This window comes from Streptomyces sp. NPDC048417, from assembly GCF_040651615.1.
Classification (GTDB): Bacteria; Actinomycetota; Actinomycetes; order Streptomycetales; family Streptomycetaceae; genus Streptomyces.
In genome coordinates, this window is record NZ_JBEZKI010000021.1 from 136,321 (window position 1) to 193,991 (window position 57,671).

Annotated in this window: 44 protein-coding genes and 1 pseudogene (2 of these 45 only partly in view); 33 read left to right on the forward strand and 12 right to left on the reverse strand. The window is 70.9% G+C overall.

Annotation, left to right across the window (positions count from 1 at the left end):
- Window positions 1–1,080, reverse strand: partial view of a serine hydrolase domain-containing protein gene (locus tag AB0D59_RS30955; RefSeq protein WP_362572319.1) — the 5' portion only. 90 nt of this gene lie to the left of the window's left edge; 1,080 of the gene's 1,170 nt are visible here — the first part of the coding sequence; its start codon is at window positions 1,078–1,080; its stop codon lies off the left edge, out of view.
- Window positions 1,081–1,354: 274 nt separating this feature from the next.
- Between AB0D59_RS30955 and AB0D59_RS30960 the strand changes: the two genes are divergently transcribed.
- Window positions 1,355–3,034 (forward strand): sigma-70 family RNA polymerase sigma factor, encoded by a 1,680-nt coding sequence (locus tag AB0D59_RS30960; RefSeq protein WP_362572322.1) that lies wholly within the window; start codon window positions 1,355–1,357, stop codon window positions 3,032–3,034.
- Window positions 3,035–3,100: 66 nt separating this feature from the next.
- On the opposite strand, the gene AB0D59_RS30965 is transcribed toward AB0D59_RS30960, so the two are convergent.
- Window positions 3,101–3,790: a glycerophosphodiester phosphodiesterase gene (locus tag AB0D59_RS30965; RefSeq protein WP_362572325.1), complete on the reverse strand. Its 690-nt coding sequence runs from the start codon at window positions 3,788–3,790 to the stop codon at window positions 3,101–3,103.
- A 33-nt stretch (window positions 3,791–3,823) separates the two neighbouring features.
- Entirely contained in the window at window positions 3,824–4,882 is a 1,059-nt protein-coding gene (locus AB0D59_RS30970; protein ID WP_362572327.1) for an adenosine deaminase, read from the reverse strand.
- Window positions 4,883–5,060: 178 nt separating this feature from the next.
- On the opposite strand from AB0D59_RS30970, the gene AB0D59_RS30975 reads away from it, so the two are divergent.
- Window positions 5,061–5,777, forward strand: coding sequence for a DUF4190 domain-containing protein (locus AB0D59_RS30975; RefSeq protein ID WP_362572330.1), 717 nt, complete (start codon window positions 5,061–5,063; stop codon window positions 5,775–5,777).
- Between the two features lie 176 nt (window positions 5,778–5,953).
- Here AB0D59_RS30975 and AB0D59_RS30980 read toward each other — a convergent pair whose 3' ends face one another.
- A complete protein-coding gene (locus tag AB0D59_RS30980; protein ID WP_362572333.1) occupies window positions 5,954–6,517 on the reverse strand; it encodes an NADAR family protein in 564 nt (187 codons plus the stop codon).
- Window positions 6,518–6,726: 209 nt separating this feature from the next.
- Between AB0D59_RS30980 and AB0D59_RS30985 the strand changes: the two genes are divergently transcribed.
- From AB0D59_RS30985 to AB0D59_RS31020, 8 genes are all read left to right on the forward strand, one after another.
- Entirely contained in the window at window positions 6,727–8,262 is a 1,536-nt protein-coding gene (locus tag AB0D59_RS30985) for a gamma-aminobutyraldehyde dehydrogenase (RefSeq protein WP_362572335.1), read from the forward strand.
- Window positions 8,263–8,314: 52 nt separating this feature from the next.
- A complete protein-coding gene (locus AB0D59_RS30990; RefSeq protein ID WP_362572338.1) occupies window positions 8,315–9,550 on the forward strand; it encodes a spermidine/putrescine ABC transporter substrate-binding protein in 1,236 nt (411 codons plus the stop codon).
- Window positions 9,551–9,557: 7 nt separating this feature from the next.
- Window positions 9,558–10,721: an ABC transporter ATP-binding protein gene (locus AB0D59_RS30995; protein ID WP_362572341.1), complete on the forward strand. Its 1,164-nt coding sequence runs from the start codon at window positions 9,558–9,560 to the stop codon at window positions 10,719–10,721.
- Entirely contained in the window at window positions 10,721–11,650 is a 930-nt protein-coding gene (locus tag AB0D59_RS31000; RefSeq protein ID WP_362572344.1) for an ABC transporter permease, read from the forward strand. Before AB0D59_RS30995 ends, AB0D59_RS31000 begins: the two co-directional genes overlap by 1 nt.
- Complete coding sequence (locus AB0D59_RS31005; RefSeq protein WP_362572347.1) at window positions 11,651–12,451, forward strand: ABC transporter permease; 801 nt, start codon at window positions 11,651–11,653, stop codon at window positions 12,449–12,451.
- Window positions 12,452–12,485: 34 nt separating this feature from the next.
- On the forward strand, window positions 12,486–13,913 hold the full coding sequence (locus AB0D59_RS31010; protein ID WP_362572349.1) for an FAD-dependent oxidoreductase: 1,428 nt from the start codon (window positions 12,486–12,488) through the stop codon (window positions 13,911–13,913).
- Between the two features lie 126 nt (window positions 13,914–14,039).
- Window positions 14,040–14,483, forward strand: coding sequence for a hypothetical protein (locus AB0D59_RS31015; protein WP_362572352.1), 444 nt, complete (start codon window positions 14,040–14,042; stop codon window positions 14,481–14,483).
- Between the two features lie 194 nt (window positions 14,484–14,677).
- Window positions 14,678–16,447, forward strand: coding sequence for a glycoside hydrolase family 18 protein (locus AB0D59_RS31020; protein ID WP_362572355.1), 1,770 nt, complete (start codon window positions 14,678–14,680; stop codon window positions 16,445–16,447).
- Here the strand turns inward: AB0D59_RS31020 and AB0D59_RS31025 are convergent.
- The 3 genes from AB0D59_RS31025 to AB0D59_RS31035 form a co-directional block, all read right to left on the reverse strand.
- Window positions 16,386–17,273 carry a phosphatase PAP2 family protein gene (locus AB0D59_RS31025; RefSeq protein WP_362572358.1) on the reverse strand — a complete coding sequence of 296 codons (888 nt, stop codon included), beginning with the start codon at window positions 17,271–17,273 and terminating at the stop codon, window positions 16,386–16,388. The two genes, AB0D59_RS31020 and AB0D59_RS31025, sit on opposite strands and share 62 nt — an antisense overlap.
- Window positions 17,274–17,465: 192 nt before the next feature.
- Window positions 17,466–18,800, reverse strand: coding sequence for a 4-aminobutyrate--2-oxoglutarate transaminase (gene gabT, locus AB0D59_RS31030; RefSeq protein WP_362572361.1), 1,335 nt, complete (start codon window positions 18,798–18,800; stop codon window positions 17,466–17,468).
- Window positions 18,801–19,091: 291 nt separating this feature from the next.
- Window positions 19,092–19,355: a hypothetical protein gene (locus AB0D59_RS31035; protein ID WP_362572364.1), complete on the reverse strand. Its 264-nt coding sequence runs from the start codon at window positions 19,353–19,355 to the stop codon at window positions 19,092–19,094.
- Here AB0D59_RS31035 and AB0D59_RS31040 point away from each other — a divergent pair.
- The 3 genes from AB0D59_RS31040 (at window position 19,354) to AB0D59_RS31050 (ending at window position 24,619) form a co-directional block, all read left to right on the forward strand.
- A complete protein-coding gene (locus AB0D59_RS31040) occupies window positions 19,354–21,297 on the forward strand; it encodes an ATP-binding protein (protein ID WP_362572367.1) in 1,944 nt (647 codons plus the stop codon). The genes AB0D59_RS31035 and AB0D59_RS31040 overlap by 2 nt on opposite strands.
- A 131-nt stretch (window positions 21,298–21,428) precedes the next feature.
- Complete coding sequence (locus tag AB0D59_RS31045; RefSeq protein WP_362572369.1) at window positions 21,429–22,994, forward strand: PucR family transcriptional regulator ligand-binding domain-containing protein; 1,566 nt, start codon at window positions 21,429–21,431, stop codon at window positions 22,992–22,994.
- A gap of 176 nt (window positions 22,995–23,170) precedes the next feature.
- A complete protein-coding gene (locus tag AB0D59_RS31050) occupies window positions 23,171–24,619 on the forward strand; it encodes an aldehyde dehydrogenase family protein (protein ID WP_362572372.1) in 1,449 nt (482 codons plus the stop codon).
- 214 nt (window positions 24,620–24,833) lie between these two features.
- Here AB0D59_RS31050 and AB0D59_RS31055 read toward each other — a convergent pair whose 3' ends face one another.
- Entirely contained in the window at window positions 24,834–27,773 is a 2,940-nt protein-coding gene (locus tag AB0D59_RS31055) for a glycoside hydrolase family 3 C-terminal domain-containing protein (protein WP_362572375.1), read from the reverse strand.
- Window positions 27,774–28,129: 356 nt separating this feature from the next.
- Between AB0D59_RS31055 and AB0D59_RS31060 the strand changes: the two genes are divergently transcribed.
- The 7 genes from AB0D59_RS31060 to AB0D59_RS31090 all read left to right on the forward strand — a co-directional run bounded on the left by AB0D59_RS31060 (window position 28,130) and on the right by AB0D59_RS31090 (window position 39,209).
- Entirely contained in the window at window positions 28,130–29,821 is a 1,692-nt protein-coding gene (locus AB0D59_RS31060) for an extracellular solute-binding protein (RefSeq protein ID WP_362572377.1), read from the forward strand.
- 27 nt (window positions 29,822–29,848) lie between these two features.
- Entirely contained in the window at window positions 29,849–30,889 is a 1,041-nt protein-coding gene (locus AB0D59_RS31065) for an ABC transporter permease subunit (RefSeq protein ID WP_362572379.1), read from the forward strand.
- On the forward strand, window positions 30,886–31,824 hold the full coding sequence (locus tag AB0D59_RS31070) for a carbohydrate ABC transporter permease (RefSeq protein WP_362572382.1): 939 nt from the start codon (window positions 30,886–30,888) through the stop codon (window positions 31,822–31,824). The genes AB0D59_RS31065 and AB0D59_RS31070 overlap by 4 nt, the downstream gene beginning before the upstream one ends.
- A gap of 283 nt (window positions 31,825–32,107) precedes the next feature.
- Window positions 32,108–34,300: a 1,4-beta-glucanase gene (locus AB0D59_RS31075; protein WP_362572385.1), complete on the forward strand. Its 2,193-nt coding sequence runs from the start codon at window positions 32,108–32,110 to the stop codon at window positions 34,298–34,300.
- Window positions 34,300–36,267 (forward strand): beta-galactosidase, encoded by a 1,968-nt coding sequence (locus tag AB0D59_RS31080; protein WP_362572388.1) that lies wholly within the window; start codon window positions 34,300–34,302, stop codon window positions 36,265–36,267. Before AB0D59_RS31075 ends, AB0D59_RS31080 begins: the two co-directional genes overlap by 1 nt.
- Complete coding sequence (locus tag AB0D59_RS31085) at window positions 36,264–38,459, forward strand: glycoside hydrolase N-terminal domain-containing protein (RefSeq protein ID WP_362572391.1); 2,196 nt, start codon at window positions 36,264–36,266, stop codon at window positions 38,457–38,459. Before AB0D59_RS31080 ends, AB0D59_RS31085 begins: the two co-directional genes overlap by 4 nt.
- 36 nt (window positions 38,460–38,495) lie before the next feature.
- Window positions 38,496–39,209, forward strand: coding sequence for a hypothetical protein (locus AB0D59_RS31090; RefSeq protein ID WP_362572393.1), 714 nt, complete (start codon window positions 38,496–38,498; stop codon window positions 39,207–39,209).
- A gap of 48 nt (window positions 39,210–39,257) precedes the next feature.
- Here AB0D59_RS31090 and AB0D59_RS31095 read toward each other — a convergent pair whose 3' ends face one another.
- The 3 genes from AB0D59_RS31095 to AB0D59_RS31105 form a co-directional block, all read right to left on the reverse strand.
- Window positions 39,258–40,445, reverse strand: coding sequence for a sulfotransferase (locus AB0D59_RS31095; RefSeq protein WP_362572396.1), 1,188 nt, complete (start codon window positions 40,443–40,445; stop codon window positions 39,258–39,260).
- 115 nt (window positions 40,446–40,560) lie between these two features.
- Window positions 40,561–42,600: a glycoside hydrolase family 31 protein gene (locus AB0D59_RS31100; RefSeq protein WP_362572399.1), complete on the reverse strand. Its 2,040-nt coding sequence runs from the start codon at window positions 42,598–42,600 to the stop codon at window positions 40,561–40,563.
- A 281-nt stretch (window positions 42,601–42,881) separates the two neighbouring features.
- Window positions 42,882–43,889, reverse strand: coding sequence for a LacI family DNA-binding transcriptional regulator (locus AB0D59_RS31105; RefSeq protein ID WP_362572402.1), 1,008 nt, complete (start codon window positions 43,887–43,889; stop codon window positions 42,882–42,884).
- A 325-nt stretch (window positions 43,890–44,214) separates the two neighbouring features.
- Between AB0D59_RS31105 and AB0D59_RS31110 the strand changes: the two genes are divergently transcribed.
- The gene (locus AB0D59_RS31110; protein ID WP_362572405.1) at window positions 44,215–46,149 is read left to right on the forward strand and encodes an acyl-CoA dehydrogenase family protein; all 1,935 of its coding nucleotides are present in this window, start codon (window positions 44,215–44,217) and stop codon (window positions 46,147–46,149) included.
- A gap of 4 nt (window positions 46,150–46,153) precedes the next feature.
- Here the strand turns inward: AB0D59_RS31110 and AB0D59_RS31115 are convergent, their stop codons facing one another.
- On the reverse strand, window positions 46,154–46,612 hold the full coding sequence (locus AB0D59_RS31115) for a lamin tail domain-containing protein (RefSeq protein ID WP_362572408.1): 459 nt from the start codon (window positions 46,610–46,612) through the stop codon (window positions 46,154–46,156).
- A 188-nt stretch (window positions 46,613–46,800) separates the two neighbouring features.
- Here AB0D59_RS31115 and dxr point away from each other — a divergent pair, with 188 nt between their 5' ends.
- From dxr to AB0D59_RS31175, 12 genes and pseudogenes are all read left to right on the forward strand, one after another.
- Entirely contained in the window at window positions 46,801–48,072 is a 1,272-nt protein-coding gene (gene dxr / locus AB0D59_RS31120; RefSeq protein WP_362572411.1) for a 1-deoxy-D-xylulose-5-phosphate reductoisomerase, read from the forward strand.
- 8 nt (window positions 48,073–48,080) lie between these two features.
- Window positions 48,081–49,373, forward strand: a complete 1,293-nt coding sequence (locus tag AB0D59_RS31125; RefSeq protein ID WP_362572488.1) for a site-2 protease family protein — start codon at window positions 48,081–48,083, stop codon at window positions 49,371–49,373.
- A gap of 153 nt (window positions 49,374–49,526) precedes the next feature.
- Window positions 49,527–49,715, forward strand: a pseudogene (locus AB0D59_RS31130) (recombinase family protein); the annotation flags it as partial.
- Between the two features lie 161 nt (window positions 49,716–49,876).
- The gene (locus tag AB0D59_RS31135; RefSeq protein ID WP_362572414.1) at window positions 49,877–50,236 is read left to right on the forward strand and encodes a transposase; all 360 of its coding nucleotides are present in this window, start codon (window positions 49,877–49,879) and stop codon (window positions 50,234–50,236) included.
- 231 nt (window positions 50,237–50,467) lie between these two features.
- Entirely contained in the window at window positions 50,468–51,625 is a 1,158-nt protein-coding gene (gene ispG / locus AB0D59_RS31140; protein ID WP_362572417.1) for a flavodoxin-dependent (E)-4-hydroxy-3-methylbut-2-enyl-diphosphate synthase, read from the forward strand.
- 330 nt (window positions 51,626–51,955) lie between these two features.
- The gene (locus AB0D59_RS31145; RefSeq protein ID WP_362572420.1) at window positions 51,956–52,804 is read left to right on the forward strand and encodes a GNAT family N-acetyltransferase; all 849 of its coding nucleotides are present in this window, start codon (window positions 51,956–51,958) and stop codon (window positions 52,802–52,804) included.
- A 59-nt stretch (window positions 52,805–52,863) separates the two neighbouring features.
- Complete coding sequence (locus AB0D59_RS31150; protein WP_362572423.1) at window positions 52,864–53,394, forward strand: GNAT family N-acetyltransferase; 531 nt, start codon at window positions 52,864–52,866, stop codon at window positions 53,392–53,394.
- Window positions 53,395–53,474: 80 nt separating this feature from the next.
- Window positions 53,475–55,181, forward strand: a complete 1,707-nt coding sequence (locus tag AB0D59_RS31155) for a proline--tRNA ligase (RefSeq protein WP_362572426.1) — start codon at window positions 53,475–53,477, stop codon at window positions 55,179–55,181.
- Window positions 55,182–55,347: 166 nt separating this feature from the next.
- Entirely contained in the window at window positions 55,348–55,854 is a 507-nt protein-coding gene (locus AB0D59_RS31160) for a hypothetical protein (protein ID WP_362572429.1), read from the forward strand.
- A complete protein-coding gene (locus AB0D59_RS31165) occupies window positions 55,851–56,819 on the forward strand; it encodes an FAD:protein FMN transferase (protein WP_362572432.1) in 969 nt (322 codons plus the stop codon). Before AB0D59_RS31160 ends, AB0D59_RS31165 begins: the two co-directional genes overlap by 4 nt.
- A complete protein-coding gene (locus AB0D59_RS31170) occupies window positions 56,816–57,394 on the forward strand; it encodes a ferric reductase-like transmembrane domain-containing protein (protein WP_362572434.1) in 579 nt (192 codons plus the stop codon). The genes AB0D59_RS31165 and AB0D59_RS31170 overlap by 4 nt, the downstream gene beginning before the upstream one ends.
- Window positions 57,391–57,671 carry the start of an NADH-ubiquinone oxidoreductase-F iron-sulfur binding region domain-containing protein gene (locus AB0D59_RS31175; RefSeq protein ID WP_362572436.1) on the forward strand. It continues 937 nt past the right edge of the window, so 281 of the gene's 1,218 nt are visible here — the first part of the coding sequence; the start codon lies at window positions 57,391–57,393; its stop codon lies off the right edge, out of view. Before AB0D59_RS31170 ends, AB0D59_RS31175 begins: the two co-directional genes overlap by 4 nt.

Sequence of the window (57,671 nt, forward strand, 5' to 3'; positions counted from 1 at the left end):
GAGCGTCCGGCTCAGGTCCCGGGTCCCGGCGAGCACCGCGCTGTAGCCGTACCGGGAGCCCGACTTGAGCCAGTACACCCGGCCGTCGTACTCGAAGCGCTGCAACCCGGCGCTGTAGGTGGCTCCTTCGATGTGCGCCGGGACCGTGAACATCTCCTCGAGCCACGGTCCCGGCGGCACGATCCGCCCGCGGAAGAGGGAGGTCAGCAGCCGTTCCAGGTCGGCGGTCGTGGAGATCATGTCGCCGGCCGCGAACCGGTCCGCCTGGTTCCAGTCGGTGACGTCCACCAGCGACGTCGTCCCGTCGGCCCCCGTCACCTTCTGGTAGCCGTGGTTGTGCGGGCCGAGGACGCGCGGGTCGGTACCGGGGAAGTAGGTGTCCCGCATCCCGGCGGGGCGGAGCACGAGCCGGGAGGCCACGGAGGCGTACGACCGCCCGGTCACCTTCTCGATCAGCAGCCCGAGCACGGTGTAGTTGATGTTGAGATAGTCCTGCTTCCTGCCCGGGCGGAACTCCGGCCCCTTCGCCACCGCCGACCGCACCACCTGCTCCGGGGTGAGGGTGTCGAAGCGGTGCGCGTACTGCGCCGCGAAGGAGTCGCCCCAGCCGTCGCCCGCCTGGATGCCGCTGGTGTGGTTCAGCAACTGCCGGACGGTGATGGGCCGGAAGGCGTGGGTGAAGAGGCCGGGGAGGTAGTGCTGGACGGGGCGGTCGAGGTCGATCCTCCCTTGTGCGGCCAGTTTCAGTACGGCGGCCGCCGTCACCACCTTCGTCGTCGAACCGGCCCGGAAGCGGCCGTCCGGGTCCGCCGCGCTGCCGCTCGTCAGGTCGTGCACGCCCGCGCTGCCGCGCCAGGCGCCGTCGGTGCCGCCCACCCGGACGAGCGCGGCGGTGGCGTCCGCGTCGGGCAGCCCGGCGATCGCGGCGCGCAGGGCCTCGGCGTCCGGGCCGGCGGTGGTGGGCGCGGTGACGGCGGGTGCGGAGGCGGATGCGGCGAAGGCGGGCGCCACCAGCGGTCCGGCCGTGAGGGCCAGGACGAGGGAGGCGGCGAGGGCGGTGCTCCGGGTGCGGACACGCATGCGTGAACTCCAGGGGAGGCGATGGGCGAAGGGACCCGGTCATCCTCCGGGGGTACGGCGGTCGCCGGATCGTCGCCGAGGAGGGCGTGGGTCCCTGAATCGCCCCTCATCAACTTCCCTGAGAAATAGGGGAGTTGTGGGGGATCGCCCGTAGGGGTGCCGGGGCGGTGGGGAGGGTGGGGTGAAAAAGTGTTATCCCGGAATCCCCACTCCGTCTCCACACTGTGATCCCCGACATTGCCAAGCTCACCGCCCCGGCTGAGAAGGTGCGGTCATGAGGACGGACGTGCACGTGTCCCGGCAGTGGCGTGCCACCATCGCGGCCGCCCAGGCGGGCGACCGGCGAGCGCTGGACGAACTGGTCGAGGGCTGGCTGCCCTTGGTCTACAACGTGGTCGGCCGTGCCCTCAACGGCCACGCCGACGTCGACGACGTCGTCCAGGAGACCATGCTGCGCGCCGTCGACCACCTCGGCAGCCTTCGCGACCCGGACAGCTTCCGGTCCTGGCTGGTGGCCATCGCCATGCGGCAGATACGCGACCGGGCGCGCCGCAGGCAGGAGCGGAAACTGGACGAGGGCGTCCCGGACGGCACCGCCGACTTCGCCGAACTCACCGTGCTGCGGCTCCAGTTGGAGGGACAGCGACGGGAGGTCGCGGAGGCCGTGCGCTGGCTGGACGCCGAGGACCGGCAGCTGGTGTCCCTGTGGTGGCTGGAGGTCTCCGGCGAACTCACCCGGCGCGAGCTGGCGGCGGCCGTCGGCATCAGCCGGCAGCACGCCGCCGTCCGCGTGCAGCGGATGAAGGAACGGCTGGAGATCTCGCGGGGCATCGTGCGCGCGCTGGACGGCGCCTGCCCCGAGCTGCGCGAGCTGACCGCCCGCTGGGACGGGCGCCCCGACTCCGTCTGGCGCAAGCGGCTGGCCCGGCACATCCGGGGCTGCGGCTACTGCGGCGACCCCCGCGACTCCGTCGTACCGGCGGAACGGCTGCTGGTCGGGATCGCGCTGGTACCGGTGCCGGCGGGGTTCACGCTGTCGCTGGCGCTCGGCGGCAAGACCGCGGCCGCGGCGACCTCCGCCGGCTGGTCGGCGAAGGTGCTGGGCGCGCTGACCAAGCCCGCGGTGGCGGTCACGGCGGGGGCGACCATCGTGGCGGGCGGTGCGTACGTCGTCGCACAGACCCCGGACCGTCCCGCACCGCACACGGCCACCGCGCCCACGGCGACGGTCACCGGGGCGCCGGCGCCGACCTCGGCGAACACGCCCTCGCCGTCCCCGTCGGCCTCGTCCTCCTCGCCGTCACCGTCCCCGTCGGCGAGCGCCGCCCGGTACGGCTCGGTCGTCGACGCGGTCGACAGGGCGCCGGACCCGGACACCAGGCCCGGCACGCTGCCGCACCGGCCGGAGACGGGGGTCACCAGCACGGGCGGGGCGCATGCCGTCCTGAACCACCGCGGGGACCACGTGACGCTCACCGGCCGGGGCTATGTCCTCGTCCGCTGGCAGATCGCCCCGCTGTCCCGGGCCGGCAGCCTCGTCATGCCGAGTTGGACCGGCCTGAAGGGCAGGCTCTTCCACGTGGCGTCGGGCGGCGGACGCCGGATGGACGACCGCATCAGCAGCACCGACACCTCCTCCACCGGCATGGGCAGCTCGGCCACCGGCTACGCCGTCCTGCCGGCCGGCACCCAGCAGATGTGGCAGAACGAGTACTTCTACGTCGACGGCAGCGTGACGTTCACGGTGAACGAGCGGGGGGCGGACTACGGGGTGAGCGTCTTCCCGTCGACCTGGGACGCGGTGGAGAAGGACGTGCTGTACGGGCCGCCGGACGGGGCCATCCGGTACGGGCTGGTCCGGGACGACGGGAAGGACTCGGCGCCGGTTCCGCAGTACGCGACACGGGGGACGCCGAGCGATCCGGCGACGGTTGCTCAGAGGTCGCGGCTCTAGGGCGGGACGGCGGGGCCTGTCGCGCCCACGCGGCGGAGCCGCGGGCCGGACAATGCCCCGCGCCCCTTACGAGGCGCTCATGCGCAGGGAGTTCAGAAGATCCACCCGGTTCGTGGTGATCGAGTCGACACCCATGTCCAGCAGACGGCGCATCGAGCGGCGGGTGTCCGGGGTCCAGCAGGAGACCAGGCAGCCGCTGCGGTGGACGTGCTCGGTCAGGGCGTGGTCGAGCAGGGTGAAGCGGTAGTTGAGGTAGCGGGGGCGGATCACGTCCAGGAGCGCCGGGCGCGCGGGCGCCAGCGTCTTGCGGGTCACGGCGATCTCCGCCGCCGCGTCCGCCGCCCGTACCGCCAGCATCGCCGCCGCGTCCCCCGTGTAGTAGACGCGGTCCGCCGCACCGCACTCCCGGGCCACGGCCACGATCCTGGCCACCGCCCGCTCGCTCGGCCCGCCGGGCAGGTCGATCATCACCCGGCTGTCCGCCACCGCCGCCAGCGCCTCGGCGAGCGTCGGTACCCCGCCCTCCGTGAGGCCGCGCACCTCCTGCGCCGACAGCGCGCTCAGCGGACGGTCGACCTCCCAGAGCCGGTTCAGGGTCTCGTCGTGCAGGAGCACGGGGACGCCGTCACGCGTCAGCCGTACGTCGATCTCCACCGCGTCCGCGCCCTGTTGGAGCGCGGAACGCAGGGAGGCCGGCGTGTTCTCGCGGAAACGGTAGGGGTCGCCGCGGTGGGCCACGGCGGTCACGGTCTGCATGAGCCCATGTTCTCAGGGCCCCGCAGGGGTTTTTCAGGGGGCGAGCCATGCCTTCGTGTACGCGTCGATCTCGGCCGAGATCCTCGCCTTGCCCGTCCGGTCCAGGAAGGACGCCTCCACCGCGTTCTTCGCGAGGTCGGCCACGCCGCGCTCGTCGAGGCCGAGGAGCCGGGCGGCGACCGCGTACTCGTTGTTCAGGTCGGTGCCGAACATCGGCGGGTCGTCGGAGTTGACCGTGACCAGCACGCCCGCGTCCACGAACTCCTTGATCGGATGCTCGTCCAGGGTGCGGACCGCGCGGGTGGCGATGTTGGAGGTCGGGCACACCTCCAGGGCGATGCGCTGCTCGGCGAGGTGGGCGAGGAGCTTCGGGTCCTGCGCGGAGCTGGTGCCGTGGCCGATGCGCTCGGCATGCAGGTCGACCAGGGCGTCCCAGACCGTCTGGGGTCCCGTCGTCTCACCGGCGTGCGGGACCGAGTGCAGGCCGGCCGCGACGGCCCGGTCGAAGTACGGCTTGAACTGCGGCCGGGGTACGCCGATCTCGGGGCCGCCGAGACCGAAGGAGACCAGGCCCTCCGGGCGGAGCCGGTCGTCGGTCGCGAGCCGCACCGTCTCCTCGGCGGCCTCCAGGCCCGCCTCGCCGGGGATGTCGAAGCACCAGCGCAGCACCGTCCCGAACTCGGCCTCGGCCGCCTTCCTGGCGTCCTCGATCGCGTCCATGAAGGCCCGTTCGTCGATCCCGCGCCGGGTGGAGGAGAAGGGGGTGATGGTCAGCTCGGCGTAGCGCACCTGCTGGCGGGCCAGCTCGCGGGCCACCTCGTAGGTGAGCAGCCGGACGTCCTCGGGCGTGCGGATGAGGTCGACGACCGAGAGATAGACCTCGATGAAGTGGGCGAAGTCCGTGAACGTGAAGTAGTCGGCCAGGGCCTCGGGGTCGGTGGGCACCTTGGAGTCGGGGTGCCGGGCGGCCAGTTCCGACACGATCCGGGGGGAGGCGGAGCCGACGTGGTGGACGTGGAGTTCGGCCTTGGGCAGCCCGGCGATGAAGGCGTGCACATCGCGGAGGGCGGGTTCGGTGTGACGGTCGGTCAAGGGTTCCTCCCCGGAACGGCGCGGGGCCGCCTCGGGCGGTGGTACGGCCCTGAGCTGGCCCCTTGCGCGGTGATCGGCTGATCGGTGATTCGGGGCCCATCGTAGGCCGGACCGGCGTTCGAGGCGGAGGGGCCTTAGCATGACGGCGGCACGCGTGCGGGAGAGGGGACATCGCGAGATGGCTGACGAGGCGCCGGAGGCTCCGAAGATACGGCTGGACAAGACGGCCGACGCGGGGGAAGGGGTGGTGGCCGGGGCGGAGCCGTCGGTGCCGCCCTCGATCCATGACCAGCGAACGGTCGCGGCGATGCCGGGGGCGGAGGACGGGGTGACGCCTCAGGGCTGGGCGAACCCCTTCGCGGCGCCGTCGGACGCGGCTCCGGCCGCGCCGGTGAACCCCTTCGCGGCGCCGGGCACGCCGGGCGCGTACCCGCCGCCGAGCCCCTATGCCCCGCCTGCGCCGCCGTATCCGCAGAGCGCGGCCGTGCCACCGCCGCCGATGGCTCCGGAGGGGCCCGGTCAGGTTCCTTACGGCTACCCGGGCGCACCGGCTCCCGGTCCGGGGTACGGCTACCCCGGACAGCCGCTTCCGCCGTACCCCGGCGGGCCCGGCGGATACGGCGGCTGGCCCGGTATGCAGCCGATGCCCAACAACGGGCTGGGCACGGCGAGTCTCGTCACCGGGATCATCAGTGCGGTCGGGTTCTGTGCGTGGCCGGTCGCGCTGGTGATGGGGGTGCTGGCCATCGTCTTCGGTTCGATCGGGCGGGCCCGGGTCGGGCGGGGGGAGGCCACGAACGGGGGGCAGGCGCTGGCGGGGATCATCTGCGGGTCGGCGGGGCTTCTCCTCGCCGTGGGGTTCATCGTGCTGATCGTGGTGGCGAGCACGCGCTAGGGAGGGTGGCCGGTGGGTGGGGGCGGCCGGTGGTCGGGTGCGGGTAGACGGGGGCCGGTCGCGCAGTTCCCCGCGCCCCTTTGGCCGGACCAGTCCCTGTCGGCTGGAAGCGCTCGGCCTCCCGCCCTTTGGCTGGGACCGGTTCCCGTCGGCCGGGAGCGCCGTCACCTGCAGACCTACACCCCCGCTGTCCGCAGCCTTTCCCGCGCCTCCATCAGCGCGAACCCCAGCAGGTTCAGCCCCCTCCACCGGGAGGGGTCCGCCGCCGCCTCGTCCGTCGCCGCCAAGCCGATCCCCCATACCCGGTCCACCGGGCTCGCCTCCACCAGTACCCGGTCGCCGGTGCCGAGCAGGTACTCCCGCAGGGCCGGGTCGGCCCCGAACTTGTGCACGCTGCCGCGTGTCACGATGCCGAAGCGCTCCCGCTGCCATATCGCCTCGTCGAAGTCCCGGACCAGCCGGCCGGCCTTCTTCGCCTCGGCGGGATGTCCGGCCGCCAGCACCCGGCGCTCCGCCTCCGCGTCCTCGAAAAGCCTTGCCTTGCCTGCCATCATCCAGTGCTCGGCGGTCGCGTACTCGACACCGTCGACCACGAAGGGTGACGGCCACCACTGACTCAGACAGCTCGCCGAGACCTGATCGTCCGGCCTCGGGCGGTGCCCCCAGAAGTGCAGATACTTGATCCTGGCCCCCGCCCGGACCGCCCTGATCAGGGCTTCCGCAGAATCGATCTTCGCCATGCACGCCAGTGTGGCAGCCACCACTGACACTCCGTCCCGCCTTTCCTGTCCTGACTCGACATCTGGTCGACAGATTCCGTCGCGTAACCAAAAGGCAACAACGGAATCACTTGTTGGAGTCCCTCTGCTCTGTCAGGATCGGCAGTCAAATCGAGCTGGAGCTACGCCACCCGCCTCTCGGGACGGGGCGACGGCGGAGGAGAAGCGACATGGACAACCCGGGCACCGCCACCCCGGAGACCTTCCCCGCGCAGGAGCGGCTCGCGGGCGGCGCACAGTACATCGCGGGCCGGTTCAGCAAGGGCACGTCGGGCCGTACGCACGCCGTCGTCGACCCGGCCACCGGCGCGGAGGTGTACACGTACGAGCTGGCCGGGACGGAGGACGTCGACCGGGCCGTGGCCGCCGCGCGGGACGCCTTCGACGGGTGGGCCGGGGCGACCCCCGGCGAGCGGTCGGACGCGCTGCACCGGTTCGCCGCCGTGCTCGCCGACCGCGCGGAGGAGTTCGCCCGCGCCGAGTCCCTCCAGTGCGGAAAGCCGCTCAAGCTGACGCGGGAGTTCGACGTACCGGGGACCATCGACAACACCGCGTTCTTCGCGGGCGCCGCCCGGCATCTGCAGGGGCAGGCGGCCGGTGAGTACTCCGGCGACCACACGTCGTACGTCCGCCGCGAGCCCATCGGTGTCGTCGGGTCGATCGCGCCCTGGAACTACCCGCTCCAGATGGCCGCCTGGAAGATCCTCCCGGCGATCGCGGCCGGCAACACCATCGTGCTCAAGCCGGCCGAGTTGACCCCGCTGACCTCGCTGCTCTTCGCCGAGGCGGCCACCCACGCCGGCATCCCCGACGGTGTCGTCAACATCGTCACCGGGACCGGGAAGGTGGCCGGTGAACATCTCGTCGGGCACCCCGACGTCGCCATGACCTCCTTCACCGGCTCCACCGGTGTCGGAAAGCGGGTGGCGGAGGTCGCGACGGCGACCGTGAAGCGGCTCCACCTGGAGCTGGGCGGCAAGGCGCCGTTCGTCGTGTTCGACGACGCCGATCTGGAGGCGGCCGTCAACGGGGCCGTCGCCGGGGCGCTCATCAACACCGGGCAGGACTGCACCGCCGCCACGCGCGCGTACGTGCAGCGGCCGCTCTACGAGGCCTTCGTGGAGCAGACGGCCGCGCTGATGGAGACCGTGCGGCTGGGCGACCCGTTCGCTCCCGGTACCGACCTCGGGCCGCTGATCTCGCACGCCCAGCGGGACCGGGTCGCCGGGTTCGTCGAGCGGGCGCGCGGCTACGCGCGCGTGGTGACCGGCGGCGAGCCGCCGCAGGACGAGCTGAAGAGCGGTGCGTACTACCGGCCCACGCTGATCGCCGACGCCCCGCAGGACAGTGAGATCGTCCAGTCCGAGATCTTCGGGCCGGTGCTGGTCGTTCTGCCGTTCGACAGTGATGATGAGGGCATCCGGCTGGCCAACGACACCCCGTACGGTCTGGCCGCCTCCGCGTGGAGCAGCAGCGTCTACCGGGCGAACCGCGCCACCCGCGAGATCAAGGCGGGGTGTGTGTGGGTCAACGACCACATTCCGATCATCAGCGAGATGCCGCACGGCGGCTACAAGGCGTCCGGCTTCGGCAAGGACATGTCGGCGTACTCGTTCGAGGAGTACACCCAGGTCAAGCACGTAATGTTCGATAATACGGCGGTGGCGCGAAAGGACTGGCACCGCACGATTTTCGGGGACCGATAGTCACAGCTCCGGCCGCCGACCACGGCCATCTTCCCGAAAGGGCATCAAGCGTATGAGGCAGTACGAGCCCGACCGTCTGACACCGGTCGAAGCGGCCGCCATGCGGCGCAGCCTGCGTAATGGCCGGGCCGCCATGACCCGCCGGTCGCTGCTGGGCGGCGCGCTCGCGGTGGGCGGCGTCGGAGCGCTGAGCGCCTGCGGTATCCCCGCGGCCGGCAAGTCCCAGGGCGGGGTCTCCGCCGACGACCACTCGGCGAAGGAGAAGGTCGTCAACTTCTCCAACTGGCCCGAGTACATCGATGTGGATGACAGCGGGAAGAACCATCCGACGCTGGACGCGTTCCGCAAGCGGACCGGCATCACGGTGAAGTACACCGAGGACATCAACGACAACGACGAGTTCTTCGGCAAGATCCAGCCGCAGCTCGCCGCCGGCCAGGACACCGGCCGTGACCTGATCGTCCTCACCGACTGGTTGGCCGCCCGCATGATCCGGCTCGGCTACGTCCAGAAGCTGGACGCGTCGAACCTGCCGCACGCCTTCGCCAACCTGTCGGACCAGTTCCGCAGCCCCGACTGGGACCCGGGCCGCGCCTACTCGTACCCCTGGCAGGGCATCTCGACCGTCATCGCGTACAACAAGAAGGCGCTCGACGGCGTCGAGGTGAAGACGGTCTCCGACCTGCTCGACAACCCCAAGCTCAAGGGCCGCGTCGGCTTCCTGACGGAGATGCGCGACAGCATCGGCATGACCATGCTCGACATGGGCAAGGACCCGGCGAAGTTCACCGACGACGACTACGACGCCGTCATCGCCCGCCTCCAGAAGGCCGTCGACAAGGGCCAGATCCGCCGCTTCACCGGCAACGACTACACGTCCGACCTCAGCAAGGGCGACTTCGCCGCCTGTATCGCCTGGGCCGGCGACATCGTGCAGCTCCAGGCCGACAGCCCGGACGTCGGCTATGTCATCCCCGCCAGCGGCTACATGACGTCGACCGACAACATGCTGATCCCGAACAAGGCGCGCCACAAGACGAACGCCGAGCGGCTCATGGACTTCTACTACGAGCTCGAGCCGGCCGCCGAACTCGCCGCCTACATCAACTACGTGAGTCCGGCCGCGGGCGTGCAGCCCTACCTCGCCAAGATCGACAAGTCGGCGGCCAGCAATCCGCTGATCGTTCCCGACAAGGCCATGCAGGCCAGGTCCCATGCCTTCCGCTCGCTGAGCTCGAAGGAAGAGACGGCATACCAGCAGAAGTTCGCGAAGCTCACAGGGGCGTGACGACACCATGACGACCGACAGCAGCGGCGACGTCCGCCTCACCGGCATCGGCAAGACCTACGACAACGGCTTCACCGCCGTGAAACCGATGGACCTGACCGTCCCCCAGGGTTCCTTCTTCGCCCTGCTCGGCGCCTCCGGCTGCGGCAAGACCACCACCCTGCGCATGATCGCAGGGCTCGAGGAGCCGACCAGCGGCACCGTGCACCTCGGCGACCAGGACGTGACCCGTCTGCCGCCGTACAAGCGGCCGGTGAACACCGTCTTCCAGTCCTACGCCCTCTTCCCGCACCTCGACATCTTCGAGAACGTCGCCTTCGGCCTGCGCCGGCGCGGCATCAAGAGCGTGAAGAAGCAGGTCGAGGACATGCTCGACCTGGTCCAGCTCGGCGAGCAGGCGCGCAAGAAGCCGCACCAGCTCTCCGGCGGCCAGCAGCAGCGGGTCGCGGTGGCCCGCGCGCTCATCAACCACCCCAAGGTGCTCCTCCTCGACGAGCCGCTCGGCGCCCTCGACCTCAAGCTGCGCCGCCAGATGCAGCTGGAGCTCAAGCGGATCCAGACCGAGGTCGGCATCACCTTCGTCCACGTCACCCACGACCAGGAGGAGGCCATGACCATGGCCGACACGGTCGCCGTGATGAACGCGGGACGGGTGGAGCAGCTCGGCTCGCCGACCGATCTGTACGAGAACCCCAACACGACCTTCGTCGCCAACTTCCTCGGGACGTCCAACCTGATCGAGGCCGAGGTCGACACGAAGAGCGGGGACGACATCGTCCTCAAGGCCGGCGGCGGCAAGCTGGTACTGCCCGAGGCGCGATGTTCGGCGCCGACCCGGGCGGGTGGCAAGGTGCTCGTCGGCATCCGGCCCGAGAAGATCTCCCTCACGCACGCCGACGACGCCGGCTCGATCCCCGAGGGGCGCAACCGGATCACCGGCAAGATCGCCGACGCCAGCTTCATCGGCGTCTCCACGCAGTACGTCATCGACAGCGCGGTCTGCCCCGAGTTCGCGGTCTACGTGCAGAACGTCGAGCGCGACGGGCGGCTGGTCCCCGGCGCCGACGTCGTCCTGCACTGGAGCCCGGCCCACACCTTCGGTCTCGACGCCGCCCAGTCCCTGCTTGCTGGGACGGCGGGCTCCGCCGGCACCGAGGAGGAAGCCGCCTGATGGCCACGCTCTCCGAGGCGCCGCCGCCCCTGGCGCCCGCCGAACCCACGAAGAAGCCCCCGCGCAAGCGGGGCCGGTTCACGCCGTACTGGCTGTTGCTGCCCGGCCTGCTCTGGCTGGTCGTCTTCTTCGCGCTGCCGATGGTCTACCAGGCGTCCACGTCCATCCAGACGGGTTCCCTGGAAGAGGGTTACAAGGTCACCTGGCACTTCGCCACCTACTGGAACGCGCTGAGCGAGTACTGGCCGCAGTTCCTGCGGTCCGTCTTCTACGCGGCCGCGGCGACCGTGCTGTGTCTGCTGCTCGGCTACCCGCTGGCGTACCTGATCGCCTTCCGGGCGGGCCGCTGGCGGAACCTGATCATGATCCTGGTGATCGCGCCGTTCTTCACCAGCTTCCTGATCCGCACCCTGGCCTGGAAGACGATCCTCGCCGACAACGGCCCGGTCGTGCACGTACTGAACTCGCTGCACATCCTGGACCTCACCGACTTCCTCGGCTGGACGGCCGGCGACCGCGTCCTCGCCACCCCGCTCGCGGTGGTGTGCGGACTGACCTACAACTTCCTGCCGTTCATGATCCTGCCGCTCTACACCTCGCTGGAGCGGATCGACGGACGGCTGCACGAGGCGGCCGGCGACCTGTACGCCAAGCCGTGGACGACCTTCCGGAAGGTCACCTTCCCGCTGTCGATGCCGGGCGTGGTCTCCGGCACCCTGCTGACCTTCATTCCGGCGGCCGGTGACTACGTCAACGCCGAACTCCTCGGCTCGACCGACACCCGCATGATCGGAAACGTGATCCAGACGCAGTTCCTGCGGATTCTCGACTATCCGACGGCGGCCGCGCTCTCCTTCATCCTCATGGCCGCGATCCTGTTCATGGTCACGATCTACATTCGCCGGTCCGGGACGGAGGATCTGGTCTAAATGCCCTTCGTCAACTGGCTCAAGAAGCGTCTCGTCGTCATCGCGGGACTGCTCACCCTCGGATATCTGCTGCTTCCGAACGTCATCGTCACGGTGTTCTCCTTCAACAAACCGAAGGGGCGCTTCAACTACGAGTGGCAGCAGTTCTCGCTCGACGCGTGGAAGCAGCCGTGCGGAGTCGCCGACATGTGCGGCTCGCTCTCCATCAGCCTCCAGATCGCCGTCTGGGCGACCATCGGCGCCACGCTCCTCGGCACGATGATCGCCTTCGCCCTGGTCCGCTACCGGTTCCGCGCCCGCTCCGCCGTGAACTCGCTGATCTTCCTGCCGATGGCGATGCCCGAGGTCGTCATGGCTGCCTCGCTGCTCACCCTGTTCCTGAACATGGGCGCCCAGCTCGGCTTCTACACGATCCTGATCGCCCACATCATGTTCTGCCTCAGCTTCGTCGTCACCGCGGTCAAGGCGCGTGTGATGTCGATGGACCCGCGCCTGGAGGAGGCGGCCCGGGACCTCTACGCCGGACCGGTGCAGACGTTCGTCAGGGTCACCCTTCCCATCGCGGCCCCCGGAATCGCGGCGGGCGCGCTGCTCTCCTTCGCGCTCTCCTTCGACGATTTCATCATCACCAATTTCAACGCGGGCTCCACCGTCACCTTCCCCATGTTCGTCTGGGGTTCGGCACAGCGCGGCACGCCCGTCCAGATCAATGTCATCGGTACGGCCATGTTCCTGGTCGCGGTACTGCTCGTGCTGGTATCGATGCTCATCACCAACCGCCGCACCAGGCAAAAGGCATGAAGCACCATAAAAACTCTGTAGGGAGTTGAAAATCATGGCCCCAAGCGCCATGAGCCGTCAGGCAGATTGGACCAGGTCTCTCTCCGAAGCACAGCCGGTCCCGTACTGGCTCGAAGACCCCGGCAAGCCCCACTCCGAGCCCGCGCTCACCGGCGCCGACACCTGCGACCTGCTGGTCGTCGGCGGCGGATACAGCGGACTGTGGACCGCGCTCAATGCCAAGGAGCGCGACCCCGGCCGCGAGGTGGTCCTGCTGGAAGGCCGCGAGGTGGGCTGGGCCGCCTCCGGCCGCAACGGCGGCTTCTGCGCCGCCTCCCTCACGCACGGGCTGCCCAACGGGCTCGCCCGCTGGCCCGATGAGATCCACCGCCTGGAGGAGCTGGGCCGGCGCAACCTCGACGAGATCGAGGCCGCCGTCGCCCGGCACGGCATCGACTGCGAGTTCGAGCGCACCGGCGAGATCGACGTGGCCACCGAGCCCTACCAGGCCCGGGAACTGCGCGACTGGCACCGGGAGCTGGAGGGGAAGGGCCTCGCGGACGGCATCGAGTTCCTCGACGCCGACGCGGTGCGCGAGCAGGTGAACTCGCCCACCTTCGAGGCCGGCCTGTGGGACCGCCGGGGCGTGGCCATGGTCAACCCGGCCAAGCTCGCCTGGGGCCTCAAGCAGGCCTGCCTCGCCCTCGGCGTCCGGGTGTACGAGCACACACCCGCCCTCGAACTGAAGCCGTACGGCGCCGGCATGGCCGTACGCACCCCGTACGGCTCGGTGCGCGCGCGGCGGGTCGCCCTCGGCACCAACATCTTCCCGAGCCTGCTCAAGAGGGTCCGCGCCTACACCGTCCCGGTCTACGACTTCGCCCTGATGACCGAGCCGCTCACCGCCGAGCAGCTCGGCGCGATCGGCTGGAAGAACCGGCAGGGCCTCGGCGACTCGGCCAACCAGTTCCACTACTTCCGGCTGTCGGCGGACAACCGGATCCTCTGGGGCGGCTACGACGCCATCCACCACTACGGCGGCCGGGTCCGCGCCGAGTACGACGACCGCCCGGAGACCTACGCCAAGCTCGCCGGGCACTTCTTCACCTGCTTCCCGCAGCTGGAAGGCGTCCGCTTCACGCACGCGTGGGGCGGCGCGATCGACACCTGCTCCCGCTTCTCGGCGTTCTTCGGCACCGCCCGCCAGGGGCGGGTGGCGTACGCGGCCGGGTACACCGGCCTCGGCGTCGGCGCGACCCGGTTCGGCGCCGATGTGATGCTGGACCTGCTGGCCGGCGAGGAGACCGAGCGCACCCGCCTGGAGATGGTCCGCAAGAAGCCGCTGCCGTTCCCGCCCGAGCCGTTCGCCTGGACGGGCATCGCCCTCACCAAGTGGTCGCTGGCCCGAGCCGACGCCCACGGAGGCCGCCGCAACCTGTGGCTCAGGGCGATGGACCGGATGGGGCTGGGCTTCGACAGCTGACCCCCTCGGCATGTGATCCAGGTCACTCCAACGGGGTGGTGAAACCCGCGTAATGCCCCCGGAAGACCTCCCTCTCTCCCCGTGACGCGACGCCCGCGTCGCCGGGCGAGACTGGGAGGTCTTCTGATGACTGGGGCGAAGACGGCGGTCGAATGGCTGGCATCCGTCGCACCTGACCCCGAGGCGTGCCGCTGGGAGTGGGAGCGCAATCCCCTGGGGATCGCACTGCTGCCCGCAGGCCGGGCCTGGGACGTACTGATCCTGCCGAGCGAGCTCGGCTACCCCACCCTCGACGTGCTCACCCGCGTCCTCGACCAACCAGGGCCAGTCCTGGTCGACTTCGGGGACGACCGGGTGGGCTTCTTCGTGCCGCCCGGCACGGCCGCCCGATGGCTCGGTACCGGGATCCGCACGGCGGGCGCCGGCACCTGGATCGTCGTGCCGTATCCCGGCCGGTCGACCCAGGGGGTGCGGTGGCTGGTGGCGCCGGACGGGTCGGGGACGCTGACGGATCCGGCGTTGCTGGAGCTGGCGATGCACGAGGCGGCGGCGGGGTTGGCCGACGACTAAGCGCCGTTCGCGTGTCGGTTGTCGGTCGTCCGCGGCTGCGTCGTGGCTGGTCGCGCAGTTCCCCGCGCCCCTTCGGGGCGCTGCCGTAGGTCTTGACAAGTGGATTGGTCTGGACCAAATTGAGCGCCGCTGCACCTCCTCCAATTCCCCCATCCCCGGAGGCACTTGTGGTTCGCGCGAGACCTGTTCTCACCATGCTCACGGCCGGGCTGCTGGCCGTGTCCGGTATCACCGCGCTCTCGTCGGCCGCCCGTGCGGCCGACGCGGACCTTGCCAGGAACGGCGGCTTCGAGTCCGGTCTCGACAACTGGAGTTGTACGGCCGGTACGACGGTCGGCTCACCCGTGCACAGCGGCGGCTCCGCGCTGCAGGCGACCCCGGCCGGCAGCGACAACGCGCAGTGCGCGCAGACGGTGACCGTGCAGCCGGGCGCGCAGTACACGCTGTCCGGTTACGTCCGTGGCTCCTACGTCTACCTCGGTGCGAGCGGCACCGGGACCACCGACGTCTCCACCTGGACCCAGTCCGCCCCCGACTGGCAGAAACTCACGACCACGTTCACCACCGGCGCCTCGACCACCAAGGTCACGATCTACACCCACGGCTGGTACGGCACCGGCGCCTACTACGCGGACGACATCTCCCTCGTCGGCCCCGGCGGCGCCACGGGCCAGCCGCCCGCCGCACCGACCGGACTGAAGACCGGCACGGTCACCTCCTCCAGCGTGGGCCTGTCCTGGACGGCGGTCACCGGTGCCACGAGCTACGCGATCTACCGGAACGGGGTGAAGGTCCAGACGGCGACCGGGACTTCGGCCACGGCCACCGGCCTCACGCCCTCCACCGCGTACAGCTTCCAGGTCACGGCGGTGAACGACGCCGGCGAGTCCGCGAAGTCGGCCGCGGTGACCGCCACCACCACCGCCGGCTCCTCCGGCGGCTCCACCGACCTGCCCACCCACGCCCTGGTCGGCTACCTGCACGCCTCCTTCGCCAACGGCTCCGGCTACACCCGGCTCGCCGACGTCCCCGACAGCTGGGACGTCATCGACCTGGCCTTCGGCGAACCGACCTCGGCCACCTCCGGGGACATCCGCTTCAACCGCTGCCCCGTGACGGAGTGCCCGAACGTCGAGAGCGACGCCGACTTCAAGGCGGCGATCAAGGCCAAGCAGGCGGCCGGCAAGAAGGTGCTGATATCGATCGGCGGCGCCAACGGCCAGGTCCAGCTGACCACGACCGCCGCCCGGGACGCCTTCGTCTCCTCCGTCTCGAACATCATCGACACCTACGGCCTGGACGGCCTCGACATCGACTTCGAGGGCCACTCGCTGTCGCTGAACACGAGCGACACCGACTTCAAGAACCCGACGACCCCGGTGGTCGTGAACCTGATCTCCGCACTGAAGACCCTGAAGGCGAAATACGGTTCGAAGTTCGTGCTGTCCATGGCGCCCGAGACGTTCTTCGTGCAGATGGGCTACCAGTTCTACGGCACCGGCAAGTTCGGCGGCCAGGACCCGCGCTGCGGGGCGTACCTCCCGGTCATCTACGCCCTGCGCGACGACCTGACCCTGCTGCACGTCCAGGACTACAACTCGGGCCCGATCATGGGCCTCGACAACCAGTACCACTCCATGGGCGGCGCCGACTTCCACATCGCCATGACCGACATGCTGCTCACCGGCTTCCCGGTCGCGGGCGACGCGGGCAACGTCTTCCCGCCGCTGCGCCCGGACCAGATCGCGATCGGCATGCCGGCCTCGACCAACGCGGGCAACGGCTATGTCGCCCCGGCCGAGGTCACCAAGACCCTGGACTGCCTGACGAAGAAGACGAACTGCGGCTCGTACGCGACCCACGGCACCTGGCCGGCGATGCGCGGCCTGATGACCTGGTCGGTCAACTGGGACCGGTTCTCGAACTGGGAGTTCCAGAAGAACTTCGACGCCTACTTCGGCTGAGCAGCAGCCACAGTGCCGTCAGCAGGACCGTGCACAGGCACCAGCTGGCCGCCACGTCCAGCGGCCAGTGGTAGCCGCGGCGGACCAGACCGTAGGAGACGGCGAGGACCAGGGCCGCACAACCGGTGACGACGGCGCGGCGGGCGGCGCGGGAGCGGAGCCAGGGCAGGAGGAGCAGGGTCGCGGAGCCGTACGCGATCGCCGCCGTCGCCGTATGACCGGAGGGGAAGTAGCCGACCGCCGGGGGCACCACCGGGGTCCCCGGACGGGCGGTCCACTCCTTGACCGGCACGATGATCGCCGGGACCAGGGCCATCAGGACGGCGGCCGCGGCGGGCGGCAGCCACCAGCGGTCTGTACCGGTGGAACGGCCGCGCCGGACGACGTATCCGATGACGATCACCAGGACCGGAACCGCGACCTGCGCGTTCCCGAGGTCGGAGAGGAGCTCGGAGAACCGGTCCGGGTGGACGAGTGCGCTGCTCAGGCGGCTGTCCAGGCGGAGCAGGGGGCCGTGGGCCACGACCTGCCAGGTGATCAGCGCGAAGAGAAGGGCCGGAAGGACCACAAGCCCCAGGAGTCCCGCGAGGGGAAAGCGAAGGAAGGAGGTCGGCCGCCCCGGAACAGGGGGGGTGGTTCCGGGGCGGCCGTCCGGATCGGAATGTCGCGCGCCCCGGGGGGTTTGGGGCGAGCGACCGTCCGATCGGTGAGGAGATCCGGGGCCGGAGGCCCCGGTTGTGTGCGCGAGGGCACGACCAGGTCGAAGCTGGGGAGGCCCCGGCCTGAAGTCGCCCACAGTCCCCTGTGGGCGGGGTGTATCTCTCATCTGGTGAGAACCTACGGCAGAGTCCGGTGCGGCGACAGGCGGAATCGCGTCCCGTCATCCACCTCGCACACCTTCTTCACACAGCCTGACGGGGGCCGCCCCAGCCCCCCACATCACGCCAGGTGGGAGGGGTGGGGCGGCAGTGACACATGGGTTCGGCACCCTGTGAGCGGGCTGCGAGAAGCCTGTGGCTCAGATCCGAGCGAAGGCCTGCTCGATGATGTCGAGGCCCTCGCTCAGCAGGTCCTCGCCTATGACCAGCGGCGGCAGGAAGCGCAGCACGTTGCCGTAGGTGCCACAGGTCAGGACCAGCAGGCCCTCCTGGTGGCAGGCCTTGGCGAGGGCGGCGGTCGCCTCCGGGTTCGGCTCCTTGGTCGTACGGTCCTTGACCAGCTCGATGGCGATCATCGCGCCGCGGCCCCGCACATCGCCGATGATGTCGAACTTCTCGGCCATGGCGGACAGCCGCGGCTTCATGATCGCCTCGATGGCCTTCGCCCTGGCGTTGAGGTCCAGCTCCTTCATGGTCTCGATGGCGCCGAGCGCACCGGCACAGGCGACCGGGTTGCCGCCGTAGGTGCCGCCGAGGCCGCCGGAGTGCGCGGCGTCCATGATCTCGGCGCGACCCGTGACAGCGGCCAGGGGCAGACCGCCGGCGATGCCCTTGGCGGTGGTGATCAGGTCCGGGACGATCCCCTCGTCCTCGCAGGCGAACCACTGGCCCGTGCGGCAGAAGCCGGACTGGATCTCGTCGGCGACGAACACGATCCCGTTGTCCTTGGCGTACTGGCTGATCGCCGGCAGGAAGCCCTTGGCGGGCTCGATGAAGCCGCCCTCGCCGAGCACCGGCTCGATGATGATCGCGGCCACGTTGTCCGCGCCGATCTGCTTGTTGATCATGTCGATGGCCTGGGCGGAGGCCTCGGCACCGGCGTTCTGGGGGCCGGTGAGCCAGCGGTAGCCGTACGCCACCGGCACCCGGTACACCTCGGGCGCGAACGGTCCGAAGCCGTGCTTGTACGGCATGTTCTTCGCGGTCAGCGCCATGGTGAGGTTGGTCCGGCCGTGGTACCCGTGGTCGAACACGACGACGGCCTGCCGCTTGGTGTAGGCGCGGGCGATCTTCACGGCGTTCTCGACGGCCTCGGCGCCGGAGTTGAACAGCGCGGACTTCTTGGCGTGGTCGCCGGGCGTCAGCTCGGCCAGCGCCTCCGCGACGGCCACGTAGCCCTCGTAGGGGGTGACCATGAAACAGGTGTGGGTGAAGTCGGCCAGCTGGGCGGCGGCCCGGCGTACGACGGCCTCGGCGGAGGCGCCCACGCTGGTCACCGCGATACCGGAACCGAAGTCGATCAGACGGTTGCCGTCGACGTCCTCGATGATGCCGCCGCCCGCGCGGGCGGTGAACACCGGCAGCACGGAACCGACACCCTGCGCGACCGCGGCGGTACGGCGGGCCTGCAGCTCCTGCGACTTGGGGCCGGGGATGGCGGTGACGACGCGGCGCTCCTGCGGAAGTGCGGTCATGGGGGCTCCCTGATCAATCGTGCGTTCCGGGGCGCTGTGCGTGTCCGGCGGCCCCGGGGCGGCTCCGGCGGTGCGTATCCGGACGCTCTCCTTCTTTCTTCGCAGGCTAGGTCCGGCCGCGAGAGGTGGGCATGCTCCATGTGGGTGTTGTCCGGAGGTGGCGTTGTCCGTGGTGGACATACTGCGCCGGGCGGCGGCGGGACCCGGCTGACGGTTCCTCGGCCGTGTAAGCGGTGAACTCCCCTGGGGAGGGCGTTAGATTGACTCGCTGACGGTGGACGGAACGGCTGGTCAGGGGGAAAGGGCGATGGACAGCGACGGGACGCGGGACACACAGGGCACCCACATGAATCCTGTACCGCGTCCGGCGGGGCCGCAGGACGCGGGCAGGACGCCGGCCGAGGCCGCCGCGGTGCCGCCGCGGCCGAACCGGCCGCCCGGGGCGCCGAACATGCCGCCCGGGGTGCCTGCGATGCCCGACGGCTCGGCCTTTCTGAGCTGGCTGCGGGCGCCGCGGCCGGAGGCGCCGCCGGGGGTGTGGCGGTTCCGGTACATGCCTAGGCCCGAGGAGGAGCCCGAGCGGATCCCGGCCCGGCAACTGCTGAGCGGCGCGCTGATCGCGTTCCTGGTCGGCTGGCTGCTCTGGTCGCTGCTGTGGAACGGCTATCTGGGCGGCTGGTGGGTGGTGCCCCTGGAGCTGTTCACCCCGGACTCCTGGCGGCACAGCGACGACCGCGTCGGCAACGCCGTCCTCTGGTACAGCTACTACTCGCTCATCGCCCTGGCGATCATGCTCGTCGTCGGCCGCCTCGGCCGCTGGGGCGAGGTCTGGCGCCGCTACGGTCCGCGCGCCTGGACCCAGGCCGGCGCCGCTCCTGCCGCCGAACGGCCCCCCGCCCCCGAGCAGGACCCCGCCCAGTGGCCCCACCTCCGTGCCGCCGGGGCGCACGAGGCCGCCGACCGGCTCGCCGCCGAGGCGCGGGCCGGGCTGATGGGGGACGTGGACCAGGCCCGGATCGCCCGGGCCTGGCAGGGCGTGCGCAGCGGCCGGCACAGCATGGCGTCCTTCTCCGCCGCCGTGGTCAAGGACGGCGCCGCCGCCTGCCCGCACCCCTCCGGGGAACGCGACCTGCCCGCCCGGCACGGCCGGCACGACCTGGTCACCGGCCAGGTGCGGCTCGGCACGACCGCCGACGACCCCCGCAACGCCTACCGCTACCGGGGCGCCGGTCTCGCCCTCGGCCCCGAGCTGCTCGGCACCTCCCTGCTCGCCGTCGGCCCGGCCGGCTCCGGCAAGACCGGCGCGCTGGTGCGCCCGCTCGCCGAGTCGCTCTGCCTGCACGCGCTCGCCGGCCGCGCCTCCGTGGTCGTCGTCGGCGCGGCCGGCGCCGGACTCGGACCCGCCGACTCCTACGACGTCGTCGTCCGCATCGCCCACCCCGACTCCGTCTACGACCTCGACCTGTACGGCGGCACCACCGACCCCGACGAGGCCGCCGCCATAATCGCCGAGGCCCTCGTCGGCGACCTCGCCGACCCGCACCCCGGCAGCGACAGCCGCCGCTCCACCACCGTCCTCGCCCAGCTGCTCGGCCCGTTCAAGGCGGTCCACGGCCGCTTCCCCTCCGTACCCGAACTCCGTCAGCTCCTCGACGGCACCGCCGGCCCGATGGCCGCGCTCCGCAAGGCGCTGACGGCCACAGGACACGAGTCGCTGCTGCGTGAACTCGACTCCCGGGAACGGCAGATGGGACAGCCGGGGGACGTGGGCGCGGTGCTCGCCGACCGCATCGCTCTCCTCGACCGTCCGGCCTTCGCCGGGTTCTTCGACACCTCCGGCCAGTCCCGGCCCTTCTCCCTCAAGGCCCTCGACCACCCGGTCCGGGTCCGTATCGACCTGCCCGAGCGCGGCCACGCGGACGCCTCCCGCATCCTGGCCCGGCTGGTGCTCGCCCAGTTCACGGCGAGCGTGACGGTACGGGACGACCGGTCGCTCTTCGCGTGCCTGCTCCTGGACGACGCGACGGGTGTGGTGACGCCGGAGGCGGTACGCGCCGTCCAGCGTCTGCGGTCGGCCAACGCGGGCGTCGCGCTGACCCTGCGCACCCTGGACGACGTACCCCGTCCGCTGCGCGGGCCGCTGCTGGGGGCCGCCGGCTGCCGTATGGCCTTCGCCGGACTCACCCCCTGGGACGGCCAGGACTTCGCCGAGGTCTGGGGCAAGGAGTGGACCGAGGCCCGGGACGTCACCGACCGCCAGATCATCGCGGAGACCCCCGCGGGCAAGGCACTGCACGTCGTACGGCAGGTCATCACCGGCAAGGCGCCCACGGCCCGCGCGGTCACCGTCCGCCAGGTGGAGCGTGAGCGCTGGTCGGCCTCCGAGCTGGCTCACGGCGTGCCCGCGGGCCATGCCGTCCTCTCCCTGACGACCGTCAAGGGCGAGCACGCGCCGCCGCTGCTGGTGGACCTCAGGGGCGGCGCCGGCCGGGTTTGAACGGGGAGACCCACGCGACCGTACAGTGAGGCAGAATCGACACAGGCCGTTCATACGAGACGGCCAAAGGCCCACTGCCCTCTGTGCACGTCCTCACGTGCTCCCGACCGAAGAGATGATCTGACGGCCCGATGCCACCGACGCTCGCCTCGCTCGTCCACCATTCCGCGCTCAAACTGACCGTGCGCGCGGGCGAGGACCGCCTCGACGTGCCCGTGCGCTGGGCCCATGTCAGCGAACTCGCCGACCCCGTGCCGTACATGGAAGGCGGGGAACTCCTCCTGATCACCGCGCTGAAGCTGGACGCGGATGATCCGCAGGCGATGCGACGGTATGTGAAACGCCTGGTGGGAGCGGGTGTGGTGGGTCTCGGCTTCGCCGTCGGGGTCAACTACGAGGAGATCCCCAAGGCCCTGGTCGACGCGGCCGAGCAGGGCGACCTGCCCCTGCTCGAGGTGCCGCGCCGCACCCCCTTCCTCGCCATCAGCAAGGCCGTGTCGGCGGCGATCGCGGCCGACCAGTACCGGGCGGTGACGGCGGGCTTCGCCGCCCAGCGCGAACTGACCAGGCAGGCCCTGAACGCCGGTCCTGAGGGCCTGCTGGCCGCACTCGCCGCGCAGGTCAACGGCTGGGCGGCGCTGTACGACGCGTCGGGCGCGGTCGTCGCCACGGCACCGGAGTGGGCGGGCCGCCGGGCGGCCCGGCTGACGGCCGAGGTGGAACGGCTGCGGGAGCGCCCGGCGCCGGCCTCCTCGGTGGTGGGCGGCCCGGACAACGAGGACCGGGTGGAGCTGCACTCGCTCGGCACCGGCCGCAGGCCCCGGGCGGCCCTCGCGGTCGGCACCGCGGCGGCCCTCGGCACCGCCGAACGGTATGCCGTCCACTCGGCCATCGCGCTGCTCACTCTCACCACGGAACGCTCCCGTTCGCTGCACGAGGCCGAGCAGCGGGTGGGAGCGGCGGTCCTGCGCATGCTGCTCGCCGGGCAGCCGGACCACGCCCGGGGGGTCGCCGGGGATCTGTACGGCGGGCTTCTCGACGCACCCTTCCGGATGATCGTCGCCGATGGGGGTGCCGAGCTGCTGGCCGGTCTCGCGGAGGCGGTCGAGTCGGCCGCGGCGCGCGCCGGGGAGGCGGTGCTGGTGGTGCCGGAGGGGGAGCGGCTGGTCGTGCTGGGCGTCGACGGAGGCGCGGCGGTGGGCGCGTGCGCCGATCACGCGGCGGCGCGCGAGGCCGCCCGGGCCGCGCCGGAGCAGGATGCCACCGAGGACGACGACCTGGTCGTGGGCATGTCCGCCCCGTCCGGGCCGATCGGCGCGCCGGCCGCCTACAAACAGGCCGAACAGGCCCTGTCGGTGGCCCGGCGGCGGGGCCGGGTGCTGGTCGAGCACGAGCAGCTGGCCGTCGGTTCGGTCCTGCCCCTGCTGGCGGACGACGCGGTGAAGGCGTTCGCGGACGGTCTGCTGCGGGCGCTGTACGAGCATGACGCGACGGGCCGCGGTGACCTGGTGGCCTCCCTGCGGGCCTGGCTGTCCCGGCACGGCCAGTGGGACGCGGCGGCGGCCGACCTGGGCGTGCACCGGCATACGCTGAGGTATCGGATGCGCAGGGTCGAGGAGATCCTGGGCCGTTCCCTGGACGACCCGGACGCCCGGATGGAGCTGTGGCTGGCCCTGAAGGCGACCTCGGCGGACTGATCGCCGCCGGGGAACCCGGAGAGGGCGGAGAACGCGACCCGCGCGCCCCTGCCAAAGAGGCGCGCCCCCGTTCCCCACCACTACACCCCGGACAAGCGCCGCTTCTGCTTCCCGCGCCTACGGTGGACCTCGGAAGCCAAGAACATCCCCACACACGCGGAAGGGCCGGGACTCTCATGACCGCCACCCACGCCTTCTGGCTCGCCGGCCGTGAGGCCACCGGCGAGGACACCTTCGACGTCACCAGCCCGTGGGACGGGCGCCTCGTCGGCAAGGCCAGCGTGCCCACCGACGCGCAGGTCGAGGAAGCCGTCGCCGCCGCGTACGCCGTACGGGACGAGTTCGCCGCCACCCCGGCACACATACGCGCCGCCGCCCTCGACCACGTCAGCCGGCGCCTCGTCGAGCGCACCGAGGAGATAGCCCAGCTGATCTCCGCCGAGAACGGCAAGCCCATCAAGTGGGCGCGCGGCGAGGTCGGCCGTGCCGTCTCGGTGTTCCGGTTCGCCGCCGAGGAGGCCCGGCGCTTCAACAGCGGCGAGGCCCAGCGGCTCGACACCGACCTCGGCGGGCAGGGCCGGCTCGCGCTGACGCGCCGGTTCCCGAAGGGCGTCGTCCTCGGCATCGCACCCTTCAACTTCCCGCTCAACCTCTGCGCCCACAAGATCGCCCCGGCCATCGCCGCCGGCGCGCCGATCATCCTCAAGCCGGCGCCCGCCACCCCGCTGTCCGGCCTGATCATCGGCGACCTGCTCGCCGAGACCGAGGGCCTCCCGGCCGGCTCCTGGTCGATCCTCCCGGTCGCCAACGACAAGATGGCCGCCCTCGTCCAGGACGAGCGCCTCCCCGTCATCTCCTTCACCGGTTCCGAGAAGGTCGGCTACTCGATCATGGACTCGGTGCCCCGCAAGCACTGCACCCTGGAGTTGGGCGGCAACGGCGCGGCCGTCGTCCTCGGCGACTACGCGAGCGACGCCGACCTCGACTGGGCCGCCACCCGCATCGCCACCTTCTCCAACTACCAGGGCGGCCAGTCCTGCATCTCCGTGCAGCGGGTCATCGCCGACGCGTCCGTCTACGACCGGCTGCTTCCGCGCATCGTCGCCGCCGTCGAGGCCCAGGTCACCGGTGACCCCGCCGACGCCAAGACGGACGTCGGCCCGCTGGTCAGCGAGGCCGCCGCGGAGCGCGTCGAGGCCTGGGTGAAGGAGGCCGTGGAGGCCGGCGCCACGCTGGTGACCGGCGGCGACCGCGACGGCGCCAGCTTCGCGCCGACCGTCCTCACCGAGGTCCCGGCGGACACCACCATCTCCTGCGAGGAGGTCTTCGGACCCGTCCTCACCGTGCAGAAGGTGTACGGCGAGGCCGAGGCCTTCGCCGCCGCCAACGACTCCAAGTACGGCCTCCAGGCGGGCGTCTTCACCCGCGACCTGGGGACCGCCTTCCGCGCCCACCGTGCGCTCGAGGTCGGCGGTGTCGTCATCGGCGACGTCCCGTCCTACCGTGCCGACCAGATGCCGTACGGCGGCGCCAAGCAGTCCGGCGTCGGCCGCGAGGGCGTCAAGTTCGCGATGGACGACTACACCTACGAGCGAGTCCTGGTCCTCACCGGCCTCGCCCTCTGACCTGCCACGGTCAGGACACCACGGCCGGAGCCCGCTGTGCGGGGGCTCCGGCCGTCGGTGTGCCGCGGCCCCGGTCGCCGGGGCAGCCTTCTTGTCAATGGGAACCATTTTCAGTTACTGTCGTCCGTGACGCTCGTCGTCGTCCCCTCGAAGGGGCCCGGCACCGATGCCTTCCGGTGCCGGGCCCCTTCTCGGTGTCGGCCGCTTCGGACCCTCAACCGGAGAAGCCGACGTGCGCGAGCCGCAGCGGGCCGCGCAGTCTGAGGTGGACGTCGTGCACGCCCTCGGCGACGATGCCGGCGGTGAGCGAGGTGTACGCGTACGGGCCCGGCGTCGGCTCGGCGAGCGTCAGCACCGCCAGCGACGGGCCGCCGTCCAGGGAGAGTTCCAGCGAGCCGGCGCCCGACACCCGCGCGCTCACCTCCGTCACGCCCTGGCCGAAGTCGCAGTCCCGGTAGACGAGTTCACCGAGGCCGTCGCCCTTCGGCGTGACCGCGTCGCCCGCCGTCCACGTACGGTCCACGATCGCGATGCCCGACTGCTCGTCGAAGTCGGCCGCGTCCAGGCCGCGTTCGGCGGCGACATCGCGCGGCACCGCTTGCTCGCCGTCCAGGATCACCGTCGTACGCAGCCGGATGTCCTCGCTGGACGCGCCGACCAGTACGTCGTACGGCCCCTGCTCCAGGCGCCATCCGCCCCGCGCCACGTCCCAGAACGCGAAGGCGGAGAGCCGGACTTCGAAGGCCAGCCCGGTCCGTGCGCCGGGGGCCAGGGTGATCCTGCGGTGGGCCAGGAGTTCGCGACGCGGGCGCACCGAGGACGGCTCGACCGCCCGGGAGTAGAGCTGGGCCACCTCGTCCGCCGTCACGTCACCGGTGTTGGTGACCGTGAAGGACACGCGGAGCGTCCCGTCCGCCACCTCGGTGACCAGGTCGGCGTAGGAGAAGGACGCGTACGACAGGCCGTGGCCGAACGGGAACAGCGGGGTGCCCTCGAAGTAGAGGTACGTCTGGCGGGCGCCCACCACGTCGTAGTCGAGCAGGTCGGGGAGGTCGGTGTCGGAGGCGTACCAGGTCTGCGGGAGGCGGCCCGCGGGGGAGACGTCACCGGCCAGCACGCGGGCCAGCGCGGTGCCGGCCGCCTGGCCGCCGTGGGCCGTCCACAGGACCGCGGGGAGGCGGGCCACGTCCACCGCGTAGGGGTAGGCCGACGTCAGGGCCAGGACCGTCCGCGGGTTCGCGGACCGGGCCGCGCGCAGCAGACGCTCCTGGTGCGGGGGCAGGTCCAGGGTCGTACGGTCCTCGGTCTCACGGCCGTTGATGTGCGGGTCGTTGCCCGCGACGACCAGGACCGCGTCGGCCGCGGCGGCCACCCTGGCGACGGCCTCCGTACCCCGCTCGACGATGATCAACTCGAAGATCGACGCGTTCTCGGCGGCAACCCGCACGCCGTCGGCGGCGACACAGACGTGGCGACCCGTGCCCAGATGCCGGAGGAGGTGACCGTTCTCATGGGGTTCCAGGCGGAATGTCTCCTGGACGACCCAGCCGCCGGGCTGGTCGGCGGAGGCGCGGACCCGGCCGTCGTCGGCGACCGAGAGATAGCGGCCGTCGGGGGCGCGGAGCGTGAGCACGCCTTCGCCCCAGTCGACGAGGGCGAGTTCGGTGCCCGTCGCGTCGGTGGTCAGCGGGGGCAGGTCGGTACGGCCCGCCAGCAGCGCCGGGTCCAGGGCGCCCGTCGCGCCGCGCGTCTCGTCGGCGGCCTCGGGGGCGGGCGGTACGTGCAGGAAGGTGCCGTCCGCGAGCCTCAGCCGGACCCGGTCCACGCCCTCCGCGAACTCCACACGCTCCGCGCCGAACCGTTCGTACAGGCCCTCCAGCGGGGTGGAGCGGTGCAGCAGCGTGCCGCTGTACCAGTCGAGCTTGCACTCGTCGGCGAGCAGGCCGACGACCGCGATCCGGGTGTCGGGCGCGAGCGGCAGCAGGTCGCCGTCGTTCTTGAGGAGGACGACCGCCTGTTCCGCGGCCTCCTGGGCGAGGGCGCGGTGTGCGGGGGTGTCGAAGTCGGACGTGTGCGCGTGCGGATCGGCGTGCGGGCCGATGCGTGGGCCGGCGTGCGGGCCGATGTGTGGGCCGGCGTGCGGGCCGATGTGTGGGCCGGCGTGCGGGTCGGCGTATGGATCGTCGTGCGGGTCGAACTCGCCGAGGCGGAAGCGGACCGAGAGCTGGCGGCGCACGGCCGTGTCGATGTCGGCCTCGGTCAACAGGCCCTGCGCCAAGGCCCCCGTGACCCGGGCGACGATCTGCGCACTGTCCGTGCCGTGGTCGGTGAAGCTGTCGACACCGGCGAGCAGGGCGGCCGCGGTGGCCTCCTCATGGGTGTCGAAGTAGTGCTCGTGGTCGACCAGGTTGCTGGGCGCGCCGGCGTCCGAGCAGACCAGCAGATCCTCCTCCGTCCAGGTCCGCAACCGCTCGCGCAGGTACGGGGAGACGTGGTTGGGGCGGCCGTTGACCAGGTTGTACGCCGGCATCACCCCGGCCACCGCGCCCGCTCGCACGGTCTCCTCGAAGGCGCGCAGGTCGTACTCGTGCAGCACCCGCGGGCGGACCGAGGAGGAGGAAGTGGCGCGGTCCGTCTCGTTGTTGTGGGCGAGCCAGTGCTTGAGGACGGGCGCGGTGCGCCAGTAGACCGGGTGGTCGCCGCGCAGACCGCGGGTGTAGGCGGTGGCGATGGCGGAGGTGAGCTTCGGGTCCTCGGAGTAGCCCTCCTCGTTGCGGCCCCAGAGCGGGTGGCGCAGCAGATTCACCGTCGGCGCCCAGACGTTGAGGCCCACGCGGTCGTCGCGGGCGCGCATCGCCCGGACCTCCTTGGACACCGCCTCCCCGACCCGTCGTACGAGATCGGTGTTCCAGGTCGCGCCGAGGCCGACCGCCTGCGGGAACACCGTGGCCGGGCCCATCCAGGCGACCCCGTGCAGGGCCTCCTGGCCGGTGCGGAAGGCGGCGATGCCCAGGCGTGTCACGGCGGGTGCGAACTGGTGCAGGAAGGAGACCTTCTCGTCCAGGGTGAGCCGCGCCAGCAGGTCGTCGATGCGCTTCGCGAACGGCAGGTGCGGATCGCGGAAAGGCGGCGTAGGCGGCGTTTGAGCGGTCACGAGCGGTTCCCCTTGCGATGGAGCGACGAGGAGCTTTCGAAGCGCTTCGATGCTCATTCGACGCACCGTCGGGTGTCAAGAGACGCTCACCGAAATTTCAAGCGGCGCATACGAAGAGGTCATCCCCGCTGCCTCGGAGGAATCTTGGGAGCGACCCTTGTGCACCCCCGGGTGTTCACTTAACCTCGCAGCAACATCGAAGCGCTTCGACTAGCCGACGCGACGGTCCGCCCCAGGGACACACGACAGCGGTCGACCGTGGTCGGGGGATCGCTTCAGCTCAGCCAGTTCCACTCGAGACACCGCAGCCGACGGCCACCGCCGGGTGTCCTGGTGCGCCATGAAGGGTTGACGCAATGACGCCGAACGCCGCTTCCGCCCCCTCCGGGCCGAGCCGGAGAAGTTTCCTCGCCTCCACGGCCGTCGCCACCGCAGCGGTGGCGGGCGGGATGCCGTTGCTCGCCGCCTGCGGAGCGTCGGACAGCGGTTCGGGAGGTGGCTCCTCCTCGGGCAAGGACACGAAGAAGCTGCTGCCGTCCTACGTCGCCGGCAACGTGGTGGCCCCGGACATCCCGGCGAAGAACGGCTCGGCGATCGGTTTCACCAGCAAGCTCGACCTGGCGACCCTGAAGACCTCGGTCCCGAACAAGCTCGGCAAGGGCGGCAGCGTCACCGTCATGTCGCCGTTCTGGGGCTCCCCGCCCAAGCAGGACAACGCCTACTACAAGGCGATGAACGCCCTGATCGGCGTCGACGTCCAGTGGCAGAACCAGGACGGCAACACCTACGACCAGAAGCTCGGCGCGGTCCTCGCCTCCAGCGACGTACCGGACGTCGTGGTCGTTCCGAACTGGAACATGGGCGGCAAGATACCCACCGCCATCATCAGCAAGTTCGCCGACCTCGGCCCGTATCTGTCGGGTGACAAGGTCAAGGACTACCCGAACCTCGCCGCCATCCCGACCGACGCCTGGCGGCGCTGCATCTTCGGCGGCAAGCTGCGCGGACTGCCGATGCCGTCCTCGTACGTGACCAACATCGTGCCCCTCTACCGCAAGGACGTCTTCGACAAGGAGGGCTACGAGGTCCCGCGCTCTGCGGACGAGTTCCTGTCCCTGGCCAAGGAGATCACCAACGCCAAGGCCAAGCGCTGGGCCTGCATGGACATGAAGTGGACCGCCTGGCAGATGTTCAGCGTCCTCTCCGGCAGCGAGAAGCCGCTCGGCTGGAACCTCGTCGACGGCAAGCTGGTCAACCGCATCGAGACCGACGAGTACCTCGAAGCCCTGGAGTGGACCCGCAAGCTCTTCGCCGCCGGCGTCGTGCACCCTGACGCCAAGCTGGGCAAGAACGCCCCCGACGCGGGTCCCAAGTTCGCGGCCGGCGAGTTCCTGATCTACGCCCAGGACATCAGCCAGTGGTGGAGCCGCACCGCCGAACAGGCCACCCAGAACCCGGACTACAAGATCTGGGGCATGGACGTCTACGCCCACGACGGAGGCAACCCGCAGGTCTGGGCCGAACAGCCCGCCGGCATCTTCGCGTTCATCAACAAGAAGGCCTCGGAGTCCGTCATCCACGACGTGCTGGCCGTCGCCAACGTCACCGCCGCGCCGTACGGCACCAAGGAGTACATGGCCACCAACTACGGCGTCGAGGGCACTCACTACACCGTCAAGAACGGCGTGCCCACCAAGACCACCCAGGGCAACAACGAGGTCCTCAACGCCTACGTCATGGTCGCGAGCCCCGCCGCCACCATCGCCCACCCGGACTTCCCCGACGTGGCCAAGGCGCAGGTCGAGTGGCAGCAGCGGATGGGTTCCTTCACCAAGAAGTCCAGCTTCTTCGGCCAGATGATCACCGAGCCGTCCCGGTACACCAACCTCATGAACGACTTCGAGACGTTGGAGGACGACATCACCCGCGGCCGCAAGAAGATCAGCGACATGCAGCAGGCCGTCTCCGACTGGAAGAGCAAGGGCGGCGACCGGCTGCGCGACTGGTACCAGAAGCTGCTCGACGACAACGGCTCTTCGGCGAGCTGACCAGGCACCGAGGCAAGGAGAACGGCCGTGTCCCACAGCACGGTGCCTCGCAGCAGAGCCGAGGCAGACGACGACAGGGCGGGGAGGACTCCGGTGGCGTCCGACGGCACCACCGGAACCGGGAAGAAGGAGAAGACCGGGAAACTGGGCCTGCGCCTCAGATTCAGACGTGACCGCGCGCTGATCCTGATGACGCTGCCGGCGGTCCTGCTGATCCTGGTCTTCAACTACCTGCCGATCCTCGGCAACATCGTGGCCTTCCAGGACTACGACCCGTACGTCAGCGACAACGGCATCGTCTCCATGCTGCACAGCCCCTGGGTGGGCTTCGAGAACTTCCAGCGGATCTTCGCCGACTCGGCGTTCTGGGACGCGGTCAAGAACACACTGGTGCTGTTCTCCCTGCAACTCGTGCTGTTCTTCCCGATCCCGATCGCACTCGCGCTGCTCATCAACAGCGTGGTCCGGCCCCGGGTACGGGCGATCTCCCAGGCGGTCCTGTACCTCCCGCACTTCTTCTCCTGGGTGCTGGTCATCTCCGTCTTCCAGCAGATCTTCGGTGGCGCGGGCGTGCTGTCGCAGCTGCTGAGGCAGCACGGCTACGACGGCCTCGACATCATGACCGACCCGTCGACCTTCAAGTTCCTGGTCACGGCGGAGGGCGTCTGGAAGGACGCCGGCTGGGGGATCATCGTCTTCCTGGCCGCGCTGGCCTCCGTGAGCCCGGACCTCTACGAGGCGGCGGCGATGGACGGGGCCGGCCGCTGGCGCCGCATCTGGCATGTCACGCTTCCCGCCCTGCGGCCGGTGATCGCCCTGCTGCTGGTGCTGCGCGTGGGCGACGCGCTGACCGTCGGCTTCGAACAGATCCTCCTCCAACGCGACGCGGTCGGCCCAGGAGCCGCCGAAGTCCTCGACACCTTCGTCTGGTGGAACGGCGTCCGCAACCAGGACTTCGGCTACGCGGCCGCCGCCGGTCTGATCAAGGGCGTGGTCAGCCTCGGCCTGGTCCTCGCCGCGAACAAAGTGGCCCATCTCATGGGCGAGCAGGGGGTGTACAAGAAATGACCGCCGTCATCGACAAGCCTCCCGTACGGGAACCCTCCCGATGGGCGGCCCCACCCCGTCCGGCCTGGGAGGAGGAGCCCGGCAGGGCGGGCTCGGCAGGCAAGGGCCTCGTGCTCGCCCTCGCCTGCCTGGGCATCCTCTTCCCTCTGTGGATCATCGTCGTGACCAGCCTCTCCTCGCGGAAAACGATCGACGAGGCCGGCGGACTGGTGATGGTGCCCAAGGGCATCACCTTCGTCGCCTACAAGGAGCTGCTGAGCGGCGGCCAGGTCACCCGGGCCACGATCATCAGCATCCTGATCGCCGTCGTCGGCACGCTGTTCTCGATGGCCGTGTCGGTGCTGTGCGCGTACGGCCTCTCACGCATCGGCTCCCTGGGCCACCGCTGGTTCCTGATGCTGCTGCTCGCGACGATGTTCTTCAGCGCGGGCCTGATCCCGACGTACCTCCTGGTCCAGTCCCTCGGCCTCACCGACAGCTACCTCGCCCTGATCCTCCCGAGCGCGGTGAGCGTCTTCAACATCCTCGTCCTGCGCGGGTTCTTCATGGGCATCTCGCAGGAGCTGATCGACAGCGCGCACATCGACGGCGCCGGCGACTTCCGGATCCTGTGGCAGATCGTCATGCCGCTGTCACGTGCGGTGCTTGCCGTGATCACCCTCTTCTACGCGGTCGGGTACTGGAGCGCGTGGTTCAACGCGTCCCTGTACCTCAACGACCAGGACAAGATGCCGCTGCAGAACGTCATGATCCAGCTGGTGCAGAAGCAGGAGGCCCCGGTGGGGCTGGGGCAGGCGATCAAGACGGGGCAGCTGTCGGGGCTCGCGGTGCAGATGGCGGTGATGGTGATGGCGCTGCTGCCGGTCGCGATCCTGTCGCCGTTCGTCCAGAAGCACTTCAAGAAGGGGATGCTGACGGGGGCGGTGAAGGGGTAGCCGACGGCGCCTTCGAGGGGGCGGCGGGGGAGCGTCGGCGGCTGCGGGTGGTTCGTGGCCGGTCGCGCAGTTCCCCGCGCCCCCGACGGGCGCTCCCCAGCCGTGCTCCACACAGCCGGCGCTACCCGGCCCGCGGGCGGTCGTGCCTGGGGGACCCCCAGGCGGCACGGGTGGGCGCTGGAGGGCACCCCCTCTGGGGGAGGCATCCTGCCGGCGCCGGTAAGCGAGACCCCCGCCCCCACCCGGGACCACCCACCCAACCCACGCCCACCGAAGGTTTGCCATGCCTACCCCGAGCCGCAGAACCGTCCTTGCCGCCACCGCGACCGCAGCCGCCCTCACCACCCTCCCCGCCCTCAGCACCAACGCCCACGCGGCCGAGCCCCGCCCGCAGGCGTACCGGTGGCGCAACGCGGCGATCGGCGGCACCGGTTTCGTCACCGGCGTCCTCTTCCACCCCACCACCCCCGGCCTCGCCTACGCCCGCACCGACATCGGCGGCGCCTACCGCTGGGACGCCCGCACCGCCCGCTGGACCCCCCTCACCGACCACCTCGGGTGGGACGACTGGAACCTCCTCGGTGTCGAGGCCCTCGCCGTGGACCCCGTTCACCCGAACCGGCTCTATCTCGCGCTCGGCACCTACGCCCAGTCCTGGGCCGGCAACGGCGCGGTCCTCCGCTCCGACGACCGCGGCGCCACCTGGACCCGTACCGATCTCACCGTCAAGCTCGGCGCCAACGAGGACGGCCGGGGCATGGGCGAGCGCCTCCTCGTCGACCCGCGTGACAGTGACACCCTCTGGCTGGGGACGAGGCACGACGGACTGCTCAAGTCGACGGACCGCGGCGCCACCTGGGCGGCCGCCACCGGCTTCCCGCCCGCCCCCGCCGCCTCCGGCCAGGGCGTCACCCTCCTGGTCGCCGTCGGCCGCTCCGTCTACGCCGGCTGGGGCGACGCCGACGGGAGCGCCACCGCCGTCAACCTGTACCGCACCACCGACGGGACCACCTGGGCAGCCGTCCCCGGCCAACCCACCGGCACCTCCGCCAAGATCCCGGTCCGCGCGGCCCACGACCCCCACGCCCGCGAGCTGTACGTGACCTACGCCGACGCCCCCGGTCCCAACGGCCAGGCCGACGGCAGCGTGCACAAGCTCTCGACCGTCACCGGCCGCTGGACCGAGGTCACCCCCGTCCGCCCCGGCGGCAGCGACACCTTCGGCTACGGCGGGGTCGCCGTCGACGCCCGCCGGCCCGGCACCGTCGTCGTCTCGACGAACAACCGGTGGGCGGCCGTGGACACCCTCTACCGGACCGCCGACGGCGGCCGTACCTGGACGTCCCTGAAGGACACAGCTGTCTTCGACGTGTCGGAGACTCCCTTCCTGAAGTGGGGCGGCGATCAGCCCAAGTTCGGGTGGTGGATCCAGGCCGTGGCCGTCGACCCGCATAACTCGAAGCACGTCGTCTACGGCACCGGCGCCACCCTCTACGGCACCCGCGACCTCGTCCACTGGGCCCCGCGGATCCGCGGCCTGGAGGAGACGTCCGTGGTTCAGCTGGTGTCGCCCCCGGTCGGGGAGGCACACCTGCTGAGCGGCTCGGGGGACATCGGCGTCCTGTACCACGAGCGGCTCACCGCGTCTCCGTCCCGCGGGATGGCCACGAACCCCGTGTTCGGATCGGCGACGGGACTCGCGCAGGCCGCGGGCAGGCCGGCGTACGTGGTCCGCACCGGCTGGGGCGACAACGGCAACGGCGCCTTCTCGAACGACGGGGGCCGGACCTGGGCGCCCTTCGCTGCCCAGCCCTCCCTCGCCCACGACGCACCGGGGCCGATCGCCGCCAACGCCGACGGCAGCGCGCTGCTGTGGTCCTTCGTGCACTGGGACGGGACCAAGTACCCCGCCCACCGCTCGGACGACAACGGCGCCACCTGGACCGAGATCCCCTCCTTCCCGAAGGGCGCCACGCCGGTCGCCGACCCGGCCGACCCGACGCTCTTCTACGCATACGACACCGACACAGGAACGCTACAAGCCAGCACTGACAGTGGCCGGACGTTCACGGCACGTGCCACCGGGCTGCCCGCCGGGGACAGCCAGTTCCAGCTGGTCGCGGCCCCCGGCAGATCCGGCGACCTGTGGCTGAGCGTGAAATGGAACGGGCTGTACCGGTCCACCGACGGGGGCGTGAGCTTCGCCAAGGTGGCCAGCTGCTGGGCCGCCTACACCCTCGGCTTCGGCAGGGCGGCCGACGGCGCCGGCTACCCGGCGATCTATCTCGTCGGCTCCACCGAGACCATCACCGCCGTCCACCGCTCCGACGACGAGGCCGTGACCTGGACCCGTATCAACGACGACCGGCACCAGTGGGGCTGGACCGGACAGGCGATCACCGGCGACCCACGCGTCTACGGCCGGGTCTACCTCGCCACCAACGGGCGGGGCATCCAGTACGGGGAGCCCGTCTGATGCCGAGCCTCTCCGACGCCACCCGCGGCCGCGTCCTCTTCGGCGGCGACTACAACCCCGAGCAGTGGCCCGAGGAGACCTGGCCCGAGGACGTCCGGCTGATGAAGGCCGCCGGCGTCAACTCCGTGACCATGGGCGTCTTCTCCTGGGCGAAGCTCGAACCCCAGCCGGGGGAGCGGGACTTCGGCTGGCTGGACCGGCTCATGGACCTGATGCACGACAACGGCATCGGAGTCGTCCTCGCCACCCCGACCTCCGCGCCGCCGCCGTGGCTGGGCCGGCTGCACCCGGACACCCTGCCCCGGGACGCCGACGGCCGCACCGAGTGGTGGGGCGGCCGCCAGCACTTCTCGCACTCCAGCGCCACCTACCGCCGCTACGCCGCCGCCATCACCGAGGACCTCGCCGCCCGCTACGGCGACCACCCCGCCCTCACCCTGTGGCACATCAACAACGAGTACTGCACCTTCGACTACGGCGACGAGGCGGCCGCCGCCTTCCGCCGCTGGCTGCGCGAGCGCTACCGCACCCTCGACGCCCTCAACTCCGCATGGGGCACGGCCTTCTGGAGCCAGGGCTACGACACCTGGGACGGCATCCTGCCACCGCGCCACGCCCACTACATGAAGAACCCCACCCAGATGCTGGACTTCCGCCGGTTCACCTCCGACATGCTCCTTGAGTGCTACGCGGCCGAACGGGACATCGTCGCCCGGCACACCCCGCACATCCCGGTGACGACCAACTTCATGCCGCTGTGGATGGGCCAGGACGCCTGGCGGTGGGCGGCGGAGGAGGACGTCGTCTCCGTCGACCTCTATCCGGACCCGCGCGATCCGCTGGGCGCGCAGCACGGCGCACTCGTCCACGACCTCACCCGCTCCCAGGCGCGCGGCCCCTGGATGCTGATGGAGCAGGCCGCCGGGCCGGTCAACTGGCGAGGGGTGAACCACCCCAAACCCCGGGGCCTCAACCGTCAGTGGTCCCTCCAGGCCGTCGCCCGGGGCGCGGACGCCGTCTGCTACTTCCAGTGGCGGCAGTCCCGGCAGGGCGCGGAGAAGTTCCACTCCGGGATGGTCAGTCATGCGGGGGCGGAGGGCCGTACGTACCAGGAGGTCAAGCGGCTCGGCACCGAACTCGCCGCCATCAGCGGCGCAGTGGTCGGCAGTCACCTCGTCGCGGACGTCGCCGTTCTCCACGACTGGCACTCCTGGTGGGCCGGCGCCCACGAAGGCCGGCTCTCCACCGAGGTGGACCTCTCCGGCGTCCTGCACGCCTGGCATCGCGCCCTCTGGGAGGCGAACCTCGCCACCGACTTCGCCCACCCCGAACACGACCTGTCCGCCTACAAGGTGGTGGTCGTGCCGCAGCTCTACCTCCTCACCGACACCGCCATCGGCAACCTCCTCGGCTACGTCCGGGGCGGTGGCACCCTGGTCAGCGGCTTCCTGACCGGCGTCGCCGACGAGGACGACCGGATCCGCCCCGGCGGCATGGACGCCAGGCTGCGCGAGCTGTTCGGCATCCGCACACTGCACGAGTGGTGGCCGCTGGACGCGGGGGAGAGCGTCGGGTGCGAGGGCTTCCGGGGGACCCTGTGGTCGGAGGAGATCGAGGCCGCTCCCGGGGTCTGCGAGACCGTGCCGTACCGGGGCGGGGAACTCGACGGGATGCCCGCCGTGCTGCGCAACGGGCGTGCCTGGTACCTCTCCACGCTTCCCGAACCGGAGGCGCTCCGGGAGCTGCTCGGCGGGATCGCCGCGGGGGCGGGAGTCCGTCCGGTGCTCGACGGGCTGCCGACGGGGGTCGAGGCGGTGCGCAGGGGTGAGCTGCTGTTCCTGTTCAACCACGGGCGCGAGTCCGTGAAGGTGCAGGTCCCGGGCGCCCACCGGGACGTGCTGACCGGTTCGGCCGTCACCGACGCGGTCACCCTCGATCGCTACGGAGTGGCGGTGCTCAGGCCATGACCACCACCGGACCCGTGCACGGCACCTGGGAGCCCGCCCCTGCCGCCCGCTGGGAGGACGCCTTCCTGAGCGGCAACGGCCACCACGGCGCCCTGGTGTTCGGTGATCCGAACGACGACCGTGTCATCGTCACCCAGCACACCCTCGTGCGCCCCAACGGCGGCGAACATGCGCGCCCGCCCCGCCTGGCCGCCGAACTCGCCACCGTGCAGGACCGGTTGCTCGCGGGCGACCTCCAGGCCGCCGAGAGCTTCACCGACGGCCGCCCGCTCCAGTGGGTCCAGCCCTTCCACCCGGCCTTCCGGATACGGCTGCGCAGGCCGGAGGGCCGGGCGGACGGCTATCGCCGGACCGTCGACTTCAGCACCGGTGAGGCCGTCGCCACCACCGCCGACTGGACCAGCCGCCTCTTCGTCTCCCGCGCCGACGACGTGATCGTGCAGCAGGTCGGCACCGGCCACCTCGACATCGCCCTCGACCACCGGCTCCCGGGCGCTCCGTCCGGCCTGGGTATCGGCCACGGCGCTCTCCGCACCCCCGAGGGCGCGCTGCTCAGCCTCCGTGCCCGCTACCCCGACAGCGACCGCGCCTACACCGGTGTCACCCTCGTCGCCGTCACCGGCGGCAGTACGGAGCTCGTTCCGCCCGGCGTCCGCGTCGTCGGCGCCGACTCCGTCCTCCTCCTCACCCGGGTCCGCCGCCACACCGGCGAACTCGACGTGGCCGCCGAGGCGCGCGAGCTGCGCGAGACACTCGAGGGCGCGCCGTCGTACGACACCCTGCTCGCCCGGCATCTCGCACCGCACCGCACCGCCTACACCCGCGTCACCCTCGACCTGGCAGCCGATCCCGCCGAACGCGGCCTGCCCGGCTCCGAGCTGCTGAAGCGCACCCGCAGCGCCGCTCTCCTGGAGCGGCTCTTCGCCGCGGGCCGCTACCACCTCCTCTCCTCCTCCGGCCTCAACCCGCCCCGTCTGACCGGACTGTGGACCGGCGAGTGGAACACCGCCTGGTCCGGCGCCTTCACCAACGACGCCAACCTCAACCTCCAGACGGCCTCCGCGGGCGCCGCCGCCCTCCCGGAAGTCACCGACTCCCTCAGTTCTCTGATCCAGCGTCAGCGGCGCGACTGGCGGGAGAACGCCCGTACGGTCTTCGGTGCCCGGGGCGTGGTCGCGCCCGCGCACACCGACGGTGAGTCGGGGCTCTCGTACCACTTCAGCCGTGAGTACCCGCTGCACCTGTGGACGGCAGGCGCCGACTGGCTGCTCAAGCCGCTCGTCGACCACGACGAGATCCGCGGCGAGCGCGATCCGCGTACGGCCGCACTGCTCGCCGAAGTCGCCGCGTTCTACGAGGACTTCCTCACCCGGACCGACGCCGACGGCCACCTGGTGTGCGTGCCGTCCTACTCGCCCGAGAACCGTCCCGCGAACGCGGGCCCGGGTGTGATCAACGCGGCGATGGACCTCTCGGCGGCCCGGCACGCCCTGCGCACGGCCGCCGACTACCACCCGGGCCCGGACGCCGACCGCTGGCGCGCCCTCGCCGACCGGCTGCCCCCGCACCGGATCAACGCCGACGGCGCACTCGCCGAATGGGCCTGGCCCGGCCTGCGGGACACCTACGACCACCGCCACCTCAGCCACCTCTACGGCGTCTGGCCGCTCGACGAGATCACGCCCTACGACACCCCGGAACTCGCGGCCGCCGCCCGTCGCGCCATCGAACTGCGCGGCGCCGAGAACGACTCGGCGCACGGGCACCTCCACCACGCGCTCGTCGCCGCCCGGCTGCGGGACCGCGAACGGGTCGCCGCCGCCCTCGGCCAGGTCCTGGACGGCGACTTCTTCCACGCATCCCTGATGAGCGCCCACTACCCGAACCGCGACGTCTACAACGCCGACGCCGCCCACACCCTGCCCGCCGTCCTGATCGAGGCCCTCGTCCAGTCGACCCCGGACCGGCTGGTCCTGCTCCCCGCACCCCCGACCGCCCTCGGCCGAGGCCGGCTGACCGGAATCCGCACCCGGTTCGGAGCCGAACTCGACCTCTCCTGGACCCCCGGCGGTGCGCGAGCCGTCCTGAAGCCGCACCGGACGCTCCGTATCGACCTGCGGACTTCCTCCGGCGCCCAGCCGCTCGACCTCGTCGCCGGAGAAGACCACGTCCTCACCCTGGGGACGTGGTAGCCACCCGCACCTCCCCCCACCCATGGAAGGGACACCATGGCACCACGTACGTATCGCAGGGCCGCCACGGCCCTGATCGCGCCCGCGCTCGCCCTCGGCGCCATCGTCGGCCTCGCCTCGGCGCCCGCCTCGGCCGCCGTCTGGAGCTCCTGCGACCAGTGGGGCAACACCACGCTGAACGGCTACACGCTCTACAACAACATCTGGGGCTCCGGCGCCGGCACCCAGTGCATCTGGGCCAACTCCGGAACCAACTGGGGCATCACCGCCAACCACCCCAACACCGGCGGCATCAAGTCGTACCCCAACTCCAAGAAGGTGATCAACAAGACGATCACCTCTCTCGGGTCGCTCACCAGCAGCTACAACGTGACCGTCCCGTCGTCCGGTGCGTACAACACCTCGTACGACATCTGGGACACCGGATACGCCAACGAGATCATGCTCTGGGTCAACAAGACCGGCGCCGTCGGCCCGCTCGGCACCTCGCAGGGCACGCTCACCCTGGGCAGCAACACCTGGACCGTCTACAAGGGCAACAACGGCGCGAACAACGTCTATTCGTTCATCCGGAGCTCCAACTCCACCTCCGGCACGATCGACATCCTGCCGATCCTGAAGTGGATCAAGGACACCAAGGGCTGGTTCGGCAACGTGACCATCGGTGACGTGCAGTTCGGCTACGAGATCACCAGCTCGTCCGGTGGGCTTGACTTCACCACCAACAGCCTCACCGTCAGCAGCAGTTGAGCCGACCGGGTCGGCCCCGCGCGCGCCGCGGGGCCGGCCCGTGCGCGGTCAGGCCCGGTCGACCTCCGCGCGCAGCGCGTTGTAGTCGGCGAAGGCCGTGTCGACGTCCGCGCGGCTCAGGCCGTAGCGGGCCAGGTCGTAGCTGTGCACGCGGGTGCCCTTGGGGCGGGCGACGACCGCGGGGAGGCGGGCCGCGTCGGCCTCGGTCCAGCGGGCGCCGACGGCCGCGTAGAGCTTCGGCGCGCCCGCGGCCGGGTCGGTGCCCAGCCAGGTGTAGGGCACGTCCACCAGCGCCTCGCGGGGGATGTGCGCGCGGGCGGCCAGGCCACGGGCGGCCGAGCGGCTGAGCAACTCCAGCCAGGTGGCGCCGATCCCACGCAGGTCGAGGGGGCGGGTGTTGACCGCCATGCCGTGCTCGACCAGGCTGCAGAACGAGGCCACGGCGGTGGCCGGATCGCGGTGCGTCCACACGATCGTGGCGTCCGGGAAGACCGCGCGCAGCGCGTCCAGGTTCTCCAGGTGCAGCGGGGACTTCAGCACCCAGCGGCGGCGCGGGCGGCCGTACTGGAGCACCTGGTAGATCTGCTTGAGGTACCGGTAGTCGGCCTCGAAGTCATGGGTCTCGTGCCAGGGCAGATACCCGGGGATCACGGCCTGGGACAGCGGCATCACCGTGTGCGGCAGGGCGAAGGTGCACTCCTCCGGGCCCTTGGGGCGCAGGTTGTGGATGTGGCGGAAGCCCGGGGCGAAGAGGTTGATCCCGCCGACCAGGCGGCGGGCGGTCGTGATCGCCTTCTCCCGTTCCGTGGACCCGAGGTCGAGGTCCGGGGTGAGTAACTCCCAGAGCAGCGGGCAGCGGTGGTCCGCGGAGAGGGACAGCACGCTGTGGGTGAGCGTGGTGGCGGTGCGGGGCAGGCCCACCACGAACACCGGCCGGTCGACGGGCTCCCGCTCGATCCCGGGGTGCTCGGCGAGCAGCCGGCGGATCCGGGCCCGGTTGGCTAGGTGGCGGCCGATGTGGCCGCGCGCCGACAGCCAGCCGACGGGGGTGAGGTGCTCGGCGCCGGACCAACATCGCAGCAGGTGACGGAAGTCGTCGGCGAACGCTTCGTCGCCCGCTGTCCGCCCGGCCGCGTCGAGCAGCCGCTCGAAGGCCTGGTCCGGTGCGCGGCGGGTGCGGGAGGCTGGTCTGAGGAGCAGATTGGCGAGCGTGAGGGGGAGCGGTCCGCAGGACACGGCAACGGGACCCTTCGTGGGGGGACAGCGAGGGGATACGTACTACCCCCTCCAACTGCCCCACCACACCGTCGAGTTGAGACATTAACCGGCCGGTAACCGCAGCCTGCCGGTACTACTCCGTGACCGGCAGTTCCGCCCCGTCCCGCAGGAACAGCGGGATACGGTCCAGCGGCGCGTCCACCGTCACCGCCGTACCGCCCTCGTACGACTCACCGGTCCACGCGTCCGTCCACCAGGCACCGGCCGGCAGATACGCCGTCCGGGCCGTGGCGCCCGCCGTCAGCACCGGCGCCACTAGGAGGTCCCGGCCGAACAGATAGGCGTCGTCGACCGCCCAGGCCGCCTGGTCCTGCGGGAACTCCAGGAACAGCGGCCGCATCACCGGCAGGCCCTCCTCGTGGGCCTCCCGCATGACCTGGAGGACGTAGGGCCGCAGGCGCTCGCGCAGCCGCAGGTACTTCTCCAGGATCGCGCCGGCCTCCGCCCCGTACGACCAGACCTCGTTCGGACCGCCGGTCATGTCCGGACCCAGCGGCATGCCCGGGTCGCGGAAGCCGTGCAGGCGCATCAGCGGGGACAGCGCGCCGAACTGGAACCAGCGGACCAGCACCTCGCGGTAGGCCGGGTCGTCCGGGTCGCCGCCGTGGAAGCCGCCGATGTCCGTGTTCCACCAGGGGATACCGGACAGGGCCGTGTTGAGGCCGGCCGCGATCTGCCGGCGCAGGGTCGCGAAGTCGGTGCCGATGTCGCCGGACCACAGCGCGGCGCCGTAACGCTGGCTGCCCGCCCACGCCGAACGGTTGAGGGTGACGACCTCCTCGCCCTGCGCCCGCAGGCCCTCGTGGAAGGTGCGGGAGTTCTCGGCGGGGTAGCTGTTGCCGACCTCCAGGCCCGGGCCCGTCCAGTAGCGCAGGTTCTCCTGGAAGCCGGGCTTCAGCTCGGGTTCGCAGGCGTCCAGCCAGAACGCCGTGATGCCGTACGGATCGAGGTAGTTCTCCTTCACCCGGGACCACACGAAGGCGCGGGCCTCGGGGTTGGTGGCGTCGTAGAAGGCGACCTGGACGGTCGACGCCACCTCCTTGTCCGGCCAGTCGGCGTGCGCCATGGGGCCGTACTGGGTGCCGATGAAGTACCCGTGCTGCTCCATCACCGGGTGGTTCTCGGACAGCGGGGACACCGACGGCCACACACTCACCACCAGCTTGATGCCCAGCTCGGCCAGTTCGCCGACCATCGCGGCCGGGTCGGGCCATTCCTTCGGGTCGAACTTCCAGTCACCGAGGTGGGTCCAGTGGAAGAAGTCGCAGACGATCGCCGAGATGGGCAGCGAGCGCCGCTTGTACTCCCGGGCCACGGCGAGGAGTTCGTCCTGGGTGCGGTAGCGCAGCTTGCACTGCCAGAAGCCCGCCGCCCACTCCGGCAGCATCGGCGAACGGCCGGTCACCGCACTGTAGTTGCGCTGGCCGTCGGCCGGATCGCCGGCGGTGATCCAGTAGTCGAGCTGGCGGGCCGAGTCGGCCACCCAGCGGGTGCCGTTGCCGGCCAGTTCGACGCGGCCGATCGCGGGGTTGTTCCACAGGAGGGTGTAGCCGCGGCTGGAGACCAGGACCGGGACCGAGACCTCGGCGTTGCGCTGGATCAGGTCGAGGACCAGGCCCTTCTGGTCGAGGCGCCCGTGCTGGTGCTGGCCCAGGCCGTACAGCCGCTCGCCCTCGTAGGCGGCGAACCGCTGCTCCAGCCGGTGGTGGCCGTTGCCGACGGCGGTGTAGAGACGCGAGCCGGGCCACCAGAAGTGGGCGCGCTGCTCGGCCAGGATCTCCGAGAGGTCGTCGGTGCGCAGGAACCGGACCAGGCCCTCGGCGGACACCTCGACGGTCAGGCCGCCGACCGTCAGCCGGCCTTCCCCTTCGACGATCTTGACGGTCGCCCCGGTGGCCGGGGGCTCGTCGAGCAGGGCGCCCGGCAGGTCGTCGAGGACCGGACCGCCGAGCCGGGCACGCACCCGGACCGCGTCCGGTCCCCACGGCTCGATCCGCAGCGTCTCCTGACGTCCGCTCCACTCCAGGGCACCGTCCCGCTCACGGAACGTGCCGACGGTCGGGGAGGACTGCGCGAGGCTCACCTTGGGCTGCGTTTCGGCGGACTGATTCACTGGCAGCCTCCGATGATGTCGCGGACCGCCACCCAGGCGATCCGGTAAGCTACGCAGCGTGCGTAGCGAGAACCAGGCACGCGCAACCTCCTTGTCTTTCGGGACAACCGAGCTGGTTCCAACCCGGCTGGTGCTGATCGCGTAAGACTCGGTCGTTCGCTGAGCGGCCGAGCGGCGTGAGCCAGGAATCTCTCTGTTCCACCAGGGGTTCAAGAGGCGTGCTCCTGAAGGAGCACAGGCATGGGATCCCCCGGTCATGGCGGGTGAGCGGCGCCGGCGCGTCAGGCCGGCGCCGGGCCCGTGCTCGCCCGTACCGTCAACTCGGGCGCGATCAGCACGACTTCGTCACCACCCCGGCCGTCCAGCTTGGCGACCAGGTGCTCCACGGCGTACCGGCCCATCTCCTGGGCGGGGATGGCGACCGAGGTCAGCCGTACCGAGGCCTGGACGGCGACCTGGTCCGGGCAGATCGCGACCACCGACACGTCCTCGGGCACGGCCCGGCCCTGCTGGCGCAGCAGCGCGAGCAGCGGCTCCACCGCGGACTCGTTCTGGACGACGAAGCCCGTGGTGCCCGGGCGCTCGTCGAAGATCCGGGCCAGGGTGACGGTCATCGCGTCGTACCCGCCCTCGCACGGCCGGTGCAGCACCCGCAGGCCCAGCTCCCGGGCCCGGGACCGCAGTCCGTCGAGGGTGCGTTCGGCGAAGCCGGTGTGCCGCTCGTAGACCGCCGGCGCCTCGCCGATGACAGCGATGTCGTGGTGGCCGAGCTTCGCGAGGTGCTCCACGCACAGCGCGCCGGTCGCTCCGAAGTCGAGATCGACGCAGGTCAGCCCGGTGGTGGAGGCGGGCAGTCCGATGAGCACGGAGGGCTGGTCGGTCCCCCGCAGCAGCGGCAGCCGTTCGTCCTCCAGCTCCACGTCCATCAGGATCATCGCGTCCGCCAGCCCGCTGCCGGTGACCCGGCGTACCGCGTCCGGCCCCTCCTCGCCGGTGAGCAGCAGGACGTCGTAGCCGTGCGTGCGGGCCGTGGTGGCCACGGCGATCGCGATCTCCATCATCACCGGCACGTACATGTCCGTACGCAGCGGGATCATCAGCGCGATGATGTTCGACCGGCTGCTGGCCAGGGCACGGGCGCCGGCGTTCGGGTGGTAGCCCAGCTCCCGGATGCTCTGCTCGACCCGCTGCCGGGTGGTGGTGGAGATGGACCGCTTGCCGCTGAGGACATAGCTCACCGTGCTCGCCGAGACTCCGGCGTGCTGGGCGACCTCGGCGAGGGTGACCATCCAGCTCTCCAAGCTTTGTGAAGCGCTTCGACAGTGCGCGTTGCTGACAAGGGTGAGTGAGGGTGGTTCGACAGTAGCTTCAGTGGGGGTGGGTGTCCATAGGCTGTCGAAGCGCTTCGACAGTTAATTGACCGCGCGCTCTCGCCGAACCGTCCCCCGGAAGAACCCCCCGATGCAACACGGCGGACCGCGTCGACGGGCCCGGGTGACCCGATCGGACCGCGAGGACTGGTGGGGGCGGCCCGTTTCGGGTACCAACGATCCAGTAGCACTGGTCGGTAACGAACGGTCCAGAACACTCCCTTTTGTGGCGAGGTGAGCCCAAATGTCCGCCCCCACCACCAAGAAACCCACCGTCACCGAGCGGGAAGCCCGTCAGGTGGCGGAGGCCGCCCGGGAACAGGACTGGCGCAAGCCCAGCTTCGCCAAGGAACTGTTCCTCGGGCGCTTCCGGCTCGACCTCATCCACCCGCATCCGCTCCCCGCGGACGAGGACGTGCGCCGCGGCGAGGAGTTCCTCGCACGGCTGAGCGAGTTCTGCGAGACGAAGATCGACTCGGCCCGCATCGAGCGCGAGGCCCGCATCCCCGACGAGGTGATCACCGGCCTCAAGGAACTCGGCGCCCTCGGCATGAAGATCGACACCAAGTACGGCGGTCTCGGCCTCACCCAGGTCTACTACAACAAGGCCCTCGCCCTGGTCGGCTCCGCCAACCCGGCGGTCGGCGCGCTGCTCTCCGCCCACCAGTCGATCGGCGTCCCGCAGCCGCTGAAGATCTTCGGCACCCAGGAGCAGAAGGACGCCTTCCTGCCCCGCTGCGCCCGCACCGACATCTCCGCGTTCCTGCTCACCGAGCCGGACGTCGGCTCGGACCCGGCGCGCCTCGCCACCACCGCCGTACGGGACGGGGACGACTACGTCCTCGACGGGGTCAAGCTGTGGACCACCAACGGTGTGGTCGCCGACCTCCTCGTCGTCATGGCCCGCGTGCCCAAGTCCGTGGACGGCAAGGGCGGCATCACGGCCTTCGTCGTCGAGGCCGACTCCGCGGGCATCACGGTCGAGAACCGCAACGCCTTCATGGGCCTGCGCGGCCTCGAGAACGGCGTCACCCGCTTCCACCAGGTCCGGGTCCCGGCCGCCAACCGGATCGGCCCCGAGGGTGCCGGCCTCAAGATCGCCCTCACCACCCTCAACACCGGCCGGCTCTCGCTCCCCGCGATGTGCGTCGGCGCCGGCAAGTGGTGTCTGAAGATCGCCCGCGAATGGTCGGCCGCCCGCGAACAGTGGGGCAAGCCGGTCGCGCTGCACGAGGCGGTGGGCTCCAAGATCAGCTTCATCGCGGCGACCACCTTCGCCCTGGAGGCGGTCGTCGACCTGTCCTCCCAGATGGCCGACGAGAGCCGCAACGACATCCGTATCGAAGCCGCCCTCGCCAAGCTCTACGGCTCCGAGATGGGCTGCCTGATGGCGGACGAGCTGGTCCAGATCCGCGGCGGCCGCGGCTTCGAGACGGCCGAGTCCCTCGCGGCGCGCGGCGAACGCGCCGTCCCCGCCGAGCAGCTCCTGCGCGACCTGCGCATCAACCGCATCTTCGAGGGCTCCACGGAGATCATGCACCTGCTGATCGCGCGCGAGGCCGTGGACGCCCACCTCTCGGTCGCGGGCGATCTCATCGACCCCGACAAGTCCCTCCAGGACAAGGCGAGGGCGGGCGCGAACGCGGGCGTCTTCTACGCCAAGTGGCTGCCGAAGCTGGTCGCGGGGCCGGGGCAACTCCCCACGTCCTACACCGACTTCAAGCATGGCGTGGACCTCTCCCCGCATCTGCGCTACGTCGAGCGGCACGCCCGCAAGCTCGCCCGGTCCACCTTCTACGCCATGTCCCGCTGGCAGGGCCGGATGGAGACCAAGCAGGGCTTCCTGGGCCGGATCGTGGACATCGGCGCCGAGCTGTTCGCGATGAGCGCGGCCTGTGTGCGCGCCGAACTGCTGCGCAGCCAGGGCGACCACGGCCGCGAGGCCTACCAGCTCGCCGACGCGTTCTGCCGGCAGGCCCGGGTCCGCGTCGACGAGCTGTTCACCCGCCTCTGGTCGAACACCGACGACCTGGACCGCAAGATCGTCAAGGGGGTGCTCGGCGGCTCCTACGAGTGGCTGGAGCGGGGGATCGTCGACCCGTCGGGCGAGGGCCCGTGGATCGCCGACGCAACGCCTGGTCCGGCCACCCGGGAGAACGTCCGCCGCCCGCTCAAGTAGGGGCTCAGCAGTACTTGTCGCTCGGATCCCGCGTCGTCCAGGAGCAGGAGTCGACCTTGGTGCCGGTCGCCTTGGTCAGCGTCGCCGTGTCGCTGGTGTTGTTCCACACGTAGGCGCGGCGGTTCTGGAACTTGTCCGACGCGGTGTCCGTCCCCCGGCCGGTGTGCACCTTCATCGTCTTGTGGGCGCCGATCTTGATGTTCTTGAAGACGTAGCGGTGGTTCGAGGTGTCCTTCAGGACCCACCCCTTGATGGAGACGGCCGAGCCGCCGGTGTTCTTGATCTGCACCCACTCGGCGTTGAGGCTCGAGTTGGAGCGGTTGTCGCTGCCCGGGCTGTCGAACCACACGTGGTAGATGGTCACGCCCCCGGCGGCCTGCGCCGGGGTGCTGAGCAGGGTGCCGGTGAGCAGCGCGGCGCCCGCGAGCGCGGGTATGGCGGCACGTATGCGCACAGTACGCATGGAGAGATCCCCCCAGGATGTCATCCGGTCGGGTCGGCCCTTCGCCGACCCGACAGAAGTGTTATCACATGATCTTCACGTGAACCTCACAAGGGGAATTACGCTTCATACGGCGCCAAGAACTGATAAGGCACCCGAGTGAGGGATGCGCTGTCCTCCGGGCCCCCGGTTGCGGCAACAATGGGGGGATGACCGACAGTCCTGCCAGTCCGGCCCCCCTCGCCGATCCGCACCTCGTGTACGACCCGCTCGCGGGCGACGGCCCCAAGGACGTGGTGATCCTCGGCTCCACCGGATCCATCGGCACCCAGGCCATCGACCTCGTGCTGCGCAACCCCGACCGCTTCCGGGTCACCGCCCTGTCCGCCAACGGCGGCCGGGTCGCCCTCCTCGCCGAGCAGGCGCACCGGCTGCGGGTACGGACCGTCGCGGTCGCCCGCGAGGACGTCGTACCGGCCCTGCGCGAGGCTCTGACCGGTCTCTACGGAGCCGGCGAGGCGCTCCCCGAGATCCTCGCCGGACCGGAGGCGGCCACCCGGGCAGCCGCTTCCGACTGCCACACCGTCCTCAACGGCATCACCGGCTCCATCGGCCTCGCGCCGACCCTCGCCGCCCTGGAGGCGGGCCACACCCTCGCGCTCGCCAACAAGGAGTCACTGATCGTCGGCGGCCCGTTGGTCAAGGCGCTGGCCAAGCCCGGCCAGATCATCCCGGTCGACTCCGAGCACGCGGCGCTCTTCCAGGCACTGGCGGCGGGGACGCGGGCCGACGTCCGCAAGCTGGTCGTCACGGCGTCCGGGGGGCCATTCCGGGGCCGGACCAAGGCCGACCTGGCCCGGGTGACCGTCGAGGAGGCACTCGCCCACCCCACCTGGGCGATGGGACCGGTCATCACGATCAACTCCGCCACCCTGGTCAACAAGGGACTGGAAGTCATCGAGGCACACCTCCTCTACGACATTCCCTTCGATCGGATTGAGGTGGTCGTGCACCCGCAGTCGTATGTCCACTCGATGGTCGAGTTCACGGACGGATCCACGATCGCGCAGGCGACGCCCCCCGACATGCGGGGGCCGATCGCCATCGGTCTCGGCTGGCCCGAACGGGTCCCGGACGCGGCCCCCGCCTTCGACTGGAGGACGGCCTCCACCTGGGAGTTCTTCCCGCTGGACAACGAGGCCTTCCCCTCCGTGAACCTCGCCCGACACGTCGGCGAGCTCGCGGGCACCGCGCCGGCGGTGTTCAATGCGGCCAACGAGGAGTGCGTCGAGGCGTTCCGGAGCGGTCTGCTGCCCTTCAACGGGATCATGGATACCGTCACCCGGGTCGTCGAGGAACACGGCACTCCTCGTACGGGAACTTCGCTCACCGTGCCGGACGTACTCGAAGCGGAGACCTGGGCACGGGCCCGGGCCCGGGAACTGACAGCACAGACGGCGACCGCGGAGGCGCGTGCATGACAGCCCTGATGATGATCCTCGGCATAGTCGTCTTCGTGATCGGCCTGCTGGTCTCGATCGCCTGGCACGAGCTGGGGCATCTCTCCACCGCCAAGCTCTTCGGCATCCGCGTCCCGCAGTACATGGTCGGCTTCGGCCCGACCATCTGGTCGCGGCGCAAGGGAGATACCGAGTACGGCTTCAAGGCCATCCCGGCCGGCGGCTACATCCGCATGATCGGCATGTTCCCGCCGGGCGCCGACGGCCGGATCACCGCGCGCTCCACCTCCCCCTGGCGCAGCATGATCGAGGACGCCCGCTCGGCCGCCTTCGAGGAGCTCCAGCCCGGCGACGAGACCCGCCTCTTCTACACGCGCGCCCCCTGGAAGCGCGTGATCGTGATGTTCGCGGGCCCCTTCATGAACCTGATCCTCGCGGTGGCCCTGTTCCTCACGGTCCTGATGGGCTTCGGCATCAGCCAGCAGACCACCACCGTCAGCTCGGTCTCCCAGTGTGTGATCGCCCAGAGCCAGAACCGCGACACCTGCAAGAAGACCGACGCGGCCTCCCCGGCCGCCGCCGCGGGCCTGAAGGCCGGCGACAAGATCGTCTCCTTCGACGGGGTGCGGACCACCAGCTGGAACCAGCTCTCCGACCTGATCCGCGCCACCCCCGGCAAGGCCGTCGCGATCGTCGTCGACCGCAAGGGCCAGGACGTCACCCTGCACGCGAAGATCGCCACCAACCAGGTCGCCAAGAAGGACTCCGGCGGCCAGATCGTCCAGGGCCAGTACGTCACGGCGGGCTTCCTCGGCTTCAGTGCGGCCACCGGCGTCGTCCGCCAGGACCTCGGCCAGTCGGTGACCTGGATGGGCGACCGCCTCGGCGAGGCCGTCGACTCCATCGCGGGTCTGCCCGGGAAGATCCCGGCCCTGTGGGACGCGGCCTTCGACGGCGCCCCCCGCCAGCCGGACTCCCCGATGGGCGTGGTCGGCGCGGCGCGGGTCGGCGGCGAGATCTTCACCCTCGACATCCCACCCACGCAGCAGCTGGCCATGGCCCTGATGCTGGTGGCCGGATTCAACCTCTCCCTGTTCCTCTTCAACATGCTCCCGCTGCTCCCGCTGGACGGCGGCCACATCGCGGGCGCCCTGTGGGAGTCCCTCCGCCGGAACCTGGCCAAGGTGCTCCGCCGCCCCGACCCCGGTCCCTTCGACGTGGCGAAGCTGATGCCGGTGGCCTATGTGGTGGCCGGGATCTTCATCTGCTTTACGGTTCTCGTGCTCATTGCAGATGTCGTCAATCCGGTCAAAATCAGCTAGCTAACGAGCAATTTCTGTCGCTCCGGCTAGGTCGCGCCTTTCACTCGCCTAACTCTGACGAGTGAAGGGCGTGGCTTTTTGTGCGACGCGTACGGGGTCTTCGTACGTTCTTGCTGTTCAGGCGGGTCGGCAACTCAAGGCGGTCGACGGCGGATGGACCCGGCTGAAGCAGACGTGGTGAAGCTGCTGGCCGACCTCGTGATTGAAGGCGGGCGTACCCTCGCGGATCTTGCGGCGGAGCTGAACGGTCGCGGAATCCGCACCCGGAGCGGTAAGCGCTGGACATCCGTGAACATTCACAAACGATTGCAAAGCGCGGCATTCGTCGGGGAGGTGGTTTTTCGGCGCCCCGATCGGCAATGGGGTGACCACTCCACCAGGCTCGGCGATGACGGACGTCCCCTGCACGGCGAGCCTGTGGTGATCCCGCTGCCTGCAATTCTCGTGGCCGGGGCGGAGGTCGGCACCGTGGACGCCGAATTCCGGTATCGAGAGGGAACGAAGTGCTTGACCGTCCGCTGGCACGAGGGCACAGGACGCTCGTTCCTCCCGACCCTGCTGACAGCCAGTGGCGCCGCATCGAGGAGCTGCTCCGCTCCAGGTACCGGGCACATCACTTCCGCTCACCGTTGGATCTGCGAGCGGCCTTCACCGGGATGCTGCACCGTCTGCGCACGGGCATCCTCTGGCGTGATCTTCCCGAGCGGTTCGGTGACCCGGAGAAGGTCCGAGCGCGGCAGCGCACCTGGTTGGCGGACGGCGTGTGGCGGGAGATCGTGAAGCTCCTGAACGAGGAGGGAGCGGGCGCACCGGTCCTGAGCTACGAGGCAGGCCCGACGCTGGCCATCCGTACCCGGCTCTGAACCCGAGGGCTCGCGAGGCTCCGAGGCGGCCGACGTGGTTAACCCCGTGAAAATCTCGTGGCCATACGACGTTCGAAGCGGCTCGGAACACTGTGTTCCGGGCCGCTTCCATTGAGTGGGTTTAGCGGTAGGGGATGTGCTCGCGCCGGGCTCGGTGTCGTAATCTCGGAGTCTGGAACCCGCTTTCGACGGGACCTGGACCTAGATCCACGACTTGGGGTTGCACAGCAGATGACTGCGATTTCTCTCGGCATGCCGTCCGTTCCGACCAAGCTCGCCGAGCGCCGGAAGAGCCGGCAGATCCAGGTCGGCTCCGTGGCGGTCGGTGGAGACGCCCCGGTCTCGGTCCAGTCGATGACCACGACCCGTACGTCGGACATCGGCGCCACGCTCCAGCAGATCGCCGAACTGACCGCGTCCGGCTGCCAGATCGTGCGGGTGGCCTGCCCCACCCAGGACGACGCCGACGCCCTCGCCACCATCGCGAGGAAGTCCCAGCTCCCGGTCATCGCGGACATCCACTTCCAGCCGAAGTACGTCTTCGCGGCCATCGAGGCCGGCTGCGCCGCGGTCCGGGTCAACCCCGGCAACATCAAGCAGTTCGACGACAAGGTCAAGGAGATCGCGGCGGCCGCCAAGGACCACGGCACCCCGATCCGCATCGGTGTCAACGCCGGCTCCCTGGACCGCCGGCTGCTCCAGAAGTACGGCAAGGCGACGCCCGAGGCCCTGGTCGAGTCGGCCCTGTGGGAGGCGTCCCTCTTCGAGGAGCACGACTTCCGGGACATCAAGATCTCCGTCAAGCACAACGACCCGGTCGTGATGATCGAGGCGTACCGGCAGCTCGCCGCCCAGTGCGAGTACCCGCTGCACCTCGGTGTCACGGAGGCGGGCCCGGCCTTCCAGGGCACGATCAAGTCGGCGGTCGCCTTCGGCGCGTTGCTCTCCGAGGGCATCGGCGACACCATCCGGGTCTCGCTGTCGGCTCCTCCGGTCGAGGAGGTCAAGGTCGGCAACCAGATCCTGGAGTCCCTCAACCTCAAGCAGCGCGGCCTGGAGATCGTCTCCTGCCCGTCCTGCGGCCGCGCCCAGGTCGACGTCTACAAGCTGGCCGAGGAGGTCACGGCGGGCCTGACCGGCATGGAGGTCCCGCTGCGCGTCGCCGTCATGGGCTGCGTCGTGAACGGCCCCGGCGAGGCCCGGGAGGCCGACCTCGGTGTCGCCTCCGGCAACGGCAAGGGCCAGATCTTCGTCAAGGGCGAGGTCATCAAGACCGTCCCGGAGTCCAAGATCGTCGAGACCCTCATCGAGGAGGCCATGAAGCTGGCCGAACAGATGGAGGCGGAGGGCGTCGCGTCGGGAGAGCCTTCGGTCGCGGTGGCGGGCTGAGGGAGTCCCCGGCCGGCGGGGGAGGGTTCGCCCCCGCCGCCCTTGCCGGTCCCATGCTGAAGGGGCCGCGTCCCGTCCACCCGGCCAGGTCCTCCGCCCCGAAAGGGGCGCGGGGAACTGAGCGACCAGTCCCGACGACCCGCACCCGCGAACACACATGGTTCCCGAGCTCGCAGGCGCCTCGAAGCGGGGCCGGGACGGCAGCCCCGGCGACGGGACCGCGGCCGTCGGCACGGCAGGACCGGCGGTCACCCACACGGGGCGGCACGGCCAAGCTTCCGCAGGTACAGTGCGGAGATCAGCAGAACCCCTCAGTGTGAGGCCCCGCACGTGTTGACGCAGACCACCTCTCGGGTGCTCGAACCGAGTGACCTGGACGCCGCACTCGCCGTACTCGGCCGCGAGCCGGTCACGAACGCCTTCGTGACCTCACGCGTCCAGGTGGCCGGCCTCGACCCCTGGCGTCTCGGCGGCGAGATGTGGGGCTGGTACGAGGACGGCATGCTCACGTCGCTCTGCTACGCCGGCGCCAACCTGGTCCCGATCTGCGCCACCCCGCGCGCGGTCCGCGCGTTCGCCGACCGTGCCCGCCGGGCCGGCCGCCGCTGCTCCTCCATCGTCGGCCCCAGCGAGGCCACCACCCAGTTGTGGCGCCTGCTGGAGCCGCACTGGGGCCCGGCCCGCGAGGTCCGCGCCCACCAGCCCCTGATGGTCACCGACCGGATGCCCGCCGACATCGCCCCGGATCCGTACGTCCGCCGCATCCGCAAGGACGAGATGGAGGCGATCATGCCGGCGTGCGTGGCGATGTTCACCGAGGAGGTGGGCGTCTCCCCGCTGGCCGGCGACGGCGGCCTCCTCTACCAGGCGAGGGTCGCCGAACTCGTCGGCTCCGGCCGGTCGTTCGCCCGGCTCGACGACAGCGGCAGGGTGGTCTTCAAGGCGGAGATCGGCGCGGCGACCCCGGAGGCCTGCCAGATCCAGGGCGTGTGGGTGGCCCCCGAGTACCGGGGCATGGGCCTGGCGGCCCCCGGTATGGCGGCGCTGCTGCGCTATGCCCTGGCCGACGTGGCCCCGGTGGTCAGCCTCTACGTCAACGACTTCAACACGGCGGCGAGAAGGACCTATCTGCGGGTGGGCTTCCAGGAAGTCGGCGCGTTCATGAGCGTCCTGTTCTGACCGCACTCCCGCGACAGGAGGCAGGGGCGGCAACCGTGACCTCCCTGTACCCTCCCCCCATGGACCTCGTGATCGGCCCCCTGGACCTCTCCTCCCACGTGGACGAGGCCCTGGCAGTCCAAGCGATCGCCTTCGGCCTGGGCCCCGACGAGGTAGCCGTACGCCGCCAGATCGTCGTCCGTCACATGCAGTACCCCGGTGCCAGAGCCCTCGGCGCGACGGCCGACGGCCTGCTCGTCGGCTTCGTCTACGGCATGCCGAACAGCCGCACCCACTGGTGGTCCACCGTCGTCGAGCCCTATCTGCGCGCCCAGGGTCGCGCCGACTGGCTCGACGACTCCTTCGTGATCACCGAGCTGCATGTGCATCCCCGCCACCAGAACCGTGGCGTCGGCCGCCGGCTGATCACGACGATCACGGACAGCGCCGCCGAGTCCCGCTCGATCCTCTCCGCGATCGACACCGACAGCCCGGCCCGCGGCCTCTACCACTCCCTCGGCTATGTCGACCTGGCCCGCCAGGTCCACTTCCCGAGCGCCCCCAAGCCGTACGCCGTGATGGGTGCCCCGCTGCCCCTGCTCCGCCGATAGCCGTTAACGGATTTCCACCGGCACAGCAGGCCCGGCTAACCTCCTAGCCATCAACCTTTCCCGGCAGGAGTACGAGAACCATGGCGAACGCACCGGTCCAACGCATGTCCCAGTTGATGGCGAAGACGCTGCGTGACGACCCGGCGGACGCCGAGGTCCTCAGCCACAAGCTCCTCGTCCGCGCCGGCTACGTCCGCCGCACGGCGGCCGGTATCTGGTCCTGGCTGCCGCTGGGCCTGAAGGTGCTGTCCAACATCGAGCGGGTCGTCCGCGAGGAGATGGACGCGATCGGCGCCCAGGAGGTGCTGCTCCCGGCCCTCCTGCCCCGGGAGCCGTACGAGGCGACCGGCCGCTGGGAGGAGTACGGCGCCGAGCTGTTCCGCCTCCAGGACCGCAAGGGCGGCGACTACCTCCTCGGCCCGACCCACGAGGAGATCTTCACCCTCCTGGTGAAGGACCAGGCGTCCTCCTACAAGGACCTGCCGGTCATCCTCTACCAGATCCAGAGCAAGTACCGGGACGAGGCTCGTCCGCGCGCCGGCATCCTGCGCGGCCGTGAGTTCCTGATGAAGGACTCCTACTCCTTCGACCTGGACGACGACGGCCTCGCCCACTCCTACGCCCTGCACCGCCAGGCCTACCAGCGGATCTTCGAGCGCCTCGGCCTCGACTACCGCATCGTCGCGGCCACCGCGGGCGCGATGGGCGGCTCGAAGTCGGAGGAGTTCCTGGCCCCGGCGGAGGCCGGCGAGGACACCTTCGCGGACTGCCCGAACTGCGACTTCGCGGCGAACACCGAGGCGATCGCCTACGAGCTGAAGCCGGTCGACGCCGCCGACGTGCCCGCGCTCGAGGAGATCCCGACTCCGGACACCCCGACCATCGAGACCCTCGCCGCGCACCTCGGCGTCCCGGCCTCCGCCACCCTGAAGAACCTCCTGGTGAAGGTCGACGGCGAGATCGTGGCCGTGGGCGTGCCCGGCGACCGTGAGGTCGACATGGGCAAGGTCGAGGAGCACTTCGCCCCGGCCGCCGTCGAGCTGGTCACCGAGGCCGACTTCGCCGGCCGTCCCGACCTGGTCCGCGGCTACGTCGGCCCGCAGGGCCTCGGCGAGAAGGTGAAGTACATCGCGGACCCGCGCGTGGCCCCGGGTACCGCCTGGATCACCGGCGCCAACAAGGAAGGCATGCACGCCAAGAACGTGGTGGCCGGGCGTGACTTCGAGGTCGACGAGTACGTGGACGTCGTGGTCGTGCTGGAGGGCGACCCCTGCCCGAAGTGCGGCACCGGCCTGAAGCTGGACCGTGCCATCGAGATCGGCCACATCTTCCAGCTGGGCCGCAAGTACGCCGACGCGCTCAAGCTGGACGTCCTCGGCCAGCACGGCAAGCCGGTCCGCGTCACCATGGGCTCCTACGGCATCGGCGTCTCCCGCGCCGTCGCCGCCCTCGCCGAGCAGACCGCCGACGAGCACGGCCTGGTCTGGTCCCGCGAGGTCGCCCCGGCCGACGTCCACGTCGTCGCCGCCGGCAAGGCCCTGCAGACCGAACTCGCCCTGGATGTCTCCGAGAAGCTGCGTGCGGCCGGGCTGCGCGTCCTGGTCGACGACCGGGCCGGGGTCACCCCGGGCGTGAAGTTCACGGACGCCGAGCTGATCGGCGTACCGCAGATCCTGGTCGCGGGCCGCCGCTCCGGTGAGGGCGTCCTGGAGCTCAAGGACCGCAAGACGGGCGAGCGCGAGGAACTGACGGTGGACGAGGCGATCGCCCGCCTGAGCGCGAACTGACCCAACTCCCTTCGCAGCGGCCGCCGGTGACACATCGGCGGCCGCTGCTGCCTTTCAGGAACGTCTCAGACAGTTCTTCCGATCCGTATGGGAGCCTCACAGGCTTCTCTCAGGCCGGTCCCCGAACGTAATGCGTGACAGAGAGTCACGCAGGAGGGGATTGGTCATGACCGAGAGGGTGCGGCACAGGCAGCCGGGGGAGAACCGGCAGCAGGGGGAGCAGGGGGAGCAGGGGGAGCGGGGGGAGCAGGGGGCGGCCGCGGTGGTCCGCCGGGGCGCCCGGCGTACGGCGGCCCTGGCGGCGGCGGTCACGCTCGCCGCGGCGGCCGGGGTGTTCGCCCTGGTCGGCACGATGCAGGCGGACGCCGACACGACGGCGAGCAGCAGCACCGGTACGCAGACATCGAGCTCCAGCTCAGGTTCCAGCTCGAGCTCCAGCTCAGGTTCCAGCTCGAGCTCCGGTTCCGGTTCCGGTTCCAGCTCCGGTTCCGGTTCCAGCTCAGGTTCCAGTTCCGGCTCCATCTCAGGCTCCGACTCCAACTCCGGCTCTGACAAGGGCGGTTCCTCGTCCAGCACGTCGAGCGACTCAGGCTCCTCGTCGGACCTGCAGTCCTCCTCCGACGGCCTCACCTCCGGCAGCGGTTCCGCCGACTCCACCTCGGGGGCGTCATGACCGCCCTCGCCCCGCGTACGAAGGCCGCCGCCGACTGGCGTGCCCTCGGCACCACCGTCCGCCTGGTCGTCACCGACCCGGCCCTGCTGGACTCCTGCAACCTGCTCCTCGCCCGGCAGCTCGCCGAGGTGGACGCGGCCTGCAGCCGGTTCCGCACCGACTCCGAACTGGCCGCCCTCGACGCCACCGAGGGCCGCCCGGTCCGGGTCAGCCCGCTGCTCGCCGAGGCCCTCGCCGTCGCCCTGCGCGCGGCCGAGGCGACCGACGGGGCGGTGGACCCCACGGTCGGCTCGGCGATGGACGCGATCGGCTACGACCGCGACTTCACCCTCGTCCGCGAGGACGACCGCCCGGTCTCCCTGCGGGTGCGGCGCGCCCCGGGCTGGCGCAAGGTCACCCTCGACCGGGCGACCGGCACGGTCACCGTCCCCGAGGGCGTCCGCCTCGACCTGGGCGCGACCGCGAAGGCCTGGGCCGCCGACCGGGCGGCGCGGATGCTGGCCGACACGGCCGGCTGCGGGGTCCTGGTGAGCCTCGGCGGTGACACGGCCGTCGCCGGTGAACCCCCGGCGGGCGGCTGGCAGATCCGCGTCCAGGACGTCACCGGCCCGGTCGACGCACGGCCCGCGCAGGGGTCGTACGACACCGTCGGCCTGCGCTCCGGAGGCCTCGCCACCTCCGGTACCGGCGCCCGCCGCTGGCGGCGCGGCGGCTACGACCTCCACCACATCGTCGACCCGCGCACCGGACTGCCGGTCCGCTCCCCGTGGCGCACGGTCTCGGTGGCCGCGGCCGACTGCGCCGACGCCAACGCGGCGGCCACGGCGGCCCTGGTGAAGGGCGCGGGCGCGGAACGCCGGCTGACCCGCCTCGGTCTGCCCGCCCGCCTGGTGACCCACCACGGCACGGTCGTCACGACACCGGGCTGGCCCGCCCCCGCCGCGCCGCTGGAGGCGGCCGCATGACCTCCGAGACCCTCTGGTACGTCAACCGCGCCACCGGCGCCGTCTGCCTGGTCCTCTTCACGGTCGTCGTCCTGCTCGGCATCGCCGTCCGGCTGCGCACCCGCCTCCCCGGCCTGCCCCGCTTCGGCATGGTCACCCTCCATCGCAGCCTCTCCCTCTTCACCACCGCCTTCCTGGCCCTGCACATCACCGCGGCGGTCGTCGACGGCTATGTGACCATCAGCCCACTGGACGCCCTGGTCCCCTTCCTCTCCGACTACCAGCCGCTCTGGCTCGGCCTCGGCACGGTCGCCCTCGACCTCCTGCTCGCGGTCCTGGTCACCAGCCTGCTCCGGGACCGCCTCGGCCGGCGCACCTGGCGGGCCGTGCACTGGCTGGCGTACGCCTCCTGGCCGGTCGCCCTGGTCCACGGCATCGGCATCGGCACGGACGCCGGCACCGACTGGATGACCTGGCTGACGGTGGCCTGTGTGGCGACGGTGATCACCGGCATCGCCCTGCGCACCGCCCAAACCGTCCGAGCCTGCCGCCAGACCCCCGCCGCGCTTCTGCACACCGAAGGGGCCCACCGATGACCACGCTCTTCACCGACGTCTACATGTCACCCCGGCTGCTGGCCCCCGGCGGCACCCCGGCCGACCTCAGCACGCACGTGCGGCGCTACGGCCCGCTCTCCCACGGCGACCCGGGCGCCGTCCTGCGCACCCTCGCCGAATCCGGCCTCACCGGCCGTGGCGGGGCGGGCTTCCCGGCCTACCGGAAGTTCGTCGCGGTCGCCGACGCGGCCCGGCGCACCCAGCGCGCCCCGGTCGTCGTGGCGAACGGCGCGGAGAGCGAACCGGCCGCCCACAA

What these genes read in the sequence shown, in the direction of transcription:
- AB0D59_RS30975 (WP_362572330.1), top strand. Translation starts at nt 5,061, where the DNA reads ATGGCTGACGAGGCGCCGGAGGCTCCGAAGATACGGCTGGACAAGACG.
- AB0D59_RS31035 (WP_362572364.1), bottom strand. Translation starts at nt 19,355, where the DNA reads ATGTACCGGAACCGCCACACCCCCGGCGGCGCCTCCGGCCGCGGCGCC.
- AB0D59_RS31150 (WP_362572423.1), top strand. Translation starts at nt 52,864, where the DNA reads ATGGACCTCGTGATCGGCCCCCTGGACCTCTCCTCCCACGTGGACGAG.
- AB0D59_RS31115 (WP_362572408.1), bottom strand. Translation starts at nt 46,612, where the DNA reads ATGCGTACTGTGCGCATACGTGCCGCCATACCCGCGCTCGCGGGCGCC.
- AB0D59_RS31070 (WP_362572382.1), top strand. Translation starts at nt 30,886, where the DNA reads ATGACCGCCGTCATCGACAAGCCTCCCGTACGGGAACCCTCCCGATGG.
- AB0D59_RS30995 (WP_362572341.1), top strand. Translation starts at nt 9,558, where the DNA reads ATGACGACCGACAGCAGCGGCGACGTCCGCCTCACCGGCATCGGCAAG.
- AB0D59_RS31040 (WP_362572367.1), top strand. Translation starts at nt 19,354, where the DNA reads ATGCCTAGGCCCGAGGAGGAGCCCGAGCGGATCCCGGCCCGGCAACTG.
- AB0D59_RS31025 (WP_362572358.1), bottom strand. Translation starts at nt 17,273, where the DNA reads ATGAGAGATACACCCCGCCCACAGGGGACTGTGGGCGACTTCAGGCCG.
- AB0D59_RS31110 (WP_362572405.1), top strand. Translation starts at nt 44,215, where the DNA reads ATGTCCGCCCCCACCACCAAGAAACCCACCGTCACCGAGCGGGAAGCC.
- gabT (WP_362572361.1), bottom strand. Translation starts at nt 18,800, where the DNA reads ATGACCGCACTTCCGCAGGAGCGCCGCGTCGTCACCGCCATCCCCGGC.
- AB0D59_RS31125 (WP_362572488.1), top strand. Translation starts at nt 48,081, where the DNA reads ATGATGATCCTCGGCATAGTCGTCTTCGTGATCGGCCTGCTGGTCTCG.
- AB0D59_RS31060 (WP_362572377.1), top strand. Translation starts at nt 28,130, where the DNA reads ATGACGCCGAACGCCGCTTCCGCCCCCTCCGGGCCGAGCCGGAGAAGT.
- AB0D59_RS31050 (WP_362572372.1), top strand. Translation starts at nt 23,171, where the DNA reads ATGACCGCCACCCACGCCTTCTGGCTCGCCGGCCGTGAGGCCACCGGC.
- AB0D59_RS31010 (WP_362572349.1), top strand. Translation starts at nt 12,486, where the DNA reads ATGGCCCCAAGCGCCATGAGCCGTCAGGCAGATTGGACCAGGTCTCTC.
- AB0D59_RS30960 (WP_362572322.1), top strand. Translation starts at nt 1,355, where the DNA reads ATGAGGACGGACGTGCACGTGTCCCGGCAGTGGCGTGCCACCATCGCG.
- AB0D59_RS31105 (WP_362572402.1), bottom strand. Translation starts at nt 43,889, where the DNA reads ATGGTCACCCTCGCCGAGGTCGCCCAGCACGCCGGAGTCTCGGCGAGC.
- AB0D59_RS30980 (WP_362572333.1), bottom strand. Translation starts at nt 6,517, where the DNA reads ATGGCGAAGATCGATTCTGCGGAAGCCCTGATCAGGGCGGTCCGGGCG.
- AB0D59_RS31160 (WP_362572429.1), top strand. Translation starts at nt 55,348, where the DNA reads ATGACCGAGAGGGTGCGGCACAGGCAGCCGGGGGAGAACCGGCAGCAG.
- AB0D59_RS31045 (WP_362572369.1), top strand. Translation starts at nt 21,429, where the DNA reads ATGCCACCGACGCTCGCCTCGCTCGTCCACCATTCCGCGCTCAAACTG.
- ispG (WP_362572417.1), top strand. Translation starts at nt 50,468, where the DNA reads ATGACTGCGATTTCTCTCGGCATGCCGTCCGTTCCGACCAAGCTCGCC.
- dxr (WP_362572411.1), top strand. Translation starts at nt 46,801, where the DNA reads ATGACCGACAGTCCTGCCAGTCCGGCCCCCCTCGCCGATCCGCACCTC.
- AB0D59_RS31170 (WP_362572434.1), top strand. Translation starts at nt 56,816, where the DNA reads ATGACCTCCGAGACCCTCTGGTACGTCAACCGCGCCACCGGCGCCGTC.
- AB0D59_RS30990 (WP_362572338.1), top strand. Translation starts at nt 8,315, where the DNA reads ATGAGGCAGTACGAGCCCGACCGTCTGACACCGGTCGAAGCGGCCGCC.
- AB0D59_RS30985 (WP_362572335.1), top strand. Translation starts at nt 6,727, where the DNA reads ATGGACAACCCGGGCACCGCCACCCCGGAGACCTTCCCCGCGCAGGAG.
- AB0D59_RS30965 (WP_362572325.1), bottom strand. Translation starts at nt 3,790, where the DNA reads ATGCAGACCGTGACCGCCGTGGCCCACCGCGGCGACCCCTACCGTTTC.
- AB0D59_RS31080 (WP_362572388.1), top strand. Translation starts at nt 34,300, where the DNA reads ATGCCGAGCCTCTCCGACGCCACCCGCGGCCGCGTCCTCTTCGGCGGC.
- AB0D59_RS31085 (WP_362572391.1), top strand. Translation starts at nt 36,264, where the DNA reads ATGACCACCACCGGACCCGTGCACGGCACCTGGGAGCCCGCCCCTGCC.
- AB0D59_RS31005 (WP_362572347.1), top strand. Translation starts at nt 11,651, where the DNA reads ATGCCCTTCGTCAACTGGCTCAAGAAGCGTCTCGTCGTCATCGCGGGA.
- AB0D59_RS31165 (WP_362572432.1), top strand. Translation starts at nt 55,851, where the DNA reads ATGACCGCCCTCGCCCCGCGTACGAAGGCCGCCGCCGACTGGCGTGCC.
- AB0D59_RS31155 (WP_362572426.1), top strand. Translation starts at nt 53,475, where the DNA reads ATGGCGAACGCACCGGTCCAACGCATGTCCCAGTTGATGGCGAAGACG.
- AB0D59_RS31075 (WP_362572385.1), top strand. Translation starts at nt 32,108, where the DNA reads ATGCCTACCCCGAGCCGCAGAACCGTCCTTGCCGCCACCGCGACCGCA.
- AB0D59_RS31090 (WP_362572393.1), top strand. Translation starts at nt 38,496, where the DNA reads ATGGCACCACGTACGTATCGCAGGGCCGCCACGGCCCTGATCGCGCCC.
- AB0D59_RS31020 (WP_362572355.1), top strand. Translation starts at nt 14,678, where the DNA reads ATGCTCACGGCCGGGCTGCTGGCCGTGTCCGGTATCACCGCGCTCTCG.
- AB0D59_RS31000 (WP_362572344.1), top strand. Translation starts at nt 10,721, where the DNA reads ATGGCCACGCTCTCCGAGGCGCCGCCGCCCCTGGCGCCCGCCGAACCC.
- AB0D59_RS31015 (WP_362572352.1), top strand. Translation starts at nt 14,040, where the DNA reads ATGACTGGGGCGAAGACGGCGGTCGAATGGCTGGCATCCGTCGCACCT.